Annotated in this window: 37 protein-coding genes (2 of these 37 cut by a window edge); 20 read left to right on the forward strand and 17 right to left on the reverse strand. The window is 52.7% G+C overall.

All coding sequences use genetic code 11. The annotated features are described in order from the left end of the window. Positions 1–945: the 3' portion of a tetratricopeptide repeat protein gene (locus HG66A1_RS10170; protein WP_145182949.1), read on the forward strand. The gene continues 243 nt to the left of window position 1, outside the view; the window shows 945 of its 1,188 coding nt (coding positions 244–1,188); the start codon falls outside the window, past its left edge; its stop codon occupies positions 943–945. An 18-nt stretch (positions 946–963) separates the two neighbouring features. Here HG66A1_RS10170 and tsaD read toward each other — a convergent pair whose 3' ends face one another. Next, complete coding sequence (gene tsaD / locus HG66A1_RS10175) at positions 964–1,995, reverse strand: tRNA (adenosine(37)-N6)-threonylcarbamoyltransferase complex transferase subunit TsaD (protein WP_145182952.1); 1,032 nt, start codon at positions 1,993–1,995, stop codon at positions 964–966. Positions 1,996–2,102: 107 nt separating this feature from the next. After that, positions 2,103–3,542: a S41 family peptidase gene (locus tag HG66A1_RS10180; RefSeq protein ID WP_145182955.1), complete on the reverse strand. Its 1,440-nt coding sequence runs from the start codon at positions 3,540–3,542 to the stop codon at positions 2,103–2,105. Between the two features lie 257 nt (positions 3,543–3,799). Between HG66A1_RS10180 and HG66A1_RS10185 the strand changes: the two genes are divergently transcribed. Genes HG66A1_RS10185 through HG66A1_RS10195 form a run of 3 tightly spaced genes read left to right on the forward strand, consistent with a single transcriptional unit; the run spans position 3,800 to position 11,915 of the window. Further along, positions 3,800–7,204 carry a PD-(D/E)XK nuclease family protein gene (locus tag HG66A1_RS10185; protein ID WP_145182958.1) on the forward strand — a complete coding sequence of 1,135 codons (3,405 nt, stop codon included), beginning with the start codon at positions 3,800–3,802 and terminating at the stop codon, positions 7,202–7,204. Between the two features lie 8 nt (positions 7,205–7,212). Continuing rightward, positions 7,213–10,734: a UvrD-helicase domain-containing protein gene (locus HG66A1_RS10190; protein ID WP_145182961.1), complete on the forward strand. Its 3,522-nt coding sequence runs from the start codon at positions 7,213–7,215 to the stop codon at positions 10,732–10,734. A gap of 8 nt (positions 10,735–10,742) precedes the next feature. Continuing rightward, the gene (locus tag HG66A1_RS10195; RefSeq protein WP_145182964.1) at positions 10,743–11,915 is read left to right on the forward strand and encodes a class I SAM-dependent methyltransferase; all 1,173 of its coding nucleotides are present in this window, start codon (positions 10,743–10,745) and stop codon (positions 11,913–11,915) included. Positions 11,916–12,006: 91 nt separating this feature from the next. On the opposite strand, the gene HG66A1_RS10200 is transcribed toward HG66A1_RS10195, so the two are convergent. Further along, positions 12,007–12,510: a hypothetical protein gene (locus HG66A1_RS10200; RefSeq protein ID WP_145039234.1), complete on the reverse strand. Its 504-nt coding sequence runs from the start codon at positions 12,508–12,510 to the stop codon at positions 12,007–12,009. A gap of 394 nt (positions 12,511–12,904) precedes the next feature. On the opposite strand from HG66A1_RS10200, the gene HG66A1_RS10205 reads away from it, so the two are divergent. The 3 genes from HG66A1_RS10205 (at position 12,905) to HG66A1_RS10215 (ending at position 17,617) form a co-directional block, all read left to right on the forward strand. Beyond that, a complete protein-coding gene (locus HG66A1_RS10205) occupies positions 12,905–14,104 on the forward strand; it encodes a Gfo/Idh/MocA family protein (RefSeq protein ID WP_197993999.1) in 1,200 nt (399 codons plus the stop codon). 179 nt (positions 14,105–14,283) lie between these two features. After that, complete coding sequence (locus tag HG66A1_RS10210) at positions 14,284–15,855, forward strand: dicarboxylate/amino acid:cation symporter (protein ID WP_145182967.1); 1,572 nt, start codon at positions 14,284–14,286, stop codon at positions 15,853–15,855. Between the two features lie 196 nt (positions 15,856–16,051). Next, a complete protein-coding gene (locus HG66A1_RS10215; protein WP_145182970.1) occupies positions 16,052–17,617 on the forward strand; it encodes a GAF domain-containing SpoIIE family protein phosphatase in 1,566 nt (521 codons plus the stop codon). 27 nt (positions 17,618–17,644) lie between these two features. Here HG66A1_RS10215 and HG66A1_RS10220 read toward each other — a convergent pair whose 3' ends face one another. Both HG66A1_RS10220 and HG66A1_RS10225 read right to left on the reverse strand, forming a co-directional pair. After that, on the reverse strand, positions 17,645–18,910 hold the full coding sequence (locus HG66A1_RS10220) for a hypothetical protein (protein ID WP_145182973.1): 1,266 nt from the start codon (positions 18,908–18,910) through the stop codon (positions 17,645–17,647). A 305-nt stretch (positions 18,911–19,215) separates the two neighbouring features. After that, positions 19,216–21,300 carry a HEAT repeat domain-containing protein gene (locus tag HG66A1_RS10225; RefSeq protein ID WP_197997083.1) on the reverse strand — a complete coding sequence of 695 codons (2,085 nt, stop codon included), beginning with the start codon at positions 21,298–21,300 and terminating at the stop codon, positions 19,216–19,218. 250 nt (positions 21,301–21,550) lie between these two features. Between HG66A1_RS10225 and HG66A1_RS10230 the strand changes: the two genes are divergently transcribed. The 5 genes from HG66A1_RS10230 (at position 21,551) to pckA (ending at position 27,649) form a co-directional block, all read left to right on the forward strand. Further along, positions 21,551–22,348, forward strand: a complete 798-nt coding sequence (locus tag HG66A1_RS10230) for a hypothetical protein (RefSeq protein ID WP_145182979.1) — start codon at positions 21,551–21,553, stop codon at positions 22,346–22,348. Between the two features lie 15 nt (positions 22,349–22,363). Further along, positions 22,364–23,185 carry a formylmethanofuran dehydrogenase subunit C gene (locus tag HG66A1_RS10235; RefSeq protein WP_145182982.1) on the forward strand — a complete coding sequence of 274 codons (822 nt, stop codon included), beginning with the start codon at positions 22,364–22,366 and terminating at the stop codon, positions 23,183–23,185. Positions 23,186–23,224: 39 nt separating this feature from the next. Beyond that, entirely contained in the window at positions 23,225–24,886 is a 1,662-nt protein-coding gene (locus tag HG66A1_RS10240) for a fatty acid CoA ligase family protein (RefSeq protein WP_145182985.1), read from the forward strand. Further along, on the forward strand, positions 24,883–25,884 hold the full coding sequence (locus tag HG66A1_RS10245; RefSeq protein WP_145182988.1) for an NAD-dependent epimerase/dehydratase family protein: 1,002 nt from the start codon (positions 24,883–24,885) through the stop codon (positions 25,882–25,884). Before HG66A1_RS10240 ends, HG66A1_RS10245 begins: the two co-directional genes overlap by 4 nt. A 178-nt stretch (positions 25,885–26,062) precedes the next feature. After that, on the forward strand, positions 26,063–27,649 hold the full coding sequence (pckA, locus tag HG66A1_RS10250) for a phosphoenolpyruvate carboxykinase (ATP) (RefSeq protein ID WP_197997084.1): 1,587 nt from the start codon (positions 26,063–26,065) through the stop codon (positions 27,647–27,649). Positions 27,650–27,654: 5 nt separating this feature from the next. On the opposite strand, the gene HG66A1_RS10255 is transcribed toward pckA, so the two are convergent. Further along, positions 27,655–28,158 carry an endonuclease V gene (locus HG66A1_RS10255; RefSeq protein WP_145182994.1) on the reverse strand — a complete coding sequence of 168 codons (504 nt, stop codon included), beginning with the start codon at positions 28,156–28,158 and terminating at the stop codon, positions 27,655–27,657. Positions 28,159–28,281: 123 nt separating this feature from the next. On the opposite strand from HG66A1_RS10255, the gene HG66A1_RS10260 reads away from it, so the two are divergent. Next, the gene (locus tag HG66A1_RS10260; protein ID WP_145182997.1) at positions 28,282–28,884 is read left to right on the forward strand and encodes a DUF6940 family protein; all 603 of its coding nucleotides are present in this window, start codon (positions 28,282–28,284) and stop codon (positions 28,882–28,884) included. A gap of 60 nt (positions 28,885–28,944) precedes the next feature. Here the strand turns inward: HG66A1_RS10260 and HG66A1_RS10265 are convergent, their stop codons facing one another. Continuing rightward, complete coding sequence (locus HG66A1_RS10265) at positions 28,945–29,898, reverse strand: hypothetical protein (protein WP_145183000.1); 954 nt, start codon at positions 29,896–29,898, stop codon at positions 28,945–28,947. 238 nt (positions 29,899–30,136) lie between these two features. Here HG66A1_RS10265 and HG66A1_RS10270 point away from each other — a divergent pair, with 238 nt between their 5' ends. Next, a complete protein-coding gene (locus HG66A1_RS10270; protein WP_145183003.1) occupies positions 30,137–30,766 on the forward strand; it encodes a hypothetical protein in 630 nt (209 codons plus the stop codon). A 16-nt stretch (positions 30,767–30,782) separates the two neighbouring features. Here the strand turns inward: HG66A1_RS10270 and HG66A1_RS10275 are convergent, their stop codons facing one another. Beyond that, complete coding sequence (locus HG66A1_RS10275; RefSeq protein ID WP_145183006.1) at positions 30,783–31,220, reverse strand: hypothetical protein; 438 nt, start codon at positions 31,218–31,220, stop codon at positions 30,783–30,785. Positions 31,221–31,340: 120 nt separating this feature from the next. Beyond that, complete coding sequence (locus HG66A1_RS10280; RefSeq protein WP_145183009.1) at positions 31,341–32,051, reverse strand: sulfite oxidase-like oxidoreductase; 711 nt, start codon at positions 32,049–32,051, stop codon at positions 31,341–31,343. 397 nt (positions 32,052–32,448) lie between these two features. Between HG66A1_RS10280 and secA the strand changes: the two genes are divergently transcribed. From secA to HG66A1_RS10305, 5 genes are all read left to right on the forward strand, one after another. Further along, the gene (secA, locus tag HG66A1_RS10285; protein ID WP_145183011.1) at positions 32,449–35,985 is read left to right on the forward strand and encodes a preprotein translocase subunit SecA; all 3,537 of its coding nucleotides are present in this window, start codon (positions 32,449–32,451) and stop codon (positions 35,983–35,985) included. 48 nt (positions 35,986–36,033) lie between these two features. Further along, complete coding sequence (locus HG66A1_RS10290) at positions 36,034–37,374, forward strand: 3-deoxy-D-manno-octulosonic acid transferase (RefSeq protein ID WP_145183014.1); 1,341 nt, start codon at positions 36,034–36,036, stop codon at positions 37,372–37,374. A 281-nt stretch (positions 37,375–37,655) separates the two neighbouring features. Further along, positions 37,656–38,834 (forward strand): methionine adenosyltransferase, encoded by a 1,179-nt coding sequence (gene metK / locus HG66A1_RS10295; RefSeq protein ID WP_145183017.1) that lies wholly within the window; start codon positions 37,656–37,658, stop codon positions 38,832–38,834. A 62-nt stretch (positions 38,835–38,896) separates the two neighbouring features. Continuing rightward, the gene (locus HG66A1_RS10300) at positions 38,897–39,814 is read left to right on the forward strand and encodes a hypothetical protein (RefSeq protein WP_145183020.1); all 918 of its coding nucleotides are present in this window, start codon (positions 38,897–38,899) and stop codon (positions 39,812–39,814) included. A gap of 478 nt (positions 39,815–40,292) precedes the next feature. Next, positions 40,293–41,432, forward strand: coding sequence for a 3-oxoacyl-ACP synthase III family protein (locus HG66A1_RS10305; protein ID WP_197997085.1), 1,140 nt, complete (start codon positions 40,293–40,295; stop codon positions 41,430–41,432). 69 nt (positions 41,433–41,501) lie between these two features. Here the strand turns inward: HG66A1_RS10305 and HG66A1_RS10310 are convergent, their stop codons facing one another. From HG66A1_RS10310 to HG66A1_RS10320, 3 genes are all read right to left on the reverse strand, one after another. Then, a complete protein-coding gene (locus HG66A1_RS10310; protein ID WP_145183023.1) occupies positions 41,502–42,779 on the reverse strand; it encodes a hypothetical protein in 1,278 nt (425 codons plus the stop codon). 154 nt (positions 42,780–42,933) lie between these two features. Beyond that, positions 42,934–46,098, reverse strand: coding sequence for an efflux RND transporter permease subunit (locus HG66A1_RS10315; protein WP_145183026.1), 3,165 nt, complete (start codon positions 46,096–46,098; stop codon positions 42,934–42,936). Positions 46,099–46,166: 68 nt separating this feature from the next. Next, a complete protein-coding gene (locus HG66A1_RS10320) occupies positions 46,167–47,369 on the reverse strand; it encodes an efflux RND transporter periplasmic adaptor subunit (RefSeq protein ID WP_145183029.1) in 1,203 nt (400 codons plus the stop codon). A gap of 481 nt (positions 47,370–47,850) precedes the next feature. Here HG66A1_RS10320 and HG66A1_RS10325 point away from each other — a divergent pair, with 481 nt between their 5' ends. Continuing rightward, entirely contained in the window at positions 47,851–48,801 is a 951-nt protein-coding gene (locus tag HG66A1_RS10325) for a glucosamine-6-phosphate isomerase (protein ID WP_145039287.1), read from the forward strand. 95 nt (positions 48,802–48,896) lie between these two features. Here the strand turns inward: HG66A1_RS10325 and HG66A1_RS10330 are convergent, their stop codons facing one another. The 5 genes from HG66A1_RS10330 to HG66A1_RS10350 form a co-directional block, all read right to left on the reverse strand. Continuing rightward, a complete protein-coding gene (locus HG66A1_RS10330; protein WP_145039289.1) occupies positions 48,897–49,301 on the reverse strand; it encodes a bifunctional nuclease family protein in 405 nt (134 codons plus the stop codon). Positions 49,302–49,459: 158 nt separating this feature from the next. Beyond that, complete coding sequence (locus HG66A1_RS10335; RefSeq protein WP_145183032.1) at positions 49,460–52,384, reverse strand: valine--tRNA ligase; 2,925 nt, start codon at positions 52,382–52,384, stop codon at positions 49,460–49,462. Between the two features lie 153 nt (positions 52,385–52,537). Beyond that, positions 52,538–54,112: a citramalate synthase gene (gene cimA / locus HG66A1_RS10340; RefSeq protein ID WP_145183035.1), complete on the reverse strand. Its 1,575-nt coding sequence runs from the start codon at positions 54,110–54,112 to the stop codon at positions 52,538–52,540. Between the two features lie 444 nt (positions 54,113–54,556). After that, entirely contained in the window at positions 54,557–56,866 is a 2,310-nt protein-coding gene (locus tag HG66A1_RS10345; protein WP_145183038.1) for a DNA translocase FtsK, read from the reverse strand. Between the two features lie 450 nt (positions 56,867–57,316). Next, positions 57,317–57,671, reverse strand: partial view of a phosphopantothenoylcysteine decarboxylase gene (locus HG66A1_RS10350; RefSeq protein ID WP_145183041.1) — the 3' portion only. 272 nt of this gene lie beyond the right edge of the window; the window shows 355 of its 627 coding nt (coding positions 273–627); its start codon lies off the right edge, out of view; the stop codon is at positions 57,317–57,319.

Raw genomic sequence — 57,671 nt, forward strand, 5'->3', positions numbered from 1 at the left:
CCAGACCGCCCCGAGCCTTACATCATGGGATTACGTCTGGCTGAAAAGCTCAAGGATCCAGAGGGCATTCTCTGGGCAGCCTCAGGAATCCTGACACATGTCTGGATTAAGGATTACGAGCAGTGGCATGAAAAAGCCTTGAACGCGCTGGCTAATCTGGAGCAGGCGTTAAAGCAGGCCGGTCGCAAGGCAGAGGCAGAACGGGTTCAGGTGACCCGTAGAAAGGCCCTGGAGAGAGACCTCAAGCTGGAACTTACCTGGAATGGCGATGGGGATCTGGACCTGATTGTAGAAGAGCCCCGGGGCACAGTCTGCTCATTTGAGTCACCATTGACGGCAGGTGGAGGCGTGCTCCTGAATGATGGCTATGGTCCCAAGCAGGAGAATTGTCACGAAGACTATCTGTGTGCACATGGATTTCCAGGAACCTATGTAGTACGCGTGCGTTATGTCTCTGGCGATATTGTCGGTCAGCGGGCCAAGCTGAAGGTGACCCGCTATCAGGGCTCGGACCATCCTGTCGTGCAAACGATGATTGTCCCCTTGACCCGGGAAGATCGAATCATTCGCATCGACTTGGAGAAGGGCCGTCGTAATCGGAAATCCGAAGTGCCTCAGAATTCACAGAAAAACAGCAGCCTGCAGCCTGCCACCGGGCGGTTTATTTCCTCTCGACCAGCAATCAATGGAAGCCGGGAATCCTTGCAGAGCTTTCGAGTATCTCGCCAGGCAGGCATCTCGACGGGACGACAGGTCCCTCTGGTAACGGGAGTGCAGAATGTGGGTGGAGTTGCCTATCAGCCCGTGATTCGTGTCGTGCCCGAAGGTATCAGCTTGACGGGAGCTGCCGTCGTTTCACCAGACAGACGCTATGTCAGGCTTTCCGTTTCGCCACAGTTCACGAATGTTACCGATATTTTCACTTTCAGTTTTCTGCAGCCCTGAATGTGTTATCGGAACGATTTAACGAACCAGCCCTGGGGTGACATCCAGGTCAAGATCTGCAATGCGTCCCTGATCGAGGTGATGCCAGGCGATTGCAGCCATGGCAGCATTGTCGGTGCATAAATCGGGGGGAGCCACGCTGAGGTGGATTCCTGCCTGCTCTGTCATCTCAGCCAGCCTCTCACGCAGGAGGCGATTAGCAGCAACCCCCCCTCCTACACAGAGTGTCGAATAGTTGTAGCGTTCGATCGCCTGCCGACATTTACCGACCAGCACATCAACCACGGTTTCCTGAAAGCTGGCAGCCAGATCGGCAATCCGTTGATCATCCAGTGGTGGTGGCTGCTGTTTCGCTCCTGGATTTCCCTGTGCCGCATACAGCACCGCCGTTTTTAAACCGCTGAAGCTGAAACGCAGTTCCGGGTCTTTGAGAAACGTGCGGGGAAATTTGAACGCGCGCGGATCACCGTGTGTGGCTGCGTTCTGAATAGACGGACCGCCCGGGTAAGAAAGCCCCAGAATTTTTGCTACTTTATCGAACGCTTCACCAGCGGCATCGTCGATCGTGGCGCCAATCAGATCAAATTCGAATGTTTCCGAGCAGTGATACAGATTGGTGTGCCCACCGCTGACTACCAGGCCGATCGCTGGGAACAGCGGGCGGTCTTCCTGCATCTGACAGGCAAAGAGATGCCCTTCAATATGATTCACGGCAATCAGGGGTAAATTGAGTGTCATAGCCAGTGTTTTGGCCGCGGTCAGGCCAATCAGGAGCGAGCCGACGAGCCCCGGTTCGGTCGCGACGGCAATCGCGGTTAACTGCTGAAGTTCGATGCCAGCCTGCTTCAGAGCATCATCGATCACGGGAAGAATTCGTTCCAGATGCGCTCGAGAGGCGATTTCCGGTACTACGCCCCCAAACTTTTCATGAAGATCGGTTTGCGAGGAAACGACATTAGAGAGAATCCGCATGTCGCGGGTAATGACAGCCGCTGCAGTCTCATCGCATGAAGATTCGATTGCCAGAAGATATTCGTCAGTGGGGCTCATGGAGGCTCGGATTATGAAAAAAAGAAAGCGACTGTTGGAGATAACGGGCTCCGCGAGTCGCTTTCCGCTGTGTCAGTGTAACTCTGTCAGAATGCCGTCAGAGGAGATCAGGTGGTCCGGATGACCAGTGTATTTCCTGCGGGCCCGGGAGCGGCAGCTGCTTTTTTGGCCGGCTTCTCTTCTTTGGCTTCTGGTTTCTTTTCAGCTTTTTTGTCGGCATCCTTGTCAGCTGGTTTATTTTTACCGCTCAGCTGTTCCTTGATGTAGTCCATCGCCAGGTCCAGCTGCTTGTCTTTGAATTCGGTATCCAGTTTAGCAGTGTGATCCAGAATATCCCGTTTGCGGCGGTATTCGCCCAGCGCTTCGAGCTCATCATCGGTCAGTCGCAGGCGATAACCTTCGTCCGGAGTCACTCCCCAGACATCGGTATCTTTGGCTCCAGGGAAACGGTGAATGTTTTTCCCACTGGGACGATGGTAGCTGGCGGTAGTCAATTTCAGAGCACTGTCGCCTTCTTCAAGTTCGATGACGTTCTGAACGCTACCTTTACCCCAGGTACGCTCACCAATGATCACAGCACGTTTGTGGTCCTGCAGACAGGCCGATACGATTTCACTGGCGGAGGCAGAATAGCGATTCACCAGAATCGCCATTGGAAAGTCTTTGAAAGTTCCCTTAGAGGTGGCTTCCCATTTTCGGTTCCGGCTGTTGCGGCCTTCCGTGCTGACAATTTTACCGGACTCGATGAACATGTCCGAGATTTCAGTCGCCTGCGAAAGCAGACCGCCCGGATTGAAACGCAGGTCGAGGATCAGTCCTTTCATGCCCTGCTTGCGCAGATCTTCGATGGCAGACCGCAGTTCTTCTGCACTATGACGGCTGAAGTGAGTCAGTCTGATGTAACCAATTTTGGCTTTCTTGTCATACATATAATCCCAGGCATCATCGTCTTTGTAGGTATCCCCCAGGACAGTGGCGACATGAATGATTTCCCGTTCTACTGTCACGGGAATTACTTTGTCGGTGCCTTTATGAATTACGGACATCTTCACCTTTTCCCCTTCGCGACCTTTGAGAATTTTGATCGCCTGGGAAAGTGTGAAACCCTTGGTGGACTTGCCTTCAATCGAATCGATGATGTCGCCGGCCCGAATCCCGGCTTTGTAAGCGGGGGTGCCAGGCAGCGGAGTCATCACGGTCAGTCGGTTGTTCTGGTCGTCTATGTGCACCTGGATGCCGATCCCGCCGAACTCCTGCTCGACTACCTGATTGAAGCGGGAGAGATCATCGGGGCTGATGTAGCTGGAGTACTGATCCAGTTCCTGAACCATACCTCGAATGGCCGCTTCGAGGAGCACCCTGCGGTCAATGTCTTTCACATAATTACGTTCAATCTGCTCGTAAGTGTCTGCAAACAGCTTCATCATCTGGTAGTAATCTTCGTCCTTTTCCTTCTCTTTTTCATCTGCGTAAGAGAGGGACTGGAAAGGGGACGAGACCATCAGAGCAAGTAAGAGGCACAAACTGATCAAGCGGAATTTTGGCATGGACGATTCCTTATGAGAATTACAGAACACAACTCAAACCGGGCAGAAATAAAGATTTCAGGAATGGGGAATGTGTTTTGTCGGGTGTCGTAACGCGGCGGATCTTTATTTGCTTCTCTATTAGTGTAGGCGATCTGGAAACCAGTGGCAAGATTTGCTCTGGATACATTGCCCCGAAAACCTTATTCCACGGGAAAACCGACTGAAATTGAATTCTGGAGTTCAGCAGGATACATTGCAGGGGAAATCTCTGTGAAATGAAAGCTTGTTTCCACCAGGCAACTCCGATGCAACCCGAAGTACAAATCCTGACAGGAACCGCTGGTTCCGGCAAAACAGACCATCTGCTGGATGAGTACCGGCGTGCACTGCAGGCAGGGCTGGAACGTCAGCGTCCCGGAGCCACGCTCTGGCTTTCCCCCACAATACGTTCCCGTCGGCAGGTGCTTGACCGTCTGCCGGGACCACAACTCCCCATCTGTTTTGCTCCGAATGTTTATACGTTTGAGGCTTTTGCCGAGACCATACTGAAGTCGCTGGACGAACCGGTACAGACGCTGCCCGAGATCTCCAAAAGGTATCTGTTGCGGAGCATCGTGGATGACCTGATCGCCGCTGGACAGATTCATTATTTCAGTTCGATCGCTGGTTCATCCGGATTTCTGGATCTGATTTCGAGTTTTATTTCAGAACTGAAACGGGAGGAAATCTGGCCGGAGGAATTCTCGACAGCCTGTGACCGTATCGGATCCGATTCCGAGCAGAAAGACCGGGAACTTGCCCAGATTTACAACCGATACCAGGTCGCATTACACGAAATGCGGCGATACGATTCGGAAGGGCGTTTCTGGTCCGCACGCACCGCCTTACAGGACGGAATGTGGGGCCCGTTTGGCGAATTCGATCTGATTGTCCTGGACGGCTTTGCCGATTTCACGCACACGCAGTATGAAATTCTGGAAGTGCTGGCGACACGCACAGCAAAGCTCTGTATTTCACTTCCGCTGGAACAGGAATCGCGGCGAGGCGACCTGTTCGCCAAATCGGTGACCGCCCGTCGGATTCTGGAAGAACGTTTGCCAGGCCGGATCAGTGTCGTCTCTTTTGACCAGCCCGAAGCAGGAAACGCCCGGAATCAGATCAGTCAGCAACTGTTTGCGAATCCGCGAGAGATCGTTCCTTTTCAGGAAACGGGGCAACTTAAAGTGCTCGCGGTCGCCGGTCAGCGAAATGAACTCGAGGTGCTGGCCGGGGAAATCAAAGGGCTGTTGAGGCAGGGAGTGTTACCAGAAGAGATCACGCTCGCATTCCGCTCCACACTGGAATATGGTGACCTGATCGACGAAACCCTGAAAGCGGCAGGGATTCCCTATTTTGTAGGACAGGAGCAGGCGTTCTCCCGTTTTCCCATCGTGCGGACCATCTTTGCCTTCCTGCAACTCGAAATTGAAAACTGGTCGTTTGACAGCCTGATGTCAGTCCTGGATTCGAGTTACTTTGCTCCTCAATGGCCCGAGTATCAGGGGGGAGCCGCAGTTCGTGCGTTGTCCCGCGTGCTGAGGCAGCTCAAAATTGACTCCGGTAAAGTGGATTTAATCCATGCTCTGGAAAATGAAAGTCGCAAAGCGGTGGAGCTCAGTGCCCGTTTTCCCGACCGTCCCGAGCGTAAAGCTGCCGCCCGCGAATTGAATACGGCTTTGAAGCTGGCGCAACGACTTCACCGGGAAACCCAGCGGCTGGAAGGTCGGGAACTGTTTGTCACCTGGATCGAAATCCTGATTTCCATCGCCAATGAATTTGGTCTGCCAGCAACCTGGGCCGACGTGGATCCGGAACTTGATCCACTGGCAAAACGTGACAAGCAGGTCTGGGAACGATTTCAGCAGTTACTGTTTCATGCGGTTGCTGAGGTCGAACGGATTGAACAGTTTCATCAGAAAGAAGCTCAGCCCCTGGACCTGTCCGGATTTCGCAGCCTGCTGCTGGACCTGCTCGAACAACAGACGATCTCTCTACAGCCGGAGGAAACGGGCCGGGTTAAAGTACTCGATGCATCGCAGCTGAGAAACTTAAACATCCCCTATCTACTGGTAGGCGGCTTGAGTGAAGCCAGTTTCCCGCGGGGACATCGCGAAGACTGCCTGTACGGTGAAAAAGACCGAGGTGAATTGAACCAGCAGGGGCTTTCACTCAAGCTGCATGCGAACCAGCAGCAGGAAGAAATGCTGCTCTTCTACGAGGTAATGACGCGGTTCACCCGGAAGCTGATTCTCAGTTATCCGGCAATCAGCGCCACGGGGCAGCCGCTGTTTCCCAGTCCCTATCTGACCACTCTGATTGATCTGTTTGATCCTCTAACTCTGCAGGTACAACAGGCGGGGGAGCTCAACCCGCTACCACGTCCCGAGCAGACTCTCTCCCGTCGCGACTTGAGAGTACTGGCCATTGATCAGCTGAAACATAACCGGCCGGGGGTCTTTCTGAATGCAGTCCAGGATCCGGAATTACAGGCAACGATCAGGAATATTCTCGCGGCCACCGAAATGGCGGTAGCACGCTTTGAACAACCGGGCTTTACGGAATTTGAAGGCATACTGACATCCCCCGCCAGTCGACGGGCCATTCATGCACGTTTCCCCACGGAATATGAATTCAGCACCACCCAGCTTGAACTGTATCTGGCCTGTCCTTACCAGTTCTTTGCCCAGAGTGTGCTGGGCATTGAAGTCCCCGAGCCGCCCGAGCTGCGGACCAACTACCTGGAACGCGGGATCCATGTGCACAGCATTCTGACCAGGCTGATTGAGCAGCTGCAGGAGCAGGGGGGGCGCGACCAGTTGTACTCGGCCGAGCAGGTCGAGCAACTATTCCATGAACTGCTGGAGCAGCGGATCTCCGAGAATTTTGTGGGAACTCGACTGCAGCAGGTGTTAACCAGAATTGAGAAACAGATCCTGGAAGACTGGGGCAGCTTTTTTGCCGAGCAGTCTGAGTCCTATGCCCGACTGTTTGTAGAACTCTGGGATCGTGTTCCGGCCGTGGTCGGCAGGGAGGTTCCCTTTGGTGAGGTACCTGGAGAACCCGATCCAAATCAACGGCGGTACCAATACCTGACACTCGGCGAAGGCGCGAGAGAAACCCGCATACGTGGTCAGATCGACCGGATCGATGTGGGCAGTATCAAGGGACAGAAATACTTCAACATCATCGATTACAAAACGGGGCGGTCGGTACCCTCAGCGAAGGAGATTCGCTCCGGAAAAAAACTGCAGCTGGCCTTGTATCTCATCGCGGCCCGGCGGCTGGAAATGATCGACGCAGATGCCGAACCGTTTCACCTGGGATACTGGAAGATCCAGGAGACCGGATTCGTGATGCCCCTGCATTCCTACCGTCGAAAGCAGATCGACCCTCTGTCTGGAGAAGACCTGGAACTTCTGGAAACCACCTTGGATGGACTGGTTCCACACCTGGCAGACCTGATTCGGCAGGGGATCTTTCCTGTGCAGGTTGATCCCGGGGTGGCGCACCTGGATCCGGCGTTTCAGTCAGTTTGTCGGATATCGCAGGTGGAAAGCTATCGTGAGAGTCTCGGTAAGGAGATTGACCTGCTTCACGTCCCGGGCCCCGATGACGAGTCCGATTCAACAGAGGAAGCCTGACACAGATCATGTCGCAACAACCCACCTACACCGAGCAGCAGGCAGCAGCGATCTATCCGCGTGATGTCTCGATCGCGCTCTCTGCGGGAGCCGGTTGTGGTAAGACGTTTGTTCTGACACAGCGGTTTCTCAAGTTAATCGAGCCCGGCAGTCCTCCCGATCGATTGAGCCATATCGTCGCAATTACCTTCACCGAACGGGCGGCCCGTGAGATGCGGGATCGGGTTCGTGAAACCTGTCTGGAGCAACTCCGCAGTTGTCCCCCGGAAGAAGTCGGACACTGGCAGACGGTTATCAGGGGGCTGGACTCTGCGCGGATCAGCACGATTCACTCTTTCTGCACATCGATCCTGCGGACTCATGCTGTCAGTGCCCGTCTCGATCCCCACTTCGGGCTTCTGGAACAGGGAACCAGTGACGCCTTCTTACGAAAGGTGGTCCGCGAAGCGATACACGATCTGTTACAGGAGGAAGACGAAGACTGCCTGGAACTGGTTTACCGCTATGGCTTGGAACGAACTTATGAACTGTTCATCTCCCTGGTGCCTCAGCAGTTTCGGATCGAATTCGACCAGTTTTCAGATCTGTCAGAGGAACAGCTGGCAGGCCGTATGCGGAAATTCTGGGTGGATTCTTATATTCCCATGCAACTGGCGGAAATCGCGAATGCGGAAAGCACCCGGTTTTTGCTCAGACTGATATCGGCCCAGGATCCCGTGAATAAGAAGATGCGGGACCGGTTTCAGGTCCTCACATCGCGACTTCCCGAATTACTGGAAGGAGCAGAACACAACCGTGCGGTTCTGCTGGGGACTTTGATTGAACACGCCAAAGTACAGGGCGCAGGGACGAAGAAAGACTGGGACGACCTGGAAGTCTATGAGCAGATTAAAGACGGGTTTACCGAGCTCAGAAAATCGCTCACGAAGGTTTATGAAATTCTCTCACCCGATCCGGCTGCCTTTTTACAGGCGGCTGAATATAGTCTGCGAGTCTTAAGAGTCGCAGAGTTCGTTGCCGGTCGATACCAGGAGAGTAAAGCAGAAAAAGGTCTGCTGGACTTTGACGACCTGCTGCTAAAGACCCGTGATCTGTTTCGGCGCGATCCACAGGCAAAGCAGAGGGCGGCAGCGGGAATCGAGTTCCTGATGGTGGATGAGTTTCAGGATACAGACCCCGTTCAGAGTGAAATCGTGCGTGCCTTATGTGGAAAAGATCTGCTCACAGGTAAGCTCTTCCTGGTGGGGGATGCGAAGCAGTCGATTTACCGTTTCAGACGCGCGGATCCCGAAGTCTTTCATCAGCTGCGTCAGGAGATTCCTGAGCAGGGACGTTTGCCGCTGAGCGTCAATTTCCGCAGTCAACCAGCCATTTTAAATTTCACCAACTGCCTGTTTGCCTCTGCAATGGAGCAGTATTATGAGCCGTTGACTCCCTTTGACGGGGAACAGCACTCTCCGACGCCGGCAATCGAATTTCTGTTCGCTGCTCCCGACGATCCGGAGATCAAGGGGGCCGAGGCACTCCGCGAGACGGAAGCGGACTGGATCGCAGCCCGGGTACGCCAGCTGCTGGAAGACGAGACTCCGCGGATCTGGGCCAAAAACCGTCAGACGGGCCAGCGCGAACTGAGACGCGTGGAGCCGGGGGATATCTGTATTCTGTTTCGGGCTCTGTCGAATGTGGCCCTGTATGAGAAAGCATTTCAGCAGCAGGATCTGGACTATTACCTGGTTGGCGGACGCGCGTTTTACGCGCAGCAGGAAATCTACGATCTGAGTAATCTGTGCCAGTACCTGGATAACGCCGATGATGAACTGAGTCTCCTGGGCGTTTTGCGTTCTCCTTTCTTCAGTCTGTCTGATGATACGCTGTATACAATTGTAAGACACGCAGACAGTCTAACTCGTGCGATACAGGTCAAGCCGCCCGAAGAGCTCCGGCCTGAGCAGCACCGCCAGGTGCGTTATGCCCAAAGCGTGCTGCAGGAACTGAGAGCAAAAAAAGATCGTCTCTCACTGGTGGAACTGTTGAATCTGGCCCTGGAGCGAACCGGCTATGATGCCGCTTTGATGAACGAGTTTCTGGGAGACCGCAAGCTGGCTAACCTGAGGAAGCTGATTGAGCTGGCTCGTAATTTTGAAGGGACCGGCCTGTTTACGCTGAAAGATTTCGTGCAGCGAATTCGTGATTCCATTCTGGAAGAGAGCAAAGAAGAACTGGCGGCGACATTACCTGAAACCAGTGACGTCGTCCGCCTGATGACGATCCACCAGTCAAAAGGTCTGGAATTCCCCGTAGTGATTCTGGCTGACATGGACCGTAAACCCGCACCGGGAGGAAGCGCTCCCTTTCTGCATCCGGAATGGGGAGGCTTGCTCAACCTGCCCGCCGAACGGGGAACGACTCCGGACAATTTTGCTTTTAAAATGCACCGGGGACTGGAACAGCGGGCCGACGAGGAAGAGACCGTGCGTCTGCTCTACGTTGCTGTAACCCGGGCTGCAGATTATCTGATTCTGTCTGCAGGCTTACCGTATGATCGCAAAATTGAATCACCCTGGATGAAGCTGCTGGCCCGGCATTTTGATCTTACCACAGGCGCCCCCGCAATCGATCCCTATCTGGGTAAACTGACGCTGGGCGATGTTGCCCCCGACCAGATTCCCGCGATTCGTGTTCATCACGAGATGCCTCAGCCGCTCACGCGACCGGAGAAGAAACAGCGAGAATTGAAACCCAGTCAGTTCGTCGCCGCGCTGGAGCAGGGGGCTCCCGAACCATTTCCGGAATCTTATGGCGTGATTGCTCCACGACCGGGGACGCTGTCGCATGTGAGTGTTTCTCAACTGGAAGTGATTGACGCCGAACTGCAACACCTGCTGGAACCGGAAGTGGACCAGGTGCCGTTAAACGAGGTGCTGTCGGCGGACGAGGCGACGCAACTGGGAACAATCACACACGCAGTCATCGAACGGCTGGAACCAGAGAAGCCCGAACAGGCACCGCGGATCGTCGCTGCCGTCCTCGCAGAACAACCACCGCAGGTACGGGAGAAACTGCAACCACTGGTAGAACGCCAGATATCCGCCTGGTATGCCTCGGAGTTGTGTCAGACTCTGAAACAGACGCGGGTCCATTATCGCGAACTCGATTTTCTGTTGCACTGGCCCCCCGGAGCTGAGGCGGACAACGATCAGGCGGTGACAGTCACAGGCAGCATTGATGCGCTCGTTCAAACCAAGTCTGGGGACTGGATGCTGTTTGACTATAAAACCGGTTCCCGAATGGCACGAATGAGTGCCGAACAGCTGATCCTAGAGTATGAATTCCAATTAGGAGTCTATACACTGGCCGTAGAACAGCTACTGGGGGCCAGACCCGCTTCTATTGGTCTGGCAGTCGTTCAGGACTCCGTGCGGTATATCGAATGTGATCTGGACGCGGGCCGGCTGGAGCAGATCTCCCGCCGGTTGACACAGGCTGTTTCCAGTTTGCTTCAACCTTCAGCAGCGGCAGAAAGTCGTTAACCAGTTCCATGTCCAGCGAGTCCCACTCTGAGCTTGAATGTTTCAGGCAGTTACAGCAGTCCCCGGAAATCTTTGAGCTGATCGCCTCCCACTCTGGGACCGAATTTCAGTTACAGAAACAACTGCGCGAACAGTATCCCGAAGATGTTGTGCGTGCCGCTTTGACGCTGGCAGAACTGCGGATGCGCGGGCGGGCCAAGTTCTCTCGCGCGGATCAGATGTGGTTCGACAGAAAGAGCCTGGAACAGGCCACGCCCGAAGCGGTTTCGAATTACAAAGCAGCGCGGTTTTCCGGTTCTGTCTATGATTTCTGTTGTGGAATGGGCGGGGATCTGGTCGCCCTGGCGCAACATGCCCGGGTAACGGGGGTTGATCTGGAACCGGTTCTGTGCCAGTTTGCCCGCTGGAACAGTGAAGTCTATGAGGTGGTGGACCGCGTGACTGTGGTCAATCAGCCTCTGGAAGAGGTGAAAGATCGGGAGGGACTGCTGCATATTGATCCGGATCGTAGACCCCACTCCGGTGGGAAAGTGATCCGCATTGAAGATTATCGACCCGATCTCGAAACATTGCTGGGGCTGATCCAGGAATTTGCCGGCGGGGCCATCAAGCTCAGCCCCGCCAGTAATTTTGCCGGAAAATTTCCCGGGAGCGAGACCGAACTGATCAGCCTGAATGGGGAGTGTAAAGAAGCAACCGTCTGGTTTGGCACTCTGGCAGGAGAATCGGAATTTCGGGCTACCGCGATTTCAAAATCAGGTGAGGTCGCTACTATCGCCGGTCATCCGATGGATGCGTTTTGCAGCGTCACTCCACCGGGGGGATATCTGTATGATCCCGATCCGGCAGTCGTCCGCTCCGGCCTCCTGGATGTGGCAGCGGCGGAATGTGATTTGAACCGTCTTGATGCGGAAGAAGAATATCTCACATCTTCCGAACCGGTAGACTCTCCCTTTTTCAGACGCTTCCGGATTCTGGCGGAACTGTCGAATCAGGATCGTGACCTGAAAAAGTATTTTCGCTCAGCCGACTTTGGCCAACTGGAAATTAAATGCCGCAGGATTCCTGTTCCCATCGAAGCACTCCGCCGCAAGTTGTCACTTAAAGGCAAAGGGGCAGGTGTTCTGGTGATTGCCCGACTGGATGGCAAATCTCGGGCTCTGGTCTGCGAACGAGAGTAGGTTCGGACAAGCTTCTGAGCGTGTGACGCGCATAAAAAAACGAGAGCCGGTGAAAGGCTCTCGTTGTATTCTGATTGCGTCGTTGTTCAGCTTACTGTGCCTGACGGAACTGGAACCGGTCCATCGGCAGCAACTGCTGCGGCGCAGAAGGGGCATTGTTGAACACGAACGAGAAGGCGTAGCAGATCACCATCCCGGAGGACATTTCTGCAACATACAGTCCGCCGTCGGCGAACTGGGCACGTCCCTGGGCGGGTAAATTCACATCACCGGAAACAATCACGTAATGTGGTTTTGCTGTCGGATCGACGTTGAAGTCAGCGGCCAGATTCCGGAAATAAGCATGAGTGAACTTTCCAGAGCGAGAGTTCAAAACTGCTCCCTGCAGACGTCCGGTGAGGAAGTCGAGGACGAAAACGCCTTCCGCGTTACCGTTGCGTGTGGGGACGGTTGTGATTGCGAAGCGATCCCCATCCCGGTCAGTCGCGACGGCCATGGCTGGCTCATGCGGCCAGAAATAGGACATGCACAGGCCACAGATAACTCCAACCGTCAGCCACAGAAAGCGACGTTCCCCGTATTGTTTCTTAACCACAATTGCCTCCCCATGTGTGTTTGAACTCGGGATTCCGGTGCAGCCCGACGCACGAGTCCCTCATTAAATGCAAAAACAGGAACCAGACTATTCGGCGTACCGACTGTTCTGGTCTGAACTAAATACAGTTATCTGAAATTGTATCCAAGAGTCCCGCATTCTGCCAGACATGATTGCTGTGAAAGCTGAGATGGAAACGGGATGTGAATTTACGGGGTCTGGCTTGAAAATACGCCCTGAAAATCACTTTGGTTGTAATTCCGAACCGTCAAAAGTATGCTGCTTTGTACGTAGCTGGTCAGTTCGACTGGTGGGATTCAACATTTCGCAGCTCAACTCTAACTCGTCTTATTGCACGGGTCTGGAATGAATCAACAAGGGGAGGAATGCTTCAATGGAAACAATGAACGGTCAACTCAATCGTAAATTACGAATGGCACTTGTTGGCGGGGGCCAGGGTTCGTTTATCGGCCGTGTGCATTCCATTGCTGCCTGTCTCGATAACCGGGCCGAGCTGGTAGCGGGGGCCTTGTCTTCCAATCCGGAGAAAGCGAAAGCATCGGCGCCTGCTTATGACATTCCTCCCGAACGGGCTTATGGCTCAATTGAAGAACTGATTGAGAAAGAGTCCGCTTTGCCCGAAGATCAGCGGATCGATTTCATCAGTATTGCCACCCCGAACTTTACACATTTCCCCATCGCTAAGGCAGCTGTGGAGGCGGGTTTCAATGTGATCTGCGATAAGCCAATGACCTTTGACCTGGCTCAGGCAGAAGAACTGAAAGGCCTGGTAGAAAAGTCGGGTGTGGTCTTTGCCGTCAGCCATAATTACACCGGATACCCGCTGGTTCGAATGGCACGCGAAATGATCCTGAACGGAGAATTTGGCGAAATTCAGGCCGTTCGTTCGAACTACATTCAGGGTTGGTTGCGGAAACGCCTGGAGGAAGAAGATCAGAAACAGGCTGCCTGGCGTACCGACCCCTCAAAATCCGGAGCTGCCGGGGCCTTTGGTGATATCGCCACTCATGCCTATAACCTGGGTCGCTACATGACCGGGCTTTTACCGGCTGAGATCTCCTGTAACCTCAAGATTTTTGCCCCCGGTCGTCAGCTGGATGATTACGGTCATGCTGTGATCCGGTTCCAGAACGGAGCTCTGGGAACTGTTACCGCCAGCCAGATTTCGCATGGTCGCGAGAACGATCTGTTCATTGAAATCGACGGCACCAAAGGCGCACTGTCCTGGAGACAGGAAGAGCCTAACCAGATGATCGTCCGTCGTAACGGTCAGCCACACGCGATTTACACCCGTGATCCCAATGCTCCGTTCATGAACGAAAGCGGAGCAGCTGCCTGCCGATTGCCGGCAGGACACCCGGAAGCTTTCTTCGAAGCATTTGCCAACATCTATCGCTCCGCTTTTGACGCCATGATCAGTCGGATTACGGGCGAATCCTTCGAACCGAAAAATACGATCTATCCCAACGTTTATGATGGAGTGGAAGGAATGTTCTTTATTGAGCAGTCTGTAGCCAGCAGCAAGGAAAACGGAGCCTGGCTACCGTTCAACTGCGATTGCGCTCGCAGCTAAACCCGACAAAAAAAACGGGGTGAAAACCACTGAATCAGGTATTCCCGGACCAGCCAGAGGATCCCTTCGGAGCCTCTGGTCATGGTCCGTCTGGTATTGATCGCGCGACTGAGCGGTCTTAAAAATCTGAACGTGGTCTGGTGAGTCATTGTAACGTGAAATAGGGAAGTTGGTGTTTCATGAAGAGCCTGCCACTGCATTATCAGATTCTGATCGCATTAATCCTTGGGACCGTATTGGGGTTTCTATTCAATCCCGGGGAAGAACCACTGGTCGGTCTCACACTGACTGTCAATCCGCAGGATGGCGGCTATAAGGTGGTGCAGCAGCAAGCCGAACAGGATCCGCAAACTCTGGAGTTCTCCAGCAAGGAAGCGTTATTGAAACGCTATCCCGAGCTAAAAAAACAGTTTGTGGCAGGCGATCTGGAGAAGTCCGAGACATTTAAAGTTGAAGGTCGAATGATCCATATCGTCGACTCCGCACGAGAAGTTCATCTGACTTATACCCGTACCGTCGATAAAAAAGTTACGGTCACCACCTATTCTGCAGCAAACGGAGAGAAACTGGTCGAGAAGTATCCACAGTGGAAGACGGAGTTCGAACTCTTCGGGAATACAATCAGTCAAAAGGTGATGGCGATTTCCAAGTGGGTTGGCGATCTGTTCTTGCGTCTGTTGAAGATGGTAACCATTCCCCTGATTGTGACTTCCCTGATCACCGGAATTGCCAGCCTGGGGAATGCTACTCGCTTTGGTGCCATGTTCTCCAAGACGCTGTTGTATTATCTCTCCACCAGTCTGCTGGCAATTTTTACCGGAATATTTGTGGTGAATCTGATACGCCCCGGAATTGGCGCTGAATTGCCTGGTGGCAGTGGCTCGTTGTCTTCAGGGCAGGAGTCGATCAGTTCAATCTTTATCGATATGGTCGATCGGCTGATTCCCACCAACATTATCCATTCTTTGGGGGAAGGGGAATTCCTTTCGATCATTTCATTCAGCATCCTGTCCGGGATCTTCATCATCTTGGTTGGGGGGAAACATGCGAAAGTGCTGACTGATATTTTTCAGGCCGGATTTGAAGTCATGATGCGGATGACCATGTTTATTATCAGTCTGGCTCCGATTGGTGTGCTGGCTTTCATGATTTATGCCGTATCTTCTCAGGGGATTGAAATCTTCAAGACTCTCAGCTGGTATATGGTTGCAGTACTTTTGGCTCTATTGATACACGCGGCTGTTATCTTGCCCTGTCTGCTGAAATTTGTAGCGCGGCGTTCTCCCCTGGAATTTGCCCGGGCAATGGGCCCGGCGTTGATGACCGCCTTCTCGACAGCCTCCTCAAACGGAACACTGCCACTGACGATCAGCTGTGTTGAGGAGAATGCGGGAGTCTCGAATGAGGTCAGCTCGTTTGTGCTGCCTCTGGGGGCGACGATTAATATGGATGGAACGGCACTCTATGAAGCGGTTGCAGTCCTCTTTATCGCACAGGCTTACTCGGGGGAAGTGTTACCTGTCCAGCAGCAAATCCTGGTGGCGATTACCGCGTTACTGGCAAGTATTGGTGCTGCCGGCATTCCCCACGCCGGTTTGGTGATGATGGCGATTGTGCTGCAGGCAGTGGGGCTTCCACTGGAAGCACAGGGCGTGATTATCGCTGTCGACCGTGTACTGGACATGTGTCGTACTTCGGTTAACGTCTGGAGCGACTCCTGCGGATGTGCGATCATCGAACGCTACCGCTAACAGGAAATTGCTCGACTCAAGTTCAATCGAACGTGGGGATTTCCTGATTCTGAAGTGAATTCAGCGTGCTTAACCGCTGTAACCGTTACAGTCAGACAGGCGTCAAGGCCCGGAGGGAATAGCGGCCGATACAAGACGAAGGAGCATTCTGTGCTCGAACGACTCATCTCAGTTTCGTCGTCTTGGATCAGGTGTAATGGAACAGGTACTCACCGCGCAACCTCTGGATTGGATACATGGTCTCTGTGACCAGTTTACGGAGATCACCGGCTGGCCGTTGCATTTTACGCCCGCCAAGCCGGGTGAACGCAAATCTCTGGAAGCGGAACTCTGCCAGAACGCGAAATACTGCTGGTACGAATCGATTGAAGACGGCAAGCGGACCCTGGGATACCTTTACCTGACGCTGCCTTATGAGACTGCCAATGATCACATGTTTGTGACGGCAATCAAGCTGGCTGAGCTGGTAGGCGGATTAATCTCCAAGATTGAAACCATGGGCTCCTCGCTTGAGCTCAAGAACCGCGAAGTCACTACACTGATGGATGTCGGCCTCTCAGTTACCCGCCAGGAGGGACTGCAGGACGCACTTCAGAAACTGCTGGAAGCAGCTCTGCAACTGACGGGATTTCGGGCTGCGGGCTTTTTCCTGTTGAATTCGGAATCGAATCAACTCTCGCTCCGCGTCCAGTATTGTCTGCATACATTTGAGATTCCCTTTCATCGCCGGAAACTGAAAGAATCACCCCCTGATCTGGAAGCGTTCGCACACGATGCCCTGATTGTGAATCGCCATGAGAATCCGGAGCTGGCCAAATGGTTGCCTGGGGGATGTCTGACGGGAGTCTGTGTGTCGGTGCAGTCCGAGACGGGCCCCTTTGGAACTCTATGGGCCTTCGATCGACGTGCCCGCCATCTCAATGAACGCGATGTCCATATTCTGAAATCAATTGGTGCCCAGGTCAGTACCATTCTGGAACGGGCTGTATTACTCAAAGAAAGTCAGAATCAGCTGCGACTCAAGAAAGAGTTGAAGGTGATTTCAGAATCATTTCCTGTCGAACTGGCCCAGGAACGTGACTGGGATCGCGAGTTCCAGGCAGCAGTCCAGTCGATCAGTCATCACGAAGTCGGGGGGGATCTCTGTGAATTCATTCCACTCTCTCCGCATGTGACCTGTTTCGCGCTGGGAGACGCTTCGGGAGACAGTATCCCGGCTGCGGTGGTCATGGCATCTGTGCGTGGAGCTTTACGCACATTGACAGAAGGGCCCATTGAACAGGCTAGAGATACCCAGCATGTCATCAGCCGCATTAACACGGCGCTGTATCATACTTCGCTGCCGCATCAGTTCATGAGCATGTTATATGGCGTGATCGATACCCGGGCCCGGACGTTTACTTATACCAACGCGGGACATCCTGCGCCTTTCTGGGTTCACAAAGGGAAGATCACCACTCTGACCTCTCACGGAATGCTGCTGGGAGTCACGGAATCAAACGATTACGACTATTCGGTCATTCCGATCTGCAAGAATGACATCATTGTCGGATTCAGCGATGGTATCAGCGAAGCCATGAGCAGCGAACGGAAAATGTTCCGCTCTGATGGTATCATGAAGGTCCTGGAAAATCACATTGAAGATACCGCAGACGAAGTGATGCGCGGGATCTGGTCCAAGTTACAGCAACACCTCGAAGGGGGGAATGATGGTGACGACCGTACCCTGATGGTTGTCAAGTTCGCCCCCAATCCGGAGTGATCTTTAGACTTCCTGACTCCGCGTTGATCAGCCGACAATGCGAAAGGGAGGACGCTTGGAATCAGGCTCCGCTTGCATAGTGTTCTCTTCGGGCCAGTCCTCCGGCGCAATTGCAGCCAGTTCGATACTCGACTCGATTTCCCGAGAGGCCTGACTGTCACTGACCATTGCTGGACTGCCATTGGCTTTGGGGCTGGCTACAGGCTGTTGCATCCAGCGGTTCAGCCTCAATAACTGTGACCGTGGAACTGTCAGCGGATAATGTGAGCAGCGGTAGCTGTGTCGTACGCTATTCTGCCACAGGCTGGCTGCAGACGTGCTTAATAAGCTCAGGTTCACACCAGGTTCACCATCCAGGATTGACTGCTGTATCATATTTGAGATGAGAGTCGTGACCGTTTCCGGATTGGTATCAGGAGCACGACCGATGGCCAGGTAATCGGTACCAGCAGTGTATTGCAGGCCGTAGGCAAATGCGACGACACGATGATTGACGAACAGGGCATCGATGCGGGCCATTCCGGAGCGTGATGCAGGGCCATGGATATCCCGCAGGAAGTCCAGCTTTTGTTTGAGAGTATGAGCGCCTCCAGCGATCAGTGTCTGATTCCCATGTCGGAAATCCATCTGCTCGAACTGAGACCAGAGATCCCAGCGAGGATTCCAGCCGGGAGCCAGCGGATCTTTCAACCGTGAGCGGTAAAAGGAAACATGTCCGTCTCGCGCCGTGATTTCTTCAGACTGTTGAATGTGTTCTCTGGCTTCAGGGGATCGACTGGCCAGATACTCGATCCAACTGGTATCACTGGTGTTGACCAGGGACAAACGACGCCAGGGAGCCGAACTGCCCTGGTAACCGACCGACTTTAAGGCATTGGCTGTCCGCCGATGGTCGTGACCCTCCTGGTCAATATACCGCAGGTCGATCAGGTCCCAGTCACGTCGAGTCGAGCGGATGTGTCTGATCGCTGAGACCATTGTCGCTGCCGAGTTACCACCGATCTGTCCATAGAAAGTCCCCCAGTTGTCCAGTGGATAGGTCAGAACTCGCACAGTGCCCAGCGGTGTTGCCACCGGTTTCACTACCAGTGGCACGATACCGATGATTTTATTTCTCAGTGTGACGAACAGAACACGTAATTTGAGCCCCTTTCCGAAGTGTGCCCAGTAGTGTTCCAGCCATTCCGGAGAGTGAGCGAAGGTCGCTCCCCTGGTTTTACCAAGCAGATCGCGCCACGCCAGTCGAAAGTGATCCAGGCGTTCGATGTCGTTGATTTCAGCAACGGTGATCATGGCAGCTCCCATACTGGTAAAGGATGTCTCGATTTCCGGTTCTCTAACTCTGCAGTAGTAAGAGAATCGCAAGATCCATGCCAGTGACCTGCCGAAGGCCCAATCACGGATAATCAGTTCGCGCAGACTTTGAAACTGAAGAGTAGTCTGCGTCTAAACCCTTAGTGAGAGGTTCTTTGTAGAAAGTGTCTCTCGTTGCATATCGAAATCGCTTGAATCCAGCTGCCAGAGCAGGAGCTTTCCTGCTGATGTCATAAATCAACAAATCGGCGGAGATGTTGATTTATGTCAACAGGTAGTGAGTATCAGCTGCTCAGTTTTTTGAGAGCTGCTGCGGCTGCTTTTTTCACGCGTGGATCCTGATCCTTGGATGCGGCCTCCAGAGCCTGTTTGATTTCCGGGGTTTTGATCCCGTATTCACCCAGACTGATTGCCGCTTCGAGACGGGCATCCGGATTCGGATGATCGGTTACGACTTTGGCCATCACGGGAGCTGCTTTCTCAGCCCGTTGGGGAGTCGGATCAATTTTAGTCAATGCCCAGAGGGTGACAGCATTCTCCATATTGTTATTGCTGGATTTGAGTGTTTTCTCCAGTTGAGGAACTTCCGCTTTGGCTACTTTTCCGAAACGGGCCATCGCATAAGTAGCGACCAGACGAAGATCGACATTGCCCGAATTGAGATAGGGGGCAATTGCAGAGATCGCAGGTGCGGCAGCGGGGCCAATTTCGGCCAGGGCTGTGATCAGTTCCTGGATGACGCGTGGATTCTCTTCTTCTTTCAGCGCCGCTGTCAGTGCAGGAATCGCAGATTTCGCTTCAGGTCCCATCAGGGAAATCGCATTAGCGGCCTCTCGGCGGACCAGGGGACGCTCATCTGTGAGTGCTTTCGTCAGACCGGGGAGTGCTGTTTTAATCGTTTCCGGGTCATGGGGGTTATTGCGGACCAGCGCCCAGGCACAGACAAGCTGTAACCGTTCGTCATCAGATGACTCAGCTGCGAGTTTCTTGATCTCGGGGATGGCTGCTTTGCTGCCCATTTTGGAGAGGGCGAAGACAGCGGCATTCCGGGTGCGATCCTGGGCTGATTTGAGGATTTCCAGCAGTTGAGGTTCTGCCTTTTTCGCAGCAGGTCCCATTTCTCCCAGACTGGTAATCGCGGACATTTTTACTTCAGGATCGGTAGAATCTAACAGTTTGATCAGTTCCGGAATGGAAGCCCCGGCACCAGTACCGATTTCGCCCAATACATGAACTACCAGTAATTTCAAAGGAGAATCGTCCTGCAGCATTTTGTTCAATGCGGGGACAGATGCATCACCGATGGCTGCCAGAGCAGAGGCACTCGTAAGTGTCAGCGAGACGGGACCTGCCTGCATCGCAGAAGCCAGTTCGGGGACGGCAGAGGCTGCATCCGGTCCAATGGCTCCCAGAGCAGTGGCGGCGTCCAGTTTGACATTGAGTTCAGGATCTGACAGCAGTTTAGTTAATGCAGGGACAGCCGATTTGGCTTCAGGACCAAAGTCTCCCAGCGAGATAGCGGCATTCGCACGCACGATCTCAGATTTATTTGTGAGGACCGTCGTTAATGCGGGGACAACTTTCTCAGGTTGCGAGCGGATATTTCCCAGAGCGTGTGCGGCTCGCCAGACCAGGTTGGGATCATCTACTTTTTCCAGAATTTTGATCAGGGTCGGAATTGCTGATTCGCCACCGGCTCCCATCTGGGCCAGTACATCACAGATCTGCTGGCATTCTTGATTGTGGTTCGCTTCGTGTTCGTGTTTAAGTGTTGTCAGCAATGGTTTCACTGCGGGAGCACCGATTTGTGCCAGCGCCAGTGCTGCATCATTGCGGACCTCGTTGATCGAAATATTCAAGCCTTCCAGCAAGATGGGGATGACCTGTTTCAAGGTTTCCTGATTTTCAGGATCGATTTTCGCAGCAGCCCAGGCGGCGGAAATTTTCAAGTAAGAATTGTTACTCTCCAGCAGAGGCATGATCTGCTTCAGAGCGGGTTTGGCCCCGGGACCAATCTGGCGGAGGGCCTGCAAAGCGTTGTACTTAAGAATGACAGAATAACCACGCAGAACTTTGGCAAGTTCAGGAACGGCAGCTGAGGCATCAGGCCCGATTTTTCCCAGGGCGGTGATGGCTTCACTGCGGGCCGCTACAGAACCCTCTTTAACGACAGAAATCAGCGCTGGTACCGCAGCTTTCGCACTCGGCCCCAATTCGCCCAACTGGTGTGCTGCCAGTGCCTGAGCGTCCTCATTGTTGCTTTTCAGTTCCTGGACCAGTTTATTGACGTCCATGCTGGCTGAAAGAAGTAGGGGAGTCGCGAGCAGACAGATCGCCAAAGTGAGTCCTGCAGTAAGTAACTGACGCATGAGCATGGTTCCTGGAGCTGATCGTTGCGAGTACCAGTGGTCTGTGGATAAGAAAGAATTCATCTTACCTTCAGATGAAAGACTGGCGAAAAAGATTCGAGAACATTATGCTATAATTGATATCATGATCCGAGTTTAAAAATCAAGTATTTCCACTCGGATTCATCAGGAAATCACACAAGCCGTCTGCTGCGAATCAGATTTCGGGCAGTCACGTGAACTACACTCAAATTCCGCTCTGAGGTCGAACATGAAAACAGTCACTTTGAAAATGAGCATGTTGTTACTGGGAATCATAACACTGTTTTCTGCTGGTCATTTCCTGAAGGCAGGTCCCTGGTACAGAAACAATAATGTTTACTACTGGCCCGGCAGCTACAGCCCGGCGATTTACAGTCCCTGGTATGGCGGATACTACACCGGCAACTGGGGCTCTCCGGTGGATGCGCTCGGTTCCCGTTATCAGGGAATGGCCGATCTGGTCCGTGCTCGAGGACAGGCCCAGGTGGATCACACCAAGGCGCTGGTGAATTACCAGGACGCGCAGAGCAAGTATATTGACAACCAGAAGAAACTGGCTGATACCTACGTCTCAGTCCAAAAGGCACAGCGGGCTTATAACCAGCAACGGGCCGCGGAACAGAAAGAACGGGAAGAGCAACAGGAAGCCGCCCGTCAGAAACGGGTAGCAGAGAACGAGAAGCGTCGCGAGACCGGAACTCCCGTGTATTACGAGCCTGGCTTCACGCAAACTGACACGACACTGAGTGCCAGTCAGTTGAATCCTGCGACCGGGGAAATCGCCTGGCCTGAAGCGTTGATGGGAGAAGAGTACAAAGATTCTCGCGATAAAATGCAGGAGCTCTTCAAACTGCGTGATTCGACCGGTGCCACTTCCGAAATCTCGCAGGAGATTTATGACGAAGCACAGGTCATGAAGAATCAGCTGCGGGGACAGATCCGGGACATGGTTCCCAACGATTATCTGTCAGCACGGCGTTTCATCGAAGGTCTGGCCAACATGGGCCAGAAAACCGTCAACAGCTGATATAGAACTTCCCGAATGGCCCTCACGTTTACGCTTAAACAGTCACTCCCGGTCTCTCTCGAAGTAAACTCGGTGAGTCATGAATCAGTGAGTGGTCAGTCACTGAACCAGATCTGTGCGCTACCGGTTCTGTTGGGCAATCGCCAGGCTACCGTGGGGGAATTCTTTGATGTCCAGCAGAGTGATGCGGAACCGGATCTATTGGTCTTTACCGGTGATTGTGCGCGCCTGAAATACATTGGTGCCGGTCTCTCACGAGGTCGCATCCGTGTGGAAGGCAGCGCCGGCATGCATCTGGGGGCGGAGATGACAGGCGGTGAAATTCTCGTTGAAGGAGATGTCGCCGATTGTGCCGCAACCGAGATGCAGGGAGGAGCGCTCAGCATTCAAGGGAATGCCGGCGACCTTCTTGGGGCTGCCTATCCTGGCAGTAAACGCGGGATGCGGGGAGGCACCATCATGGTCAATGGTCATGTTGGTAATGAAGTCGGGCATCGGATGCGTCGTGGCACGATTGTCATCGGGGGTAATGCCGGCGATGCGACCGGGTTTGATATGATTGCCGGTTCAATTTTTACTTTCGGCAAAATGGGGGTACTGGCCGGAGCCGGAATGCGGCGAGGGACACTCGGGCTGCTGGGAGAAGCGGGAGAACCGGATCTGCTGCCCACATTTCGCTACTCATGCCTTTATCGGCCGACATGGCTCTCGTTTTTTCTGCGCAAGTTGGCGCAAACCGGTTTTCCGGTACCGGAGAACTGTTTCAGCAGTGAATATCGCCGCTACTGCGGCGATTTTCTGACCTTGGGGAAGGGAGAAATTCTGGTTCGCCAGTAAAGGACTTTCCCTGTTTCGGAAGCTGCGTACCTGTCTGTCATGTCTGATCAATTTAATATCGCCGATCGTCTTCGCCAGTCTGCTCAAGCCTGGCCGCACCAGAAAGCGGTGGTCTTTCCCGCGGGTCAGGACCGACAGGGGCGATACACTTACAGCAGTCTGACCTTTCAGCAACTGGACCAGGAAAGTGATCGCCTGGCGCGGGGGCTGATTGAGTTGGGAGTGAAACCGGGAACCCGGATGGCCCTGATGGTGCGCCCCAGCCTGGAATTCATCGCACTCACCTTTGCGCTGTTCAAGGCAGGAGCGGTGATCATTCTGATCGATCCGGGGATGGGCCGCAAAAATATTATTCGCTGTCTGGCCGAAGTGGAGCCCGAAGGTTTTGTTGCGATTCCGCTGGCACAGTTGTTTCGTAAGATCAAGCGACGGGACTTTCCCAAAGCCCGCCTGAACGTGACGGTCGGCAAGCCGGTTCTGACTTCAGGAATCGACTATGACTGGTTACTGGGCAAAGAATGGACGCCGTTTGAAATCATTCAACGCGACCGCACCGACCCGGCGGCGATCATCTTCACCAGCGGGAGCACAGGTCCCCCTAAAGGGGTCGCCTATGAGCATGGCATGTTCTGGTCTCAGGTAGATCTGTTGCGCGATTATTACCAGATCCAGCCGGGTGAAGTCGATCTGCCGGGCTTTCCGCTGTTTGCACTCTTCAATTCGGCTATGGGAGTGACTACCGTTGTGCCTGATATGGATCCGACGAAGCCGGCCCTGGTGGATCCGGAGAAAATTATCCGTCAGATGAATGATCAGGGGGTGACACAGGCCTTTGGTTCTCCCGCGATGTGGAATCGGATTGGCCGGTACTGTGAAGAGCATGACATTAAACTGCCGTCTCTAAAACGTGTGCTCTCTGCTGGAGCCCCCGTTCCCGTTCATGTGATTAAGCGGATGCGTCAGACGTTAAGCTGTGAGGAAGCAGACATCAATACTCCGTACGGAGCGACAGAATCACTGCCGGTTGCTTCGATCTGTGGACGTGAGGTACTCGAAGAGACCTCAAAGCAGACGGCGACAGGAGCCGGGACCTGTGTGGGAATTCCGTTTCCCGGAGTGCAGGTGAAAATCATCCGGATTCATAACGAACCCCTCGAGTCGATTGAGCAGGCGGAAGAACTTTCAGTTGGGGAGATCGGAGAAATCATCGTACAGGGGCCGATGGCCACGCGTGAATATTTCCTGCGCCCCGAAGCGACGCGTCTGGCTAAAATTCCAGATGGAGCACAGTTCTGGCACCGCATGGGGGATGTGGGTTACCGGGATGAACTTGGAAAACTCTGGTTCTGTGGCCGGAAAGCACATATGGTTGAAACGGCCGAGGGCCCGATGTTTACCATCTGTTGCGAGGCGATCTTCAATCAGCATCCGCGGATTTACCGCAGTGCTCTGGTGGGCGTCGGTGGGAAACCACAGCAACGTCCGGTGATTATCGTAGAGCCGGAGCAGGGGGACTTTCCGCAAAGTCAGACAGCGCGCAAACAACTGACAGAGGAACTGCTCGAGCTGGGGCAGGCGAATGCACTCACGCAGTCAATTGAAACGGTCCTGTTTCATAAATCGTTACCCGTTGATATCAGGCATAATGTGAAAATCTTTCGTGAAAAGCTGGCTCCCTGGGCCGAAAGGCAGGTTACATGAAAGTCCTCGTGACCGGGGGAGGCGGCTTCCTGGGGCTCTACATCGTCGAACAACTGGTCGAAGCAGGGGAGACGGTCCGCGTTTTTTGCCGTGGAGAGTATCCTCGCCTCAAGGAGTTGAATGTCGAAACCATCCAGGGGGATATTCGCGACGCTGCTGCAGTAGAGCGAGCCTGTACGGGCATTGAGACGGTCTATCACACGGCAGCCGTTTCCGGCATCTGGGGGCCGTGGGATTATTTCTATGGCATTAACACTCAGGGCACGTTGAATGTTTTGGAAGCCTGCCAGTCACAGGGTGTGACGCGTCTGATTTATACGAGTTCTCCAAGTGTGGTCTACGATGGCTCTGCGCATGAAAATGCCAGTGAGAAACTCCCCTACAGCCAGAACTTTCTCTGTCATTATCCACACACCAAGATGCTGGCTGAGCAGGCTGTCCTGGCGGCCAATGGGACGCGTGGCCTGGCGACCGTTGCTTTGAGACCGCATCTGATCTGGGGCCCGCGTGACAATCATCTGATTCCCCGACTGATTCAGCGAGCGAAATCCGGTCGCTTAAGGCAGGTGGGAACGGGCGAGAACCTGATCTCAATGAGTTATGTCGAAAACGCGGCAGCCGCCCATCTGCAGGCTGCCGCACGTCTGTATTGCGATTCTCCCGTTGGTGGACAGGCCTATTTCATCAATGAACCAGAACCGGTGGTGATGTGGACCTGGATCAATCAACTGTTGGCTTTGGCAGGACTGCCGCCCGTTGAAAAGCGGATTTCGGTCAAGGCCGCCAGGCGGATCGGCAGCGTATTGGAATTTTTGTACCGTACGTTGCACCTTCCAGGAGAGCCGCCGATGACCCGCTTTCTCGCTTCTCAACTGAGCAGTTCTCATTACTATGATATCAGTCGTGCCCGACTTGATTTCGGATATGCACCTCTGGTCAGTTTTGATGACGCGATGCAGCGGATGGAACCGGGACTGCAGCGTCTGGCTGCCCGATAAGACTGCGAACTCCTTTTCTTCTCAGAAAACCGGACCTGCAGGTGAGAATCACTCTTGGTGAAAGCGCAGCATGATATTAAACTTACGACGCGCCTCTTCCTTAGGTTGTCTGATTGGAACTGGCGGGGATGGGCAGACTGTGTTTGCTGTGATTTGAGTTCTCAAAATGGAGATGAAAATGGAGTCGTTTGATCTGTCGGAGCATGGAATCAATGTAGATTGGGTCATGCGGAACCCTGATCCTTCGATGTTGTACGAAGAAGCCATACGCTATGAGCCGGGAACTTCAATTTCCGATACGGGAGCGCTGCTTGCTTATTCAGGTGAGAAGACCGGTCGTTCCCCCAAAGACAAACGGGTCGTCAAACACAAGAATTCCCAGGAAGATATCTGGTGGGGGGATGTCAATTATCCCCTGGATCAGCATGCCTTCTACTGTAACCGCGAACGGGCAACCGACTATCTCAACATCTGCCCGCATCTCTACGTAATCGATGCGTTTGCAGGCTGGGATCCGGAATACCAGATCAAGGTCCGCGTGATCTGCTCACGTCCGTATCATGCATTATTCATGCACAACATGCTGATTCGTCCGACCGAAGAACAGTTGAAGGATTTCGGAAAGCCGGACTACGTGATTTATAATGCAGGCACATTCCCTGCGAATCGATTCACAACGGGGATGACATCCAAAACCAGTGTCGATTTAAGTATTGAGGATGGTGAGATCGTCATTCTGGGGACCGAGTATGCCGGCGAAATGAAAAAAGGCATCTTCACGGTCATGAACTACCTGATGCCCAAGCGAGGGATTCTCTCAATGCACTGCTCGGCGACCGCCGATCGCCAGACGGGGCGATCCTCGGTGCTCTTCGGTTTGTCGGGAACGGGGAAAACAACGCTTTCTGCTGATCCTAAGCGGTATCTGATTGGAGACGATGAACACTGCTGGACCGATAACGGCATCTTCAATATTGAGGGGGGCTGTTATGCAAAGGCTATCTATCTGTCTCGCGAGAATGAACCGGAAATCTTCCAGGCACTGCGTTATGGGGCGGTACTGGAGAATGTGGTTTATGACGAAGCGCATCACCACGTGGACTTCAATGATACGAGTTTTACGCAAAATACCCGCGGGGCGTATCCGATCGAATATATGCCCAGTGCGAAAATCCCCTGTGTGGCAGATCATCCTACCGATGTGATTTTCCTGACCTGTGATGCGTTTGGCGTACTGCCTCCTGTAAGTAAACTGACCCCGGAGCAGGCGATGTACCACTTTATCAGTGGTTATACTGCGAAAGTGGCTGGCACCGAAATGGGAGTCAACGAACCAGAGGCGACCTTCTCTCCCTGCTTTGGTGGGCCGTTCCTGGTCTGGCATCCCGGTAAATATGCGGATCTGCTGGCGGAGAAAATCCGGAAGTACAATGCCAACGTCTGGCTGGTCAACACCGGCTGGAACGGTGGTGCCTATGGCGTCGGTAATCGAATCAGTCTGCAGCACACGCGTGCGATCATTGACGCGATCCATTCCGGAACACTGAATCACGCTCCGACCGAAGTCGATCCAATCTTCGGCACCGCGACCGTGACCAAATGCCCCGATGTGGATTCTAAAATGCTCGTGCCTCATAACTCCTGGGCGGATCAGAGTGCCTACAAGGAGACCGCGAAAAAACTGGCGCACGCATTCAATCAGAACTTTATGAAGTATTCTTCCGGAGTTTCTGAAGCTGTGCTGGCTGCGGCACCACAGGTTTAAATCCCTTATTTTTCTACTCGACAGAGTTGATCGACCTGCTTTAACAGAGTGGGAATACGATACGGACCGTGCATGGTCTGAATTTTGTGTCGTGCTTCCGTCAGTGGAATTCCCAGTGCGGTGACAAACAGCGGATTCTGGCTGTTGCCGCGCAGGATTTCCGTCTCCGAGGGAGTCTGATTAAAGCGGGATTTGGCAACGCCAATGATGGGGATTTCTTCTCCCAGTTCCTGATAGAGACAGGTGCCCAGTCCAGGACGCTGGTCTGCTCCCAGTGTGACGTAACCATCGATGACGATGGTTTCCAGTTCGGGTTTCACGTCTGCGATCAAAGCCAGCAGGCAGGGGAGTTCGCGTTTGTAGAATTGTCCGGGTTCATACTCCGCAACCTCGGGGATCGATTTGAGGAGCGTTTCGGCTACCTGGTCTGATTCCCAGTCGTCGAACAGAAGTCCTGCGACTGTGGCTGAATCGTCCGGATGGTAATATACGTCTAAAGCGAGATTCACGGGAAACACTTACCGGATTGAGACTGACTCTCTTACAATGCGATAGTTGGATCGAAGCCTATCATACCGGTCGCGAATCATATTTCCAGACAGGATGCACAGTCAGGGAGAACGCCGCACATCATGTGGAAGCTTCAACAAAAGTCGCTGTCAGAGGCCGGGATGCTGCGTTTCCAGGTTGTGGAAGATTCACAGGTCGTTCGCTTTGCAGACGTACTGGAGTTGTGGCAGGAAGACACGGAATTCAGACTCTGGTTCACCGAGATGCTGGCAGCACTACCTTTTACGGCTTTCCGCTGGGAGACGCCTCCCGTCACAGCCTCAACTCTAAGTCGCCTTTTTGAGTTTGTGATCATTGACAGCCCCACGCTGGATCGTCCAGTGGACCGTGGTGCGTTTGCCGAGCATTTCTCAATCGTTCCGCATGAAGCTGTTGTGAGTTTTTCGAATCTGGGCCGCGATGCGATCCTGATTGTTCCCTGTCCAGCTTCTGCCGAGCTTGATTACTGTCATCTGGCGGATTTTGTTCGTCGAGCCCCCCAGGCACAGGTGCTGGAATTCTGGAAAACGATCGGCAGTGTCATGCAGAAGCGAGTCAGTGAACAACCTGTCTGGTTAAGTACTGCAGGAGCAGGAGTGGCCTGGCTCCACGTCCGTCTGGATGATCGACCCAAGTATTACCGGTATCAACCGTATTGTACACTTCCGACATCAGAGTCGAAATAATTTCGAATGTTTTTCGTTCCAGTGTTGGGACAACTTCACTCAAAGTTATTCAGTCACCTTTTACCTGGTCAAATTGATCAGCCCCATCAAATCTCGCCTCACATCTTCCAGGGTGCCTACGGCAACGAAGACCTGATACGAATAGGGTCCTACTGCCACTCCCTGTGGATTGCGGACACGAAACACACAGTTCCATTTCACCACTTTCTGTGGGGCAAATCGAAAGCGACCATAGCCGGCGTGTTCAAAGCCGGGAGCCGGCTGATCAGGAGAGAAGACGCCCATGGCGTATTGCTGATCTTTGGTGCTCAGGATGACGGGAAATCTCTGCTCACCCGGTCCATCGTTCAGGGGGTTGAGCATTCCCGTTATTGGATCGAGTTTCCAGAATGACTCGAACTCGGCAGGCATATAACCGGTAAGGGCTTCAAACTGAGCGTAATGATGTTGCTCTCCTGCAGGGATGGTAAATGTCACCCGGTAGTCGAGCACCTGATCAAGGTGCTGATAACCGATGCGAACCTGTTTCGTCAGACGATGATTGGAAAGCACTTGTTTGTTGAGTGCGGGCCTGCCTGATGACTTTTGTCCGGGGGCCAGCCAGTACGCCATCTGAGTCGTTGTTGTGAGTTGATTTCCCTGAGCCTGGATGCGAAGCAGTCTGCTGGAAGAGGATGGACCTGCACCATCTGAGCGAGAGCCCGCTTCGGTTGGATTAAAACACTCAGCCCAGAATTCTCCCGGTCTGGCACAGTCAAAGCTGGCGGCAGACTGCAATTGCCTGCCGTGATCGAAACTGTCAATGAATTCTTTCCCATTCCATGTCAGAGAATGAATGGCCCCGGCTAACCGATTGGTCGTCGTAATGACGATCTCCGAATCACCTGCTTTATGGCGGATGACTGCGTTACCATTCAGTTCCTCGGCCTGTGTGATATCAGCAAACAACAGGCTCGCCATCATGATTAGCAGAGAGCTGATCTGGTAATGAGGGTTGTAAGATGAGGGGGGCATGCAGGATGTTCCTTCAAAGTCGATGTCTTCCGTCTGAGTAATCATTGAGTTTAGAGTGAGTTTGAAAGCACGCACTCAAGTCCCAGACGGGCTTCGTTTGAATATGTTTTACTGATGATAGTCGTTTGAACCTCTGGGGGAAACTCGTGTCTTCTCAGATCAGCCCTTATCGCTGATCAAATGGAACCGTTTTGCACTCTGCTGGATTGGTAAACCTGTACTGGTAAAGAGTCCTCTATTGAATTGCTATGAAGAACAAATCCGGTTTGTCCGAAAAGCGGCTTCCTTCTTACAGGTTGCCGGAGAGTTGTTTCAAGATTCGGCGTTAATGGATGACTTCCAGCTATGGTCGGGCATAATTCCAGACGATGAACGTGAGCGAGATTATTTATCGATCGTTGCTGCGACATTGGAAAACCCCGTTTCAGCACGGCATGCGGAATTCCTCTCTAAGATATATAAACAAGCCAAAAAGCAAGATGTGGAGCGAGAGGTCTTCGCAGAAATTCAGAAGGCTTCGTTGATCACCGTCAGGTATGAAATATTCACGGTGTCTGGGTATCATCGCATTACGCTGCCTTGGAAAGTTTATGAATGGCCTGATGGATTCATCAGCCTGGATGATCAGGACCTGCTCGAATGTGATCAGACTTATTGTTGTGAGATGTGTGATGGTGAACGGGAAGCGGATCCTCGCGAGAGTCATGTTCCAGGATATTATACCGGCTGGATGATCAAGCACTGTTTTATCGCCTTGGCCAGTATCGACAGGCAGTCCTTTTTGAAACTGGATCGGTTTCAGGAGTTCAGCTCTGATGAATTAACGCGAGTTGCACTCTGTGCAACTCTGAGGCCTTGGGAAATGTAGCTTTCAATGATGCTGATTAATTTGGGGGTGATTCTTGTGACTGACTTTCCTGTTTGCTGGAAAGTCGTCTGCGAAATCGTTTCCAGAGGATCAGTTCGATGAAGAGCTGCAGATTGATGATCAGGAAGATCGTCAGTCCAATCAGTGCCGGTATATTCCAGTCCTCCAGGACCAGATATAGAATGGCTGTGAAACTGGCTGCAGTCAGGACGACAGAAAAAAGCGTCAGTGCGGCGATACTCCGTTCTGATCTCTGTTGAATCCCTTTCGACAGCAGGAAGTAGAGCAGGCCCGTGATGAGATGCAGTACCGCGCCAATCAGAATCGTAGGGTGCATTACGAGGCTGACTACAAAGAGAACTGTGCCAAAAAACAGACAGTAACCGCCCGTAAAGCGGCTGAGTCTCGAAATGTTTGTGATGTACTGTTTTTCGGTGGCAGGGCTCAGATTCATTTGATCAATCTACTGTTTATGCTCGAAGCACGGGTTTTTTCCTCGAAGGGGATCAGAATGATTTTAGTCCAGCAGACGGCAGGAGCTCTGCGTGTTTGAGTTTAAAAGGGGCCCTCTGAGTTACGCTTCAAACCCCGGGGGAATATGGTCTCTCGACTGAAAACGTTCTCCGTCAGGATTGTTTTCATCGACCACCCAGGGATCACCATGATTGTGATACCCGCACTGCTCCCAGTAGCCCGGTTGATCTTCCGCGATGAAATCAATCCGTTTGAGCCACTTGGCACTTTTCCAGGCGTAGAGCAGGGGGACGATCAGCCGCAGTGGACCTCCATGATCTGGATCGAGGGGTGTGCCATCGTGCGTGTCACAGAGCAGTACATCTTCAGACTGGAAGTCGGCCAGGGGAAGGTTAGTCGTCCAGTCGCCATCATAACCGGTGGCGATGACATAGCGGGCCGTCGGTTGTACGCTTGCTCGTTGCATGATCTCACGCGCTGAAACCCCCTCCCAGAGATTTCCCAGACGGGACCAGCGAGTGACACAGTGGAAGTCCGCAAAGACTCGGGTGCGCGGTAACTGTTGATATTCTTCCCAACTGTATGAGAGAGGCGTGTCGACCAGGCCTCCAATCTCAAGTCGCCAGGTGTCGAGATTTACGGCGGGCACACTGGTGGCGTGCAGGACCGGCCATTTGCGCGTTCGACTTTGACCGGCAGGAATCCGTTCAGTCCGATGCGTATCTGTACTGACGATAATGTCCAAATCGGGAGCTGGGGGCAGCGGTGGCGGACCAGCCTGGTATTTTTCGTCATCGGGACTGTTCTGCATGTGCAGTCTCCACAGGGGGTTAGGTGTTGTTATGCACTTGGTCTTGCTCTGTGAACTATACGAAATTCGTTGATTTTAGCCAGACGTAGATATTACAAATCCCCCAGACTTGGCACATTGGTTGCAATTCTGTATGACGAATCCTTTCTTTTATTCGAAGTAAACCGCTGGTCAGAAGGCGAGACCGCCATTGACCATATTTTTCAAAATAAATAAACTTCGGAAAGAGAAGAACTTACAAAAATTAAATGTCTTCTGGACCGTCGACGGTAGGAGACCTCGCTCTATTTACGTCGGGCGGGGTGAGAATGGGCTCCCTGCCAGTATGACAGTGAGCTCTGACTGCCCGGAAGCAGCAATCGTCTAAATTTTAGAGAATTCGAGTTCGGGTTACATAATGGAATTCCTTGACAAACTGGGTGAGTGGCTGACAACAGTTACGGCATGGTTAGAGCGGTTTCTGACAGGATTGTTTGGCTCTTCCAACGAGCGACAGATCCGCAAACTGGGCTTCGTGCGTGACAAAGACGGCAAAGATGAAATCACTCCCGGTTCCATGCTGGCAGAAATTGACAGCTTCGAACCGGAGCTGATGAAACTGACCGATGAGGAACTGAAACAAACCGCCGACAGATTAAGAGCAAGGCTGGCTGCGGGTGAAACGCTGGACGATATTCTGACCTATGCCTTCGCTGCGGTGCGTGAATCGGCCCGTCGGAATTTGAATATGCGTCACTATCCGGTGCAGATGATTGGTGGTTATTTCCTGCACAAAGGGACGATTGCGGAAATGGTCACCGGGGAAGGTAAGACGCTGGTCTCCTCCCTGCCTGCGTTCCTCAACGCACTTTCGGGCAAAGTGCATATCGTCACTGTGAACGATTACCTGGCACTCCGTGATATGGAGTGGATGGGACCAATTCATATCGCCCTGGGACTCACCGTTGGTGCGATTCAGTCGCGAATGGGACCCGAAGAGCGGCAGAAGCACTATGCCTGCGACATCACCTACGGAACGAATAATGAGTTTGGTTTCGATTATCTGCGCGACAACATGAAGCCGGTCAAAGAGCTGCAGGTGCAGGGACCGCTCAATTTTGCTGTCGTGGACGAAATCGATAACATTCTGATCGACGAAGCCCGTACGCCTCTGATTATTTCAGGTCCCGCCCAGGATGATGTTACCAAGTATTCACGGGCAAATTCTGTTGCGTTGAAACTGAAGGTCGGTGAAGACTTTGAAGTTAAAGAGAAAGAACATACCTGTCACCTGACTGACGCTGGTGTGAAACATGCCGAGGAACTGGCAGGTGTAGAAAGCTTCTATACAGCAGGTAACATGGAGTGGCCGCACCTGATCGACAATTCACTCAAGGCACATCATCTCTACAAACGTGATGTGAATTATGTAGTGCAGCAGGGCGAAGTCATTATCGTGGACGATAATACCGGGCGTCTGATGCCTGGTCGTCAATGGGGCGATGGTCTGCATCAGGCCGTCGAAGCCAAAGAAGGGGTTAAGATCAAGGAAGAGTCACAGACTCTGGCCACAATTACCCTGCAGAATTTTTTCAAGCTGTACGACAAGCTGGCCGGGATGACCGGTACTGCGATGACCGAAGCAGAAGAGTTCTGGAAAATCTATAAGCTGGATGTGGTCACGATCCCAACGAACCGTCCGATGCAGAGAATTAACCATCCGGATGTGATCTACCAGACGGAAAAAGAAAAATGGAATGCGATCGCGGATGAAGTTCGCGAGGTCCATGCGACCGGGCGACCAATCCTGGTCGGTACTGTTTCTATTGAGCAGTCTGAAATTGTCAGCCATCGTTTGAGTAAATACGGTATTCCCCACAATGTGCTTAACGCCAAGAATCATGAGCGTGAAGCAGAAATCATTGCACAGGCTGGTCGAAAAGGTGCCGTGACGATTGCCACAAACATGGCCGGTCGTGGTACTGACATCATCCTGGGGGGAAGTGCCGAGCATCTGGCCTGGGAAGAACTGAGCCAGAAATACGACTCCCGAATTGAGATCCCCAAGGCAGAATGGGACTCCAAGGTAAAGGAAATCGAAAAACGGGAAGGAATGGATGTCGAAGGTGAAGAAGTGATGCAGCTGGGCGGATTGCATGTGATCGGCTCTGAGCGACATGATTCCCGACGTATCGATCTCCAGCTCCGTGGTCGTTCCGGACGTCAGGGAGACCCGGGTTCCAGCCGGTTCTTCCTCTCACTGGAAGACAAGCTGATGCGTGTGTTTGCCGGTGAATGGGTGAAAAACATTCTGGCACGTCTGGGTATGGAAGAGGGGGAAGCCATTGAAAGCGGGATGGTTTCCAAGCGAATTGAAGGCGCCCAGAAAAAGGTAGAAGAACGGCATTTTGAGCAGCGAAAACACCTGCTCGAATACGACGAAGTGATGGACGAACAGCGTAAGAACGTCTATGGCTATCGTCAGCGGATTCTGGATGGCTGTAACTGCCGTGAGCTGATTATTGAAATGATCCAGAGGCAGGTTGATGAAGAAACTGATCGGCTACTCGACAGCAGTTATCGCTGGGATACGATTGCAGCCTGGTCAACTCAGGAAGCCCATATCGAAGTCGATGCCTCCGATGTCAGGGATATGACCTTTGACCAACTGGTCAGCTTTCTCAAAGACGAAGCTGCCTCACAGGCTGATGACCTGATCGCCGAACAGATCAGTGAAAATCTGCCGGAAGAATATGAAGATGACTGGAACTGGCAGGCGCTCACCAAATGGGCGAATGCTCATTATGGTCTGAATCTGAACGATCGTGAGCTGAAGAAAATCGGTCGCGACGGGCTGCATCAGTTCCTCTACGATCATGCCTTGAAGGCAATCGAACGAATCGATTTTACTCCGCTGGAAAACTTCCTGGATGAAGACTGGGGGATTCGTTCCCTGTCAGGGTACCTGAATTATCAGTTCGGCCTGGAAGTCGATCCCCAGGAGTTTAAAAATCTGAGTGTTCCGGAATCGAAAACGAAGATTCTGGAGAAAGTGAAAGAGCTTTACCACGAAAAAGAAGTGACCTTCCCGGTCACCGTGGGCATGTACAACTTCCTGGGGAATCAGCAACCCGGTAACGAAGCCAATAGCCGCGTGGGACTGGTGAAATGGGCCAATTCCCGGTTCCATTCCGATCTGGATCTGGAAGCACTGAAGGGGAAGCAGGTCAGCGAAATCCAGAAGATTCTCTCCGCTGAAAGCGAAAAGGTCTTCGTCAATGGAGAGGCTTCTTCCCGGATTGAGAAATATCTTTCCGAAGCCTATTCGGAAGACCTTCAGGTCATGGGAACACCAGCCGAACATAAGGAATCCACGCTTCAGGAACTCGCCACCTGGGCACAAAAAGAGCTGGAACTGGATGTAACCACAGAAGAGTTGGAGCCGCTCTCCACGGATGAAGTCCGGACTCGTCTGTACCAGGCGTACAACAAACGTTACCGTCCTGAATTAAGCCAGGCTGAGCGTTCTTTGATCCTGGAAGTTCTGGATACATCCTGGAAAGATCATCTGTATTACATGGACCATCTGCGGTCCGGAATTGGCCTGGTGGGATACGCTCAGAAAGATCCCAAGGTCGAATATCGACGCGAAGGGATGAAGGCTTTCGACGCGATGTGGGGCCGCATTGGGCAGCAGGTCACATCGGCGATTTTCCGTCTGGAAAAGCAGAGCCCTGATTTCGTTGGGTCCTTGTGGCAGGTCACTTCGACGGTACATGAAGAGGTGACCGACGATTTTGAATATGATGATCCGACAGGCGAGCAGGATAATGCTCCCGAACCGGAACAGCGTTCGATTGAGCCCATTGTGAACGATCAGCCGAAAGTCGGTCGAAATGATCCCTGCCCCTGTGGGAGTGGGAAAAAATATAAGAAGTGTTGCGGCCAAGCCTGATCGGCTCCGGTTTTCAACCTGTTAATTTCGTAAGGGGAATGGACTCCCGTGCGTTTGGTTTCGTATCTGTTGAACCTGGTTTACGGTCTGCTGCTGATCGCGGTCTCTCCCGTGTTGGCCTACCGTGCTCTGGTGTTGAAGAAATATCGCTCAGGCTGGAGCCAGAAGTTTCTCGGTAAGCTGCCCGAACGTGAAGGGGATCGTCCCTGTTTCTGGTTTCACGCGGTCAGTGTAGGCGAAGTGCTGCAGCTTCCACCGCTGCTGACAATTCTGAGTGAACAACATCCGGAACTGGAATTCGTGATCACGACGACTACCCACACTGGGTATGCGGTGGCCCAGGAAAAGTTTCCCGGCCATACGGTCTGCTATTTCCCGTTGGATTTCTCCTGGTCCGTAAAACGAGCCCTGCAGCGGATCCGTCCCTCGGCGGTGATTCTGGTCGAAATGGAACTCTGGCCGAACTTTGTTCTGGCAGCAGACCGGATGGGGATTCCTGTATCCATCATCAATGGTCGCTTGAGTGAAAAGAGTTTCCGCGGATACTGGCGGTTGCGAGCTCTGATCGGTCCACTACTGAATCGTCTGGAGCTCATGGCTGTACAGACTGAAGCTTACGCAGAGCGATTTTCGCGGCTGGCCGGAACGTCTGAGCGGATTCAGGTGACCGGGTCCATCAAGTTTGACGGAATTGAAGTGGAACGAGGTAATCAACTGACCCGGGAATTACGAGATACCTTTCAGTTGAAGCAGAGAGAAATGGTGCTGATCGCGGGCAGTACTCAGGATCCGGAGGAGAGAATTGCGCTGGATGTTTACCTTGAGCTTCGTCGGCAGTATCCAGATCTGCGTCTGATCCTCGTACCACGGCATCAGGAGCGTTTTGAGGAAGTGGCAGCACTGGTCAGAAGTTACGGGTTGCCTTTGATTTGTCGAAGTCAGCAGTCTGACGAGGAGCAGGGCCGGTTCATCCCCTTTTCGACCTCGGAAAGACCCCCGATCTGTCTGCTGGATACACTGGGAGAGTTAAAAGCCTGTTGGGGGCTGGCCGATTTCGCTTTTGTGGGAGGTAGCCTGACGAAGCGAGGAGGGCAGAATATGATTGAGCCTGCCGGGTACGGTGCGGCCTTGTTATTCGGTCCCAATACCTGGAATTTCAAGGATATCGTTGCTGCTCTATTGCAGCATCAGGCGGCAACGGTGGTTCGGAATCAGGCGGAACTCGAAGGACAGCTTTCGAACTGGTTCAGGAATCCTGAGGCTGCCCGGGAGCAGGGGGCCAGAGCGCAGGAGTTCGTCTTGAGTCAGCGGGGGGCCACACTGCGGACAGCAGAACTGTTAATGCGGTCACTGGATGAAGCGGCACGCTCTACCGGCAAGGCCGCTTGATTGAGAGGCTGCAGGCATTCTCTCTGGCATCGAAAAATCGGGGTACTCTTTTGAGAAACCTTGCGTAAATCACGGAGCGAGAGTGAAGAGACGCTTGTTGAGTGCACTGCAAATTTCTACAATTATGCACAGTCTCAGAAATACGTCAGCGCCCGCCGCTCGCGCTCAGCTGACGTGGGATGAAATCTCTTTACAGTGGCTCGAGAGATGCTTAGATCAGCCTCAGAGAGCTTGATCCATTTCCTGACCAGGTACAATGCAATTTAAGGGTGGAGTGACGCATGGCTAAATTTTCGTTCACAAGTGAATCTGTCAGTATGGGACATCCTGACAAAGTCTCTGACCAGGTTTCCGATGGCATTCTGGATGCACTGCTTGCTGAAGATCCTTACTCACGCGTCGCTTGTGAAACTCTGTGTACCACAGACTTCGTTCTGCTTGCCGGTGAAATCACCAGCAACGCCAACGTCGATTACGAGAAAATTGCCCGCGATGTCATTCGCGACATCGGTTACACCAGCGAAGACATCGGTTTCAACGCAGATACCTGCGAAGTGCTGGTGAAATTGCATCAGCAGAGTGCAGATATTGCCCAGGGCGTCGACGCCGAAGGGGCTGGCGACCAGGGGCTGATGTTCGGTTATGCCTGCAATCAGACGGAAGAGTACATGCCGGTACCAATTGCTCTGTCGCACCGCATTCTGAATAAACTGACTGAAATCCGTCAGAACGGCGAAGTGAACTGGCTGCTGCCGGACAGCAAAAGCCAGGTCACTGTCGAATACGAAGACGGCAAGCCTGTCGGTGTTTCCGCGGTTGTTGTTTCAACCCAGCACACTGATGATGTTACTCAGGCTGAGATTCGTGAATTTATCATCGAGAAGGTCATCAAGGATGTCATTCCTGCCGACTTTTTGAGTGATGATACCAAATATCATATCAATCCGACCGGGCGGTTTGTGATCGGCGGACCTCACGGTGACGCTGGTTTGACTGGACGTAAGATTATTGTCGATACCTACGGTGGCTGGGGCCGTCATGGCGGCGGTGCTTTCAGTGGCAAAGACTCTACCAAAGTAGACCGCTCCGCAGCATACATGGCTCGTTACATTGCCAAGAACATCGTTGCCTCAGGTCTGGCTACAGAGTGTGAAGTTCAGCTTTCCTATGCGATTGGTGTAGTCGAGCCGACCAGCGTGTTTGTGGACACCAAGGGCACTTCCGTTATTCCGGAAGAGAAGATTTCTGAACTGGTTCGTGAGCTGTTCCCACTGAATCCGCAGGGGATCATCGAACACCTGCAGCTGCGTCGTCCCATTTTCAGAAAGACTACCTGGGGCGGACATTTTGGTCGGAACGATCCCGATTTTACGTGGGAAGCAACCGACAAAGCTGCTGAACTGAGAGACGCTGCTGGCCTGGGAAATGAAGTTCCCGAGCCTCAATTTGCCATTTCCTGATATTCAGAGGATCATTGATTTTCTGAAATCAGCAACGCCGAGCCTTATGGAGAACGCTCGTCATGAATACTTCAAATCCGAGTATTACTCAGATCAGGGAACGATCCACAGGGGGGAAGTCATCTCAACAGAGGTGGCTTTTCCCTTTTTTGTTTCTCGGGGGAAATCTGCTGATTGCCGTCGGGCTGGTGGTGCTGCGCATCACTGGCTGGTTGCAGATCGAAGCGAGTTTTGTGCCTTTGCTGGTCACAGGCGGCCTGCTATCCGCTTCCGTTGCACTGGTGTTATTCAGTCTGCATCGGAAACGCCTCATTCTTCAGCTTGAGGATCGCAAGCACTTGCTCACGCTGGCACTGGTCTTACCTGTGTTGATCGGGATGCTGGCGGTGCACCCGTCTGCGGGACTGTCGTTGCCCGGCATATATTTCTTTTCGCTGACCTATTTCATGGCTTTCGCCGGCGTTCTGGAGTGGCTCAATCGAGAAGCAGTTCATTGGCAGGAGTCTGATCTACTTCCATTTCCAGAAGAAGAATCACCTGATGCAGATGTCGCTTTGCTGGAAAGCCCGGTGATGGAATCTGCAGGGGATAACGAAGCGTTGTTTGCAGCATTGCTGGAGCGGGGAGAGAGTGCAGGTGACCTCTCTGAAACGCGTTTAGATGGTGAAAACTGTTCCCAGTGGATGAATCGTTCAATTGATAAAGCAGGTGGGGAAACGGTTGAGGGAGGGATGCAGGTCCGTTTTGCGAGAAATCAGCGGTTGCAGGTGGTGCATGTGAGCCTGAATCCTCCTCTGGAAGGCGTATTATCGATCAGCTGTGAGGTGGAAAACGCAACAGGGACGCGAACCCGGGTTCTGGAAAAGCGAGCGTACGGGGTGAGCATTGAAGTCAAACGTACCTCGGATCTGGATGAGGAGTTTGAGGGCCTGCTGCACTATCAGATCACCGGTTGTACCGCCAGTGAAGATGTGGCCTGATTTCTGCCGAATTTCCCAGGTGCTGTCATGGCCAGCAGATACGTTCATCCGGCCAGAGAAATAAGAGCAAAATGTGGTAAAATAGGGGTTTATATTTATTTTCAGGGCACGGAATTTTGCCTATATTATAGCTTAGCTGGATTTTTCTAAATTTCGCTAGTTTCCAATTTTATGAATCGCTATACTTTGCGGTCAACGGTCAGCGATTGTGGTCTGCTATGTTGCTGACTATGAAGTGAGACAGGAGTTGTTGCCTGGCTTGCACCCAATCATGACAACTCATTGGTTACTTTGGCGTAAGCGTTTTGGTAATCAGTTAGTGCATCTGCATTTGTCTCAGAATCTGGTTTTCAATAGATTCTGTTCTAAATGGAAATTGTGCTGCATCACGACAGGACGCGTGTTGAATGGAGTTCGAACTCTGCCCGCGTTGCGAGTTTGACAGAGACTGAATAAGGATGTCAGGAACATGCACAAGATGTCTTTAAAAGTTCAAACAAAAAATCAGGTAAACTCAAACGATCTGGAATCAGTTCTAGACGCGTCCGGGTTATTAGACCAGCAGATAAGTCTGGCACCTGAGAATAAAAAAATAGAGAGCAAGCGTGGTCGCCAGGTGATTAGTCAACGAACTAATTCATTGTTGGGGGTCCAGATTGTTTCCAGTGGTTCTTACGTACCCGACAATGTGGTAACGAATCAGGACCTGCAGAAACGGTATGGTTTTGACCCGGAATGGATTGAACAGCGAACGGGAATTCTGGAGCGTCGACATGCTCCTGAGGGAATTGCAACCAGCGATCTCTGCTATGAAGCGGCACAAAAGGCAATTCGTGCTGCCCGCGTGAACCCGGAAGACATCGACCTGTTGATCGTGGGAACGTTTACTCCTGATTTTCAGTGTCCCTCCGTCGCCTGCCTGGTGCAGGACCGTCTCGGACTGGATGCACCTGCCATTGATCTGCAGGCTGCCTGTGCTGGATTCATGTATGCACTGGTGACTGCAGCTCAGTACGTCGCGACCGGTAACAGCAAACTGGCTCTGGTCATCGGTGGTGACTGCAACAGCCGGATTGTCAATCCGGAAGACCGCAGGGTCGCTCCTCTGTTCGGTGATGGTGCTGGAGCTGTGCTCCTGGCCAAAGGTGATCCGCATCAGGGTTTGACCTGTTATCAGACCGGATCAGATGGCAGTGGCTGTTCGCTGCTGGATCGTCCTGCAGGGGGAACCCGTAATCCAGCTACCGCGGAAGACATTCAGGAAGGACGGCATTTCCTGAATATGGACGGCCGGAGCGTCTTTAAATGGGCTGTTCGTACTGTTGCTGATTCCATCGATCTGATGCTGACTAAAACCGGTATGAGCGTGCACGATGTTGATCTGTTTTTAATGCATCAGGCCAACATCCGCATTATTGATTCCGCCTGCGATCAGCTGGGGATTCCCCGTGAAAAGGTCTACAATAACCTTGATCGCTATGGTAACACCTCCGGCGGTTCAATTCCCATTGTTCTGGATGAAGCCTTCAATGCGGGCCGCATTAACCGGGGAGATACAATTCTCCTGAGCGGTTTTGGTGCCGGCCTGGCCTGGGGAACTGGTCTGTTCCGCTGGTAACAGCCAGACCTTAAGTACTCTCAATTTTGCCCGCTGGCTTAATCAGCGTCACGCTTTGTTCAGGAATCCTTATTCTGACGGTGTCTGGTTTTCGTCAGTAGGAGACTCTTCGGGTTCCACAGGACGTTCAATGATGGGTTCGCCTGATTTCGCGACGCCAGCCAGTGGAAGCTCGTCTGTCTCTTCCTGGTCTTCATCTGCCACATAGACGTGATCCAGCGGCGTTCCATCGTCACACTTGCGGAGCAGGAAGTAGACGATGGTACTGGCAGACCAGAAGAAGCTGATAACGAAGCCTGAGAACAGCAGATTCAGGATAGAGCCCCAGCCAATGGATATCGTTGCAGCCAGAGTCGGCTGATCCTGCTGAAAGAGGTTTTGAGCCTGTTCGCTGCCCATGCCCCAGCTGACTCCCCAGAAAGCCAGGTACGACATCACCTGCAGCAGAACTGCAGCAAAAAACAGACAGACAGCCCCGTAACAAAGCACAACGACTGTCAGCCAGAGAAAATACCAGATCCGTCCAAACAGGTAGCTGAAGATCCGGCTCAGGCCATCGAAACCATCGCTGTCTTCCACGCTGATGGTAGTCATCATCAGCGGCCAGCCCGCCAGTGTCACCAGCAGGATGAGGGTCAGCACAAAGGCAAACAGGAAGGCAAGTCCCCAGAGGAGGCTTACGATCACTCCGCCGGCACCGGGGATGTTGCCAAACAGGCCGATCAGCAGGCAAAGCACCCAGAAAAAGCCCATTCCAGCGAAGGGGAGCAGGGGGGCGCTAACCAGTGACAAAATTCGTTTCAGTGAAAATCCCAACGCGGCCCGACAGCCGATATGGTCGTCCTGGGCAAACTGGATCGCTGCAATGCGGGTAATTGCCCCTCCAAAAACGGCCCAGATAATAACGGCCCATAAGAGCTGCGTCGTCGCATAGGCCAGGGCACTCCAACTGGCGCCTGTTTCAAACAGCGTCAGCACCGGTCTGGTAAAGAATCCCATCGGTTCCAGCAGAGTCGCAGGAGATAAGAGTTCTCCCGAGGGAGTAGTCGATAGTCCACTCAATCGCTCAGAGGTCAGAGATTCGGATACCACGCCTGATGAAGGAGGCGGAAACTGGATTGTGTGTTGAACCGCAATCACACCTGTTGACGCGGGTGCCTCTGGTGCGAATGGAAGTTTATTGAACAGGTAGTTTCCCAGCGAAAGCATCAGCAGGCCGGCGACTGCGAGCAGGATCTTCTGGAAATCAACCGCCAGTCGGAAGGTGCGAAACAGATGCAGCCAGGGAAACAGGATTTTATAAGGAATTGGTTGAGTGAGTGGTGATGTTTTTTGATTCATCTTCATTAGAATGACGATCCACAGGAGATGAGGCAGATGTTGATCTGGTTGCTGAGAGCAGATTGAGAACGGACGCTCTCGGCCCGACTGTTCAATTGAGGCGTATTATAGACAGTCAGGCAGAAATGATGCTATGTCAGACTGCGATCTAACGCATTTCTCAGACAGATTTTACCGTTTGACCGCTCAGTTTCGGTTCAGCAACAGGCTCGGTGGCTGGCCGCGCAGTTTGTTTCGCGTCCGGAGTGCAGGACTGGTAAATCAGCGGAATGGCCAGCAGGGTAATTAGAGTGCCTGCGAGCAAGCCTCCGACAACGACTCGTGCCATCGGGGCCTGCAGTTCGCCTCCCTCACCCCAGCCCAGTGAAATCGGGATCATGGCCAGCACGGTGGTCAGTGTGGTCATGAGAATCGGCCGGAAGCGGCGTGTCGCTGCCTGAAGAATCAGCTCAGATGTCGGTTTTTCAGGATGCCGGCGTTTCAACTGGTTAATGTAATCCACCAGAACGATCGCATTATTGACGACGATCCCCGAGAGAACGACGATGCCGATGAAGGATTGCACATTCAGAGTCGTTTCTGTGAAAACAAAAACCCAGATGACACCGATCATACCCAGTGGGACAGCGAACAGAATATAAAATGGATCACGGAGCGATTCGTACTGCGAAGCCATGATCATGTACATCAGGATAATCGCCAGGACAAACCCCTGTTGCAGGGCATCAAAGCTTTTCTGTTGTTCTTCCCAGTCCCCGGCGACACTGACTGAGAAACCAGATGGGATCTGAATCGCGTTCAGATTATCTTCCAGTTCCGGGACGATGCTGCCCAGGTCCCGTCCTTCGACGTCAGCAAAAATTCGCAACACCCGCTGCTGGTTGTGCCGTTCAATCACTACTGGTGCATCATCGGATTCAAATTTAAGAAGATTCTTGAGCGGAATTGTACGACCGTCAGCCGTCGTGACGCCGACCTGCTGGACGTCGCCGATCTGGTTGCGGTCTTCCTCGCGGAGTCGAACCATGACGGGGAATTCGTCCCCTTCTTCACGGTAGAGCGTAGCTTCCGTTCCGCGGATGGTGGTTTCCAGGGTCTGGGCGATGTCCTGCACGCTGATTTTTAACAGGCCTGCTTTTTCACGGTCAATCGAAGCAGTCAATTCGGGACGCTGATCTGAAATTTCTGCTTCGACATTGATCAATCCGGGAGTCGACTTCATGACGCCGACAACCTGCTCCACAATCTGTTGAGCCAGTTGCATGTTGTGACCGGCAACCTGTACGACCAGGTCGCCACCCCCTCTACGGCCAATCATACGCATGACCATCATTTCGGTTTGCGCTTTGACCTGCACTTTCATGCCGGGGATTGGACCGATGGCATCGTCGAGGGCTTTGCGGATTTCTTCGATCCCTCGTTTTCGCTCCGTTCTCGGAGAGAGTTTAATGCGGAGCGTGGTACGGTTCCAGCGGTCTGCGTCATCAGCGCTATCACCGATAAAGGATGCAATGGCAAGCGCTTCCGGGACCGATTCAATGGTTGCCTGTTCGAGAATCCGTGACTGTTGATCGAGTTTTTTCAGCTGGATTCCTGCCGCCATTGAGGAATAGACATTGATGGCTGCTTCATCCGTTTTGGGAAGAAACTCGGTTTTAATCCGCGGGATCAGGCCGAGTGTGGTTGTAAAGCAGAGCAGCAGTAGAAAGCCGATCAGAACTACATGTTTCAGGCTGAATTTTAATATCCGCTCATAGATCCGCTCCAGTAAGAGAAGCATGCGATGGTTCAGATTGTGGAACCCGTCTATCAGTGCAAACCAGGGGCGGGTCCAGCGGGAATGGGTTTTCGGGGTCTGATCCGGAATCCAGTAGGCGCTCATGACAGGAGTCAGAGTCAGGCTGGCAAACAGAGAGCAGATCAGTGAGAAACCGACAACCCATGCCAGTTGATGCAACAGAATCCCGGTGGTCCCCTGGATGAAGATCAAGGGCAGGAAGATGATCAGTGTGGTCATAGTGCTGGCGATAATCGCCCCCGAGACTTCCTCGGTACCTTCGATGGCGGCGGTTTTGGCATCCAGACCGTCTTCCCGTTTGCGGAAAATGCTTTCCAGCACCACGATGGAATTATCGACCAGCATGCCTACTCCGAGAGCCAGACCACCGAACGAAATAATATTCAGTGTGAAGCCCTGGAAGTAGATCAGAATGAAGGTGGCCAGAACCGAGAGGGGCATACAGACCCCAATCACCAGCATGCTGCGGAAACTGCGCAGGAAGAGAATCAGGACTATGAAGGCCAGTCCCATTCCATACAAGGCCGCCTGCTGGATGTTAGCGATTGACTGCCGGATGTATTCCGAGTTGTCGACCCGTATGCTCAGTTGAACGTCGGGCATCGATTTGTTGACGCGTTCGAGCTGTTTCTGTACCAGATCACTGACGCTGATTGTATTGGCACCAGATTGTTTATAAACGTAGAGCAGGATCCCCGGTTTGCCATTCATACGGGTGAGCTCGGTTCGCTCCTTTTCGCCATCAACGACATTGGCGATATCCCGGACATGCACTGTTGCTCCGGATTGTTCGCGGACAACCGTATTTTCGATCTGCTCCAGGCTGGTGAATTCGCCCTGGCTGCGGATGAGTAAATTCAGGTTACCTTCTTCGTAGTTTCCCGCTGGTTGATTAATGTTTTCCTGCTTCAGGGCGTTGACGACTTCATTCACACCCATGTTGAGTGATTCGAGCTTGCTGCGATCCAGATCAATCTGGATCTCGCGTTCAATGCCACCCCGCATTCGCAGGCGAGCCACACCTTCCAGCTGCTCGAACTGCGGAATGATCTGGTTTTCGGTCAGTTGTGAGAGGGTAATGGGGTCAAGTTCGCTGTTCAGGCCGAGGTAGATAATTGGTCGGTCAGCGACGTCAAAATGTCTGATGTAAGGATCCTCTGCCCCTTCCGGCAGTGAGTTGCGGAGCTTATTCAACGCGTCGCGGACTTCGTTGATTGCCAGGGTCAGATCGGTGCCCCACTGGAATTGCAGGCGAACCGTGCTGCTGCCCTCCATGCTGCTGCTGAGAATGTTCTCAATTCCGGAAACCGAGCTCAGGGTCTGTTCGATCGGTCGAGTAATCAGTGTTTCCGCTTCGTTGGGCCCCGCACCTTCATAGATGGTAATTACGCTGATGCTGGGGTTTTGAATGTCCGGCATCAGGTCGACCGCCAGCTGCGACAGCGAAACACACCCCAACATGACCAGCACGAGAGAGGCCATCAGGGTTGAGATCGGTCGGTGAACTGCCAGTCGAGTCAGGGACATAACGATGCTTTTCCGGATAGATCAGTTAAAAGCAGGAGGTCCTTCTCACATGCTGGCTGATAATAGGCTTACAGGTTCGTTTTCTCGGGCAGGGCAGGGGGGGCCTGAAGAATCTGATCCATGGGGACTTCGACTGGTGTCACCGTTTGACCTTCATCTACCAGGCGGTTTCCCAGAGTGATCACGAGGTCTTCTGCATTGATACCAGAAAGAATTTCCACCATTTCTCCATCATTGATACCGACTTCAATGTTGCGGCGATGGGTCATCGGGGGATTTCCTCCAATGATAAAGACTGCAGAACCCGGGCCATCCTTGCGGCGGGTCAGTGAGGCGATCGGCAGTACTTTGGTTTCCGGGCGATGTTCAAAGACAATCTGCACGCGGGCATGCATTCCCGGCTTCAAGGAGAAATCTGCATTGGGAATTTCGATGTGAACGGCTGCGGTTCTGGTCTGCGGATCCATTACAGGCGCTTTCCGTTTAACATGACCTGAAAAAGTCTGGTCGGGAAACGTATCGACGGTGATGGCCGCCTGCTGACCGATTTTCACATCCTCGTAGTCTTTCTCCACGATATGCACGACAGTGCGCACGTGATCCAGATTGACGATTTTCATCAGTGCGACATCCGGTTTGGCCAGGTCGCCAATATCGACCAGCCTTTCAGCAAGAAATCCACTGGTGGGAGCAATGATTTTGTTTTCCTGCAAACGCAGGCGACTTTGTTCCAGATCGGCTCCTGCCTGATCGACGCGTGCCTGTTCCAGTTCCGTTTGCGCTTCCTGAATTGCCAGGCTGGCCTGTGCTTCTTCCATCTGCTGACGGGTACTGACGCCTGACTTCTGCAGTACCAGCAGTCGGTCATAGGCCTTCTGGGCGAGTTCCTGAGAAGTAATTTGTGCTTTTAACTGTGCCTTGGCGACACTGAGAGCAGCTTCTGCCTTCGATACCAGTTCCCGGTTCTCTGAATCATTCAACTCCAGAATGACATCGCCTTCCATGATCCGGTCGCCGACGTCAAAGGGCATCGACTTGATGTAGCCACTATAGCGCGTCCGGACTTCTACCTGGGAACCTGCCTCCAGGTTACCGACGAGGTTAATCCGTTTTTCGAGGGTTTTGGTAGTAGAGCGGGTGACCTGAACTGCAATCGGTTCGGGGATGATGGTTTTGGTCGGGACCTGGACATCTTTGACGGATTTGTCATAGACCAGCCATCCGACAACCATGGCAATCGCTGTGCAGGCGGGCGCAATCAGAACTTTCATCTGTTATGTATCTCCGGTTGTGTGAACCGTAGCAGGAACAGACCTCAGGCACAGGATTACTCGTAGAGCGGATCTATGCTGAAACAGTTCCTGTTAATGACAGCAGAGCTTGAACTCTGTTGTGCTATCAGGCAGGTTAACGGTTATCGTTAAAAGACAATCTATGGGAGTGTTTTGGCCCTCGAGATTGTCTGGGAGGTAGTTTGCAGGCGGGATTGATTACTTGTAAAAGCAGTCAACTCTGCCTTCCTATTAGAACTATATCGGTCAGAGAATTCAAGATGTTTGTCGAACAGAAGTCCCTTGTTTAATTATTCTTCTGTTTATGAAATCAGGGACCGTTGGTTCCTGTTTTCCCGGTGTTTCTGTGTTAGAATCCACGCCAGCTGCCGAATTATGCAACAATCGTAAGAAATTAGCGATATTTGACAATTTAAACAGTTTCACAAATCTGTGAATATGCTTTGAGAAGGGGAATATTATGGATTTAATGAGTACGATTGCCGGTTCGATGATGGAAGGCTATTTTCCAGCCGGCTGGGATCTGACCAAAATTGATCAGTGCATGAGTGCCGATCCGACTACAATTACAGATCGTCAACCATGGTGGCACGAGAAGTTTGAGCCCGTCATGTGTGGCAGTGTTACTGATTTCGATACAATCATGGGGCATGAGATTGCTCTGACGATCAAACAGTCGCGTGATGCAGGCGAAAAGCTGGCATTGATTCTGCCCGTGGGACCGATGGGCATGTATCGTTGGGCTGTTTACTTCCTCAAAGAATGGGGCGTTTCCTGCGATCATGTTTACGGATTCAACATGGATGAATGGAGCGATGCTGAAGGAAATACACTTCCGCCAGATAATCCGGGTGCATTCCAGTATGCCATGAAAGAAGCCTTCTACGGTCCTTTAGGCGAACTGACTGTTCCGGAAAACCAGCGTCACTTCGCTACGCCAGATGTCCTGCCCACTTATGCGGAAAAAATTGGTGAGCTTAAAGCCGCCGGCGCAAAACTGGGTGTGATTTTCGGAATTGGTCGCGTCTGTCATATTGCATTCTGGGAACCTCACTTTGCGGGTGAGTTCAATTCAGAGGAAGAATGGAAAGCACAGACACACCGGATTGGTGCTAAACTGCATCCGCTGACCATTGAGCAGAATGCCGTAACCAGCTTCAAGAGCCGCACGACCCTGGTTCCTGCTTACGCCAATACCATTGGTCCGGGCTGCTTCCTCAACGCCGACAAGATCATCGGTGGTTGCGACGGAATCTTCTCGCGTGGGATGCAGTGGCAGGGCATGAGCGTCTGGATGACTCTGCGTCATGAACCGACCAGCTGGATTCCTTCGACGTACATGACAACTCAACCCGGTCGTCTGATCATTCTGGATGAACTGGCCGGTCCGCTGGTAGCAGAATGTAACTAAGGTCAAAGTTGACCCGTTATCAAGACCTGAAAATAGAGCAGGGGCCTCTCAGAATCAGTTCAGAGGGGCCCCTGTTTCGTTTGTGATGCTTGGTGTTATTTGGCGGTCTGTTCGAGCACCGATTCGTGAACGTAGATTGGCAGGTGAGGCTCGAAATGAATCGACAAAGCAATCGCATCACTGGGGCGACTGTCGATTTCAATCAACTCACCATCCTGTTCGACGCGGAGTACCGCATAGTAGGTATGATCTTCCAGGTGTGTGATCACGATGTCTTTCAGAGTACCGCCCAGTGATTCGATGGTGTTCTTGAGCAGATCATGCGTCAAAGGTCGCTGGGGCTTGAACTCATTATTGACACGACGCTCGATGGTTGTCGCCTCAAAAATACCGATCAGAATCGGAAAGACCCGGTCTCCCTCGACTTCACGCAGGTAGATCACCTGCTGGTCACCGATCTCGCTGATAATGATGCGAGATAACTCCATTTCAACTAGCAAGAGAACCTCCTGAGGTCAGCCCCGCGTCAGCAGAGAGGACCAGCAACCATAATAAGAATGAAATTAAGGAGCCGAATACCTGTTTTCAGTTTGTCCATTATACAACAGGAATGAACGGGGAAACAGAATCTCCCCGTATCTGTTCCTGAAATACAGGCTTACTGCTCGCTCAGTTGATTAATGGAGTCCTGGACACTCTGTAACTGTTTCTGCAGTCCGGCCAGCGTTTCTTTAACCCCTTCCACAACATCGGCAGGGGCGCGATCGACAAAGTTCTTGTTGGCCAGTTTCTTTTCGCTGCCTTCAATGTGCTTTTGCAGTTTTTCTGCTTCGGCTTGCAGTCGGGCGAGTTCCGCATCCAGATCGATAATGCCTTTCAAGGCAATGAAACCATCCACCTCATTGAGGGAGAATGTCGCTGAACCGCCCGGTCGCTGCACGTCGGCTCCTGCTGATTCCAGCAGTGTTTTCGCCAGGTTATCGAACTGGCTGGCTACGTTCTGCATGTCATCTGCAATCCCGGCTTCACAACGCAGGAAGAGTTTCAGAGGAGTGGCCGGGGAAATTTTGTAAACTGCCCGAATATTGCGGACCGCAACGATCATTTCCTGCAGACGCTCAAACCGTTTTTCCAGCTGAGAATCCTGCCAGCTCTGTGGTGGTTCGGGCCAGGCAGCTATCATGACGCTCTCGACAGCCGGTTCTGGTGTGAACAGTCCCCTCTCGGGAGCAATTTCATTCAGACGCTGCCAGAGCTCTTCTGTAACGAAGGGCACAAATGGCTGCAGGAGTCGCAGCAGATTGTCCAGTACACCCACCAGCACGCGTTGAGCGACCGGTTTGAGAGTTTCATCCCGCAGTCGCGGTTTGATCATTTCCAGGTACCAGTCACAGAATTCGTTCCAGGTGAAATCCCGAATGGCGCGCGTCGCGACATCGAACTGGTAGCGTCCCAGAACGGTCGTCACTTCTTCAGCCACGGTCGACAGTCGGCTCAGGATCCAGCGATCTTCCATCGTCAGGTCGTCTTCATCGACCACTCCGGGCGTATAGCCTTCCAGGTTCAGCATCGCGAACCGGCAGGCATTCCAGAGCTTGTTACAGAAGTTGCGGCCGTATTCAAAGCGTTCACTGACAATACGCGCCACTTTTTCGCCCGGATCGGGATCAAACCAGGGGCTCGTATACTGATACGACTTACCACTCTTGGGGAACTTGATTCGCGGCTTCTCGCCACCTGCGGGGATGGCGGTCTGGTGTTCCAGAGTTTGCGGTACCACTTCGCCGGTCTCCGGATCCTCATAACCGACGGGCAGACGGACGTCCTGTGTTTCCCCGGCGAAAGAGGAGATTGTAAACCGAACGGCATCGACGCCGTATTTGTCGATGAGATCCATCGGATCCACGCCGTTACCTTTGGATTTGGACATGGTCTGTCCGAAACCATCGAGAATTTTTGGATGGATGCAGACGTGCTTGAATGGGATATCGCCCATGTTATACAGGCCGGTGAGTACCATGCGTGCTACCCAGAGCGTGATGATATCGCGGCTGGTAACCAGTACGCTGCCCGGATAGAAGTAATCGAGGTCAGGATTTTTTTCGGGCCAGCCCAGGGTTGCGTGTGGCCAGAGGGCACTGCTGAACCAGGTATCCAGTACGTCATCGTCCTGTGTCAGCTGATGGGCAGCACCCAGTTCGTCACCATTCAGATCAGTTTCAGAGCAGATCAGCCAGCAGGTATCTTCATCATCCCGGCGGAAGCTGACATCATAACGATCGCCGAAGGCCTGGTTCAGCTCTTCTTCCGTGCATGTTTCACAGTACCAGATCGGGATGCGATGTCCCCACCAGAGCTGGCGACTGATACACCAGTCCCGTTTTTCTTTCAGCCAGTCGAGATACGTTTTGGAATAGCGACTGGGGAAGAAGCGGACGCGTCCATCGTCGACTGCATCAATGGCGGACTGGGCCAGTGTATCCATTTTTACGAACCACTGATCGGAGAGGTACGGTTCAATTGGAGTCTTGGAACGATCGCTGTGCTTGACTGGAATCTTACGGTCTTCAACTTCAATGAAGAAGCCCTGCTGGTCCATGTCTTCAACAACTTTTTTACGGACCTCATAGCGATCCAGGCCCTCGTATTCACCGGCGGCTTCGTTCATTGTGCCGTCAGGATTGAGGATGTTGATCTGTTCCAGATCGTTCCGCAGACCGCAGGCATAGTCGTTCGGGTCGTGAGCCGGTGTGACTTTTACGGCACCGGTCCCCAGATCTTTATCTGCCAGAAGTGCATCGGCGATGATGGGGATTTCACGTCCGTTCAGAGGGATGCGGACTTTCTTTCCAACCAGGTGCGTATATCGTTCATCGGAGGGATGCACGCAGACCGCCGTGTCTCCCAGCATGGTTTCAGGACGTGTGGTGGAGAACGAAATCCGTTCGTCGCTGTCTACCACCGGGTATTGAAAGGTCCAGAATTTCCCGTCGATGTCTTCGGAAAAGACTTCGTCATCTGCTACTGCTGTTTGCAGGAAAGGGTCCCAGTTCACGAGCCGCTTGCCGCGATAAATCAGCCCATCCGAAAAGAGCTTCAGAAATGTGCGTCTGACAGCTTTGGAACACATTTCATCCAGTGTGAAGCGGGTGCGTTCCCAGTCGCAGCTGGCACCCAGTTTGCGCAGCTGATTCAGGATCCGCTTTTCGTACTGGTCTTTCCATTTCCAGATCCGTTCGATGAGAGCGTCTCGGCCGATGTCATGGCGGGTCAGGTTTTCCTCTTCCTTCATCCGGCGTTCGACCACTGCCTGGGTGGCGATGCCGGCATGGTCGGTTCCGGGCATCCAGAGTGCCTCGTAGCCCTGCATCCGCCGCCAGCGGGTGATCAGGTCCTGTAGCGTACCGTTGAGCGCGTGTCCCATGTGCAGAGCCCCGGTCACGTTCGGCAGGGGAATCATAATGGTATGCTGCTCTTTTTCCGGGTTGGGCTCGGCATGGAAATAGCCTTTTTCCTCCCAGAAGGGGTACCATTTCTGTTGTGCACTCTCAGGATTGTAATGTTTCTCAAGCGATTCGGTCATGGGATCCGGTTGGGCTTATGATTAAGGATAGATGCGAAAAAGAGAGACGGCATGGAAGACAGCAGGTCACAACGTCCACCAAGCCAGTTTCCACCGTCTGGTATAGCAAAAAACGGCTTGACTGGCATTGGTGACGGTCGAGGATTCCGCGTTCTAATCCAAAAAAGTTCCTTCGTCTTTGTAGAGCTTGTATTCGAAACTGTCAGCCAGCGCGAGCCAGCTCGCCTCGATTACATTCTCACTGACGCCGATACTGCTCCAGACATGCTGATCGTCTCGACTCTCGATGACCACACGCACACTGGCGGCAGTTCCTTCAGCTGAGTTGATGACGCGGACCTTGTAGTCGACCAGATGCATTTTCTCCAGGGCAGGGTAGAAGGGGCAGAGGGCCTTCCGCAAGGCGGTATCCAGTGCGTTCACGGGACCATCGCCTTCGCCGACCACATGCTCCTGCTGATCGTTGACAGTCAACTTGATGGTCGCTTCGGTCAGCGGTTCGTGGGAGTTGTCTGATTCGACGTTTACGCGGTAGTGGACCTTTTCAAAGTGTGGTTTAAAAGTACCGGCGACCTTCTTGACCAGCAGGTCAAACGAGGCTTCCGCTGCTTCAAACTGATACCCTTCGTTTTCCAGGTCCTGGACTTTTTCCAGGATCCGGGTGAGCAGTTCCGGATCGTTGTCGAGTTGGAACTTGGTGGTCTTGGCCACGATGTTCGAACGCCCTGAAAGCTCACTGACGAGTACCTTCCGCTCATTCCCGACAACCTCTGGCTCGATATGCTCATAGCTGCGGGCGAGCCGATTTACGGCGTGTACGTGCATGCCACCTTTGTGGGCAAAAGCACTGCTGCCGACAAAAGGCTGGCTCGAGCGAAAGTTCATATTGGCCAGCTCGTAGACATAGCGGGACAGCTCGGTCAGATTATGCAGGTTGTTATCCAGCAGAACCGAGTAGCCCTCTTTCTTGGTTACCAGGTTGGCAATCACGCTGATCAGATCCGCATTGCCACAACGTTCGCCCAGGCCGTTGATTGTTCCCTGAACCTGCACAACGCCGTGTTCGATGGCGGCCAGTGAATTGGCAACAGCCAGATCGCAGTCGTTATGACAGTGGATGCCCAGCGGTACATCGATTTCTGAGCGGACAAGGTCGACATATTTGGTGATGACTTCCGGTAGACTGCCGCCATTGGTGTCACAAGGGATGATCACATCAGCGCCGGCATCTGCGGCTGCCTTGATTGTTTTCAAGGCGTATCCGGGATTGGCACGAAAACCATCGAAGAAATGCTCTGCGTCATACATGACTTCCCGTCCGCAGGATTTGATGAATCCCACAGAGTCAGAGATCATCGCCAGGTTCTCTTCGAGAGAGACCCGGAGCACTTCGGTAACGTGCAGGTCCCAGGTTTTGCCTACGATGGTAACCACGGGGGCCTGGGAGTCGCGCAGGGCCTGCATGCCGACATCGTCTTTGGCTTCAATTTCCTTGCGGCGGGTCATGCCGAACGCCGTCACTTTGGCGTGCTTGAGGTCCATTTCCGCAACCCGCTGGAAATATTCGGTATCCTTGGGGTTGGAGAGGGGGTAGCCCCCTTCGATGTAGTCGAAGCCCATTTCGTCGAGCTTTGCGGTAATCTGCAGCTTATCCTCCAATGAGAAGTTCACGCCTTCTCCCTGGCTGCCATCCCGCAAAGTGGTATCGTACATCTGAATTCGGGCCATCGTAGGGGCTTTCTTTCTGTTGAAATGAAAAAACGTCGCTGGACTCACTCGGGGAGGCACGCGGTTGCGAGGAGCTGTCACCGTACCGGAAAAAAGTTCGAACTACTGTTCTGTTACTCTCTTCTGGCGATTGTATGACAGTCCTTGATGCCTCCTCGTGAATCCAATAAAAAAACCTCAGGTTGTGACCTGAGGTTATGAAAATCTGTTAAATTGGTAATGATCCTCAAGTCATAGGGAGTCTGTAATCTCACAAATAATAATAATGCTGCTAATGCAGACAATTTTGGAGACAGACAACATGGACAAAAAGACCTTCCAATTGGGTAAACAGTACTGAATTTACAGTTTCTCTGCGAAGATCATAAGCAGCGGGAGAGCAGGAGTCAAACGAAATCCTGGTTTCAGTCCTGTTTTCAGATCAGCTGCAGAAGAGGGCAGGGCTTAGACGAATTCTTCTTCGTATTCTTCTTCGCCGTAGCCATCGTCGAAATCACTGGATTTCATGGCTTCCCACTCATCGATTGTGTACAGGACTTCACGTGCCTGGGAGCCGTTATACTCACCCACGATTCCGTCTTCTGCCATGTAGTCGATCAGGCGGGCACCCCGACCATAGCCGACTCCCAGAGCCCGCTGCAGCAGAGAAACCGAACCACGACCTTCGCGGATGACGACTTCGACTGCTTCGTTGTAGAGGCTGTCTTCCTTGCGGTCCGAATCGCCGCCACCGTTCTTCTTGGAGTTGGCAGAGGTGATCTGAGCCAGTTCGGGGCTGTATTCGGGTTCCATATCGCTGAAGAAGTCGATCACGCGTTCGATTTCTTCATCGCTGACGTAGGCTCCCTGAGCACGGGTCAGTTTACTGGTTCCCGGAGCCAGATAGAGCATGTCCCCGTTTCCGAGCAGGGCATCGGCACCGTTTTCATCCAGAACCACGCGGCTGTCACCACGGCTGGCTACCTGGAATGAAACGCGGGCAGGCAGGTTGGATTTGATCAGACCGGTGATGACGTCAACCGTTGGTTTCTGTGTGGCGAGAACCAGGTGAATTCCGACCGCACGCGATTTCTGAGCCAGACGGATAATGTGTGCTTCCACATCTTTGCCAGAAGTCATCATCATGTCGGCAATTTCATCTGCCACAATCACGATCGACGGCATTTTTTCGGGCATCTGCTGGGCTTCTTCTGAATCGGGATCGATGTCAGCCAGTTCCAGTACTCTTGCCTTACCGAGCTTGTTGAAGCTTTCGATGTTCCGGGAGCCACAACGGGCGAGCAGATCATAACGCTCTTCCATTTTGTCGACGGCCCAGGCCAGAACGGCTTCTGCTTTTTTCATATCAGTGATGACCGGATGCATCAGGTGAGGAATCCGTTTATAACCGCTGAGTTCCACCATTTTGGGGTCGATCATCAGCATTTTGACTTCGTTGGGAGTCCGTGTCATCAGCAGTGAGAGAATCAATGTGTTAAGGCAGACACTCTTACCAGTACCGGTTCGTCCTGCAATCAGCAGGTGAGGCAACTTGGCGAGGTCTGCGGTAAGTGGACGACCGCTGACGTCTTTACCCATGAAGAGCGGAATCCGGTTTTTGTCTGCATCATCCGCACAGGATTCAATAAGTTCACGCAGACGCACCATGACCTGTTTGTCATTCGGAACTTCCACACCAACGGTATTTTTACCGGGAATTGAAGGCACAACCCGCACGGAAGGTACACGCAGGGCGACAGCCAGATCGTTGGCCAGTGCGGTGACTTTGGCAACTCGCAAACCAGGTTTCAGATCCAGTTCGAACAGAGTGAGTACCGGTCCGGTATCGATTTCAGAGACCTGGATATCGAGTCCGAAGTCAGCGAAGGTATTTTCCAGAATCTCGGCTGCTTCTTCTGCTTTTTTAGCCAGCAGTTCGAAAGGAAAGTTCTCTGCTTCTTCCAGCAGATCTAACCCGGGCAGCTCATACGAGCTGTTTTTTTTTTGCTCGATCGGTTGCGTCTGACGGGTCAGTCGCAGGCCGGCAGGTGGATTGACTTTGATCGGCTTCCGCTTTTTCAGTTTCTTAGCTTTAGGAGCTGGTGCTGGTTCCTCTTCTTCCTCATACTCTTCTTCGTCTTCTGCGACGATTTCCTCTTCCTCTTCGTATTCTTCCTCTTCTTCTTCAGCTACTTCGGCGTTTTCATCGACTTCAGATGATTCGCGGCTGAAAGCTTTGAAAGGGAATGCCAGGCAGGCAAACAGGATACGAACGGGAAGTGTGTCGGCGGTCAGTAACAGACCGGCTGCGAACATGGATGCGAGCAGGATTAAAGAACCCGCGAGAGAGAATTTGGCATTCAGAAGTGAATAGCCGAGTGCGCCGATATAACCACCACTGCCAATGAGAGGCGTAGCGTTATTTGTTCCAAGCAGGATCTGGCTACCAATACAGAGTGAAACGAGAATCAGAGCCAGACCGAACAGTTCGACCATAACTCCCGATGTCTCCTGGCGGGAGAACATTCGCATATCAACGACGACCAGAGCCAGAAAGATTCCCCAGGCACCAAGACCGAAGCCAGAGCGGAGCAGATGGGCGATATGTGCTCCCGTGGCACCACATAGATTTTGTGCAACTTCACGGACAGGGTAGACCAGTTGCGCAGGGGGATCAGCGGGATCGTAACTGAACAGGCTCAGTCCGAGAAAGACTGTTGCCGCCAGTAACCCCAGCGCTATCAGATCTGTTTTGAACCGTTGAACGTCGATCATTCTGATCAACCCGCAATTCTATGTTGAAAACTTCAGTAGGGTGTTCCAAAAGGGAATCAACGGCGCGCAAAGTGAGCGCCAGAATTATCAGTCGTTTCTTTTTGTAGTGGGGAGAATTCAGGAGAAGAAAAAATGATTCCCGTCTGCGATTAAACCCAAGAACATCAACAGACGGGAACATTTTCACGACTAGTGTCTCAATGAGAGGATCACTGAGACGTACCAAACACAAATATTGGATTCTGCTATAAGTTGATTTCCTTAACTACTCAAACCTAGCACACGAACCGGGGGCGTGTCGGAAAAAGTCAACAAAGAGTCGATTCTTTTCATCATCCGTACTGCAGCCTGTTCGGGTTAGTGCAGTCAGCGGAAGTGGTGGAGTCACCCTGAACCGGTTGTGACAGTTTTACCGGTTATGCGTTTGAGAAGGGGTTAGGGAGACGAGAATCAGCCTCGCGCGATGTGTGCCTGGATCCAGGCGATAAGTTCGCGGGCGACCCTCGCTTTGGGGCCGGAATAGGTGGCGACGGTCTCCTGGCTTTGATCGATGACTTCCACAAAGTTGTCTGTAGAGCCGATTGCGCTCACGCCGTTCAGGACGATCGCATCACATTTCTTGCTGTAGAGTTTACGGACCGCGTTGAATCGGGCGTCCTGTGATTCCAGGGCAAAGCCCATCACCCAGCGATCTCCTTTTTGAGTCCCCAGTTCAGCAAGAACATCAATGGTTTCTACCAGTTCCAGCGTGATTGCTTCTCCGGTTTTGGCGATTTTTCCGGGTTTGCGGGCTTTGATACGATAG

This window comes from Gimesia chilikensis (assembly GCF_007744075.1).
Taxonomy (GTDB): domain Bacteria; phylum Planctomycetota; class Planctomycetia; order Planctomycetales; family Planctomycetaceae; genus Gimesia; species Gimesia chilikensis_A.

Coding starts and splice junctions, on each gene's coding strand:
- HG66A1_RS10245 (WP_145182988.1), top strand. CDS start 24,883: ATGAAAGTCCTCGTGACCGGGGGAGGCGGCTTCCTGGGGCTCTACATC.
- pckA (WP_197997084.1), top strand. CDS start 26,063: ATGGAGTCGTTTGATCTGTCGGAGCATGGAATCAATGTAGATTGGGTC.
- HG66A1_RS10275 (WP_145183006.1), bottom strand. CDS start 31,220: ATGAATCTGAGCCCTGCCACCGAAAAACAGTACATCACAAACATTTCG.
- cimA (WP_145183035.1), bottom strand. CDS start 54,112: ATGGCCCGAATTCAGATGTACGATACCACTTTGCGGGATGGCAGCCAG.
- HG66A1_RS10180 (WP_145182955.1), bottom strand. CDS start 3,542: ATGCCAAAATTCCGCTTGATCAGTTTGTGCCTCTTACTTGCTCTGATG.
- HG66A1_RS10260 (WP_145182997.1), top strand. CDS start 28,282: ATGTGGAAGCTTCAACAAAAGTCGCTGTCAGAGGCCGGGATGCTGCGT.
- HG66A1_RS10305 (WP_197997085.1), top strand. CDS start 40,293: ATGTCTTTAAAAGTTCAAACAAAAAATCAGGTAAACTCAAACGATCTG.
- HG66A1_RS10335 (WP_145183032.1), bottom strand. CDS start 52,384: ATGACCGAATCGCTTGAGAAACATTACAATCCTGAGAGTGCACAACAG.
- HG66A1_RS10325 (WP_145039287.1), top strand. CDS start 47,851: ATGGATTTAATGAGTACGATTGCCGGTTCGATGATGGAAGGCTATTTT.
- HG66A1_RS10230 (WP_145182979.1), top strand. CDS start 21,551: ATGAAAACAGTCACTTTGAAAATGAGCATGTTGTTACTGGGAATCATA.
- HG66A1_RS10280 (WP_145183009.1), bottom strand. CDS start 32,051: ATGCAGAACAGTCCCGATGACGAAAAATACCAGGCTGGTCCGCCACCG.
- HG66A1_RS10240 (WP_145182985.1), top strand. CDS start 23,225: ATGTCTGATCAATTTAATATCGCCGATCGTCTTCGCCAGTCTGCTCAA.
- HG66A1_RS10265 (WP_145183000.1), bottom strand. CDS start 29,898: ATGCCCCCCTCATCTTACAACCCTCATTACCAGATCAGCTCTCTGCTA.
- HG66A1_RS10190 (WP_145182961.1), top strand. CDS start 7,213: ATGTCGCAACAACCCACCTACACCGAGCAGCAGGCAGCAGCGATCTAT.
- metK (WP_145183017.1), top strand. CDS start 37,656: ATGGCTAAATTTTCGTTCACAAGTGAATCTGTCAGTATGGGACATCCT.
- HG66A1_RS10220 (WP_145182973.1), bottom strand. CDS start 18,910: ATGATCACCGTTGCTGAAATCAACGACATCGAACGCCTGGATCACTTT.
- secA (WP_145183011.1), top strand. CDS start 32,449: ATGGAATTCCTTGACAAACTGGGTGAGTGGCTGACAACAGTTACGGCA.
- HG66A1_RS10210 (WP_145182967.1), top strand. CDS start 14,284: ATGAAGAGCCTGCCACTGCATTATCAGATTCTGATCGCATTAATCCTT.
- HG66A1_RS10345 (WP_145183038.1), bottom strand. CDS start 56,866: ATGATCGACGTTCAACGGTTCAAAACAGATCTGATAGCGCTGGGGTTA.
- HG66A1_RS10235 (WP_145182982.1), top strand. CDS start 22,364: ATGGCCCTCACGTTTACGCTTAAACAGTCACTCCCGGTCTCTCTCGAA.
- HG66A1_RS10310 (WP_145183023.1), bottom strand. CDS start 42,779: ATGAAGATGAATCAAAAAACATCACCACTCACTCAACCAATTCCTTAT.
- HG66A1_RS10195 (WP_145182964.1), top strand. CDS start 10,743: ATGTCCAGCGAGTCCCACTCTGAGCTTGAATGTTTCAGGCAGTTACAG.
- HG66A1_RS10215 (WP_145182970.1), top strand. CDS start 16,052: ATGGAACAGGTACTCACCGCGCAACCTCTGGATTGGATACATGGTCTC.
- HG66A1_RS10300 (WP_145183020.1), top strand. CDS start 38,897: ATGAATACTTCAAATCCGAGTATTACTCAGATCAGGGAACGATCCACA.
- HG66A1_RS10225 (WP_197997083.1), bottom strand. CDS start 21,300: ATGCGTCAGTTACTTACTGCAGGACTCACTTTGGCGATCTGTCTGCTC.
- HG66A1_RS10185 (WP_145182958.1), top strand. CDS start 3,800: ATGAAAGCTTGTTTCCACCAGGCAACTCCGATGCAACCCGAAGTACAA.
- HG66A1_RS10315 (WP_145183026.1), bottom strand. CDS start 46,098: ATGTCCCTGACTCGACTGGCAGTTCACCGACCGATCTCAACCCTGATG.
- HG66A1_RS10320 (WP_145183029.1), bottom strand. CDS start 47,369: ATGAAAGTTCTGATTGCGCCCGCCTGCACAGCGATTGCCATGGTTGTC.
- tsaD (WP_145182952.1), bottom strand. CDS start 1,995: ATGAGCCCCACTGACGAATATCTTCTGGCAATCGAATCTTCATGCGAT.
- HG66A1_RS10205 (WP_197993999.1), top strand. CDS start 12,905: ATGGAAACAATGAACGGTCAACTCAATCGTAAATTACGAATGGCACTT.